This is a genomic window from Sporosarcina sp. SAFN-010 (assembly GCF_059415065.1).
The window spans coordinates 1-57,671 of sequence record NZ_JBPFDS010000003.1; the positions used below are offsets into that span (position 1 = coordinate 1).

Below are 57,671 nucleotides of genomic sequence, written 5' to 3' on the forward strand. Positions count from 1 at the left end.
ACAGATCTATTCGAACAGATCTTTTATCGAGTACTAAAGGAAGTCGCAGATCGTGGGCTACTTAGCTCGGAACACGTTTTTATCGATTCGACACACGTGAAAGAAAGTGCAAACAAACGGAAGTTCCAAAAGAAAGTCGTCCGTAAAGAGAGCAGAGCCTATGAGCAAAAGCTTCAAGAAGAGCTCAACATAGATCGTGAGAAGAACGGGAAGAAACCATTTCCACCAGAGAAGTTTGAAAAGGACGAGCATAAAGAAATCAAGGAGTCTACAACGGATCCGGAAAGTGGCTACTATGTAAAAGATGAGCGAACAAAGCAGTTTGCTTATTCCTTTCACGCAGCCACGGATGAAAGAGGATTTGTGCTCGCAACTATCGTCACTCCAGGTAATGTTCACGATAGCAATATGCTTCAACCGCTGGTCCAGAAAATTATCGATAAGGTAAAACGTCCACTGGCTGTCGCCGCTGACGCTGCCTATAAGACACCAGCTATTGCAAACTTTCTCCTAGAAAATCAGATATTGCCGGTGCTTCCTTATAAACGGCCTATGACAAAGGAAGGCTTCTTCAAGAAAAATGAGTACGTTTATGATGAGCATTTCGATTGTTATCTTTGTCCAGAAGGACAAGTGCTCAATTACCGTACGACAACGAAGGAAGGGTATCGCCAATACGCATCGGCACCTTCCATTTGTGCATCTTGTCCAGTAATCGATCAGTGTACGAAAAGTAAAAATCAACAAAAGCTTATACAGCGTCATATCTGGCAAGACTATCTAGATGTAGCAGAAGACTTGAGACACCATTATGAAATCAAAGAAATATACGGGAAACGCAAAGAGACGGTTGAACGAGTCTTTGCCGATGCCAAAGAGAAGCATGGTATGCGATGGACAACCCTGAGGGGACTTAAAAAAATGTCTATGCAGGCGATGCTTACTTTCGCTGCCCAAAATCTGAAGAAACTTGCCAACTGGACATGGATCCCACCTGTAAGGGGAAATGCACATACATATGGAATGTCCTGTGGGACATCGAGTTGATTGGAGAGCAGGGCGGCGACTCCTGGGGGATCAGCGCAGCGCGAAGACCCCGCAGGAGCAAAGCGACGAGGAGGCTGAGGGCAAGCCCCCTGGAAAGCGTCCGACCGGAACGGAGATCAACGGCTCTTGACCAGTTGCAGATTTATACGAACAAAAATCAAAAGGGTTGGAAATCATTTCGATTTCCAACCCTTTTGTCTACAGTCTGAAACCTTCTAACCCCTTAGTTAGAAGGTTTTTTTATGTTTATTAATTTAAAATGAATTTAGAGACTGTCTCAAATTACTATGTGATACGATTTAGTTATATGCTGGGAAAATTAGTTGAATAGTTTTTCATTGAAATAACACATTGCAACCTAACATGGCAATACTTGAGTATGGTATCTTCTCTGAGTACAGATAGCTTTTATTGTGGCTGACTTCTAGGTGTGGGTATCATACGCTAGGGGGCTCCCTGTCAATGTGCAACATTATTTACTTTACAGTAAAGAACTCTGCTTTATCATTTTTCAAAATACCACTCAAGCATTCTTAAGAATTCTTAAGGATTTTGACCATTCCCTCTTAAGGTTTGAATTTTAGAATATAATTATCGATTCAACCTAAGAGGAGGATAAATGTGAAAAAAGTATCTTTTTTAATTCAGTTTTTAGTCAATCCAAAAACAGTGGGAGCTCTTCTTCCTAGTTCGAGTTTTCTTGGTGAGAAAATTATTGAGAATATTGATTTTAAGGAGGCGGAATATATAGTTGAGTATGGTCCGGGTACAGGTGTATTCACGGAGAAATTGATTGAAAAAAGAGATCCAATGACGAAGATTTTATTGGTGGAAAACAATGAGAAATTTTATACCTTGCTCAAAGAAAAATATAGAGAGACAAATAATTTATTCATTGTATATGGTTCTGCAGAAAATATTGAACGATACATGAGAGAATATGGTATTCCTTATGTGGATTACGTCATTTCTGGACTTCCTTTTTCGAGTCTACCGACAAGTGTTTCATCTGAAATTTTATCAAACACGGCAAAAATTTTAAAAGAGGATGGGCAATTCATTACTTTTCAATACACGAAAATAAAAAAGGTATTCATTGAACAATTTTTCACCAAACTAGAAATGAAAAGAGAGTATAGAAATTTTCCACCTGCGTACATATTTAGCTGTACTACTTCAAAAAAATAGACGGAGGGATTTCTTAATGACAAGTATCTTAATTGTAGACGACGATATCGCAATCAGAAATCTTATCTCGGTATATTTGGAAAATGAAGGAATTCAAACTCAAAAGGCAGAAGATGCTATTGAAGCTATAAAAATGCTCGATAAAAATGAGTTTGATCTAATTATTCTAGACATCATGATGCCGAAGATGGATGGCATTCAAGCCTGCTTGAAGATCAGAGAAGAGCGTAACATGCCTATCATTATGCTTTCGGCAAAAACTGAGGATATGGACAAAATCCAAGGTCTTGCTTCTGGTGCCGATGATTACTTATCTAAACCATTCAACCCATTGGAGTTAATTGCTAGAGTGAAATCCCAATTAAGAAGATATAAAAAATGCAATACTGATTCATCTATCAATAAGACAGTTATTGAAATAGGTGATTTAGCGATAAATACAGATACACATCAGGTTTCTGTACAAAGAAAAGAAGTTCGGTTGACTCCAAAAGAATTTGATATATTAGAACTTCTTGCTCGGAACAAAGGAATTGTCTTAAGTATTGAAAAAATATACGAAGCAGTTTGGAAAGAGGACTTTTTTAAATCTGATAGTACAGTAATGGTACACATTACAAATATTAGAGACAAAATAGAGGTGAATCCAAAACATCCAATATACATTAAAACGATTTGGGGAGTAGGATATAAAATATGAAGAATATGGAGTTTAGGCATAAACTAACCGTAAAGCTTCTATTTACAATTGTAATTAGTTTATTTGTTACTATTGCTGTAATGATCGTATTTTCTCGACTATTATTTTACTTGTATAGTAGTATGTACTCACCTACTGAATTCAGTGCATTTCAAGGCGGTTTAATGTTTGTAGTATGGATTTTTATAGCAATCTTAACTTTCATATTAATTTTTATATTGCTGGTTAGTAGAAAAGTGAAATATTTGAAATCTATCTCTGAAACTGTTCAACACATTGCCGACGGAAAGCTGGGACTAACAATCGAGAGTAAAGGCAAGGACGAGCTAACACAATTAGTTCAGAACATAAACTATATGTCAGAGGAGTTAGAAAATAAATTTATACACGAGAGACAATTAGAACAGACTAAAAATGAGTTGATTACTAATGTTTCCCATGACTTGCGGACACCATTGACTTCAATTATTGGTTATTTGGATTTAATAAAAAATGGGCATTATAATAATGAATGTCAATATCAGGAATACTTTGAAACCATTTATTCAAAATCGGAAAGACTAAAAAATCTAATTGATGAACTGTTTGAGTTTACACGTTTATCAAGTCCTGATGTTAGCTTAAATCTCAGTAAAGTTGACTTGGCGGGTTTGTTGCAACAAATAGTAGGAGAATATATTCCGATATTTGAGAAAGACCAATTATATATTCGATCGTCGATTACAGATGAAGACATCCCTGTTTTAATAGATATAGAAAAAATGGTTCGTGTTTATGAAAACTTGTTTATGAATGCGATAAAATACAGCGTTAAACCTTCTGATATACAAATAACCTTTGTCTCTAAAGGGAATACCGCAGTTTTACAAGTATCAAACAGAGTGGACTTTCCACCAGGAGAAGATGTAAATAAATTGTTTGAACGGTTTTTTAGGGGAGATAAGGCGAGAATAGATGCACAAGGGGCTGGCCTTGGGCTTTCGATTTCCAAAAGAATCGTAGAACTTCATAATGGCAAAATTCGTGCGGAATACAAGGATGGTTGGATGAATTTTACTGTTGAACAACCTCTACAGAGTAAAGATGTATAAGACGCTCTACAAGTGAAAGACTATGTGTGTTAGGGTGATGAGCCACATCTTTCTGGATTAGGGAACAAGGTTTTTGGCGCGTATCAGTTAAAACGGTAGAACATGTGATGTATAGGTAATATCTATACATCCCTTTTTATTTCGGAAACGATTCTTTTACTCAAGATTCCGTGTCATTTGCCAATCAGAATTGTAGGTAAGCACTGTGGTTCATTCCTTAGATTACTTAAGTAAATTCAATAAGCCCTATATATTGAAAAACTTAAGAATCCTTAATGATTTCAAGGTGTATTTCTTAATCTTCCTTTCTTACTATGTATATATGGAAAGACTTAAGGAGAAGAGAAAATTTGAAAAAGAATTTAATTATAGTTGCCATTTGGATTTTATTTGTCTGTATATTAAATTACTTAGATTTAGTGACACTTGATGTGAATACGGTGAAAGAGTTCGTTTCCAAAAACAAGAATTATGCACTCTTACTATTTATAGCTCTATGGATTATTAGGCTTTTATTTCTTATCCCAGGTACAACTCTTATGATTTTAGCTGGAGTATGCTTCAGTCCAATTGACGCTTTTCTATTATCAACAGTAGGAATCGTAGTGAGTGAAAGCTTGGTTTATGTAATTGCTAAGAGTTTTGCTGGTAATAGGTTGAAAAAGTATTTAATGAATCGACATTCGGAGTTGAACGGTTTGTTGGAAACTCACAATTACAAATTTCTAGCACTAGGAATTATTTGTCCGATAGCACCAGCCGATGTAATCTGTTTTTTATCAGCTTCCGTAGGTATAAAATATTTCACCTACATGATAACCATAATTATTGCGAGTACTCCTCTTAGGATATTATATAGTTATATTGGCAGTAGCCTTACTGAATCTACAGGTGGTCTAGTCTTTGTTATAGGATCATTAGTATTTGTATTTGCGGTGTCAATTAAAATTTGGAACTCTCTTAAGAAAAAGCAGAAAAATGAGATGCCACAATCTTAAAAGAGAAGTACACGAAACAATAATGAATGTTTGAGCAATCACGAAGGTTATAGGCGCAGGTACGCTATTGTTTTGTATAATGTACAACAGAGGTGATGACATGTTTAACAGTAAAAAAGAAACGGAAATCAGTGGGGGACAGACTGATGGCGTTCGGAACTAATCGTACAGAATTGAGTGCTTGGAAAGAGGCGGTCCGTGCTGGAGAGATTGCGTTTCTTACCCATTACTGGCTAGATGACCGTTTTCCGGGTTGCAAGACTGTGACAAAGGTAGGCTGTGCGAATCTCGATCGCCTGATGGAGTGGGGACAAACATATGGGTTAAAGCCTGAATGGATTGACTACAAAAAAGATTACCCCCATTTTGATCTGTTCGGGAAAATCGAAGTGGAGGCATTGCTGGATGCTGGGTTTGAAGAACGTGTGGAACGGTTTAACTTGATGAAAAAGCCTGAGTGATATGGTTGGCGAACACATAAGTTTCATATGCAAATAGCTAAAGTTGACTCAGCCTAGCAGATCCATTCTGCTAGGCTGTTTTGTTCGCGTTAATTTTATAAAATTACAGGGAAATTCATGAATGTTTGAACGAAAAGTAAGACCTGGTGTAAAGGCATTCAGATTCTAAATTGGCATTTAAATCAGTGGATGAATAATATCAGACGCTACTCAGAATTGTCTCCTAGTTATACAACGGAAGGTCTTTCAAATATTGCGTGGACAGGTTGCATATAGTAAGTGTGAATACTACAGGGGATGTGGTCACAGTTATTGAAAGGGCGTTACTTTTTATCATTTTGTTAAGGGTGATTTCAGGGAGTATAGAAATATCAGCTGCTGCATTAATGTACAAGTACAATGATTTGGAGAAGGCTTTCTACATTAATAGCATGCTCGCTTTAGTGGGCCCAGTTATATTGGTTGTCACAACAGGGGTTGCACTGAGTGGGCTCACTGAAAAGATCTCTTTGACGAGGATTGTCTGTCTGTTTGCTGGAGTTTTACTAATCATATTTAGTTTGAAGTCCAAGTGAGAGCTTTTACGGGAAGTAAATTAAAAGGTTGCTGAGTCCGAAACAGACATGAATGATTTAACAAACATGAAAGTTTGGTACGCAGCATACCTTACTAACTATTTTTGACTGTATGTACAAATCACTTTTTCAAACGCTGAATTTCATCGGCTACTACAAATGCCAGGTCGTCATTTCCGAACATTTGGAGAACATCCAGCATCGTTTCGTTGTCGATGTGAAGTTCGTCAAATCCATCATCATTTTCCAACACTTCTTTTAAGAGTACATTTAACGGTTGTGCTGGGTATGCTTTTTGATAGAGAGTTTGTGAGTCAAGGTCATGATTGGCACACCATTGGACAAATAGTCTCACCATAAGAGTTTCATCTTCTTTATACTTCTGAATGATTTGTTGATCGATATTTTTAAATTCCATTGTCTAATCCTCCATAGTGAAGTTATGAGTCTAAGTATAAACGATAAGTTGAATATCTAAAACGAATGTCATTTCTCGTCTGAATATTATTAGATTGACTGCTTATGTAATAGTTCATGAAAATTGAGATATTCCTGAGAATACAATGGAAGGCTGCCTAAATAGAAGGTGGCCATTTTCACGTGGAGCATAGGACGTGTGTGTGCTTTGCCGGTTTTGACGGTGGCTAATTCAGCTCTGTACTAGTAGTGGGGGATTATAAAACTGAATAGTAACCTAAATCAATGTATTCTAACAAAATGTAGGTTATAATCCAAATGGAGGGGGAATGAGGAATGATTAAACAATCCGTTATAGAAAATGTGTTAGAAGCCGCGTTATCGACTGGCGGTGATTTCTCTGAGGTTTTCATAGAAGACAAGTTTGTGAATTCGATTGAGTTACAAAGTAACAAGATTGAAAGAAGTATATCGGGGCGTGACTTCGGAATTGGTATCCGGATTTTCTCAGGACTTCAAAATGTGTATACGTACACCTCTGACTTTACTGAAGAGGGGTTGATAGAAGCGGCGAAGCGAGCTGCTCTAGCAATTAGTGGAGGCGGAAATGGGATTATCCATCCCTTACAAAAGGAAGTTATAAAACCGATTCATACCATTGCTCAACTGCCACAAACCGTTGAGAATGCGCGCAAAGTAGCAGTGATGAGAAAGGCGAACGAAATTGCAAGAAATTATGACGAGCGCATCCGCCAAGTGGGACTTCGTTATTATGATGAGGAACAGAATGTCTTAATTGCCAATTCAGAAGGCAAGTTCGTAGAGGATAAACGTGTCCATTCACGACTTGCGATTCAATCGACAGCTTCAGAAGGTGCGGAAATGCAGAGTGGATTCTACGGTCCAGGAGCACATGCTGGTTTTGAATTCATCGAAAATCTGGATCTTCAACATTACGCAGGAGAGGCGTCACGTATTGCAGTGACTATGCTTGGTGCGGATGAGTGTCCAAGCGGAAAGTTCCCGGTGATCATTGATAATGAATTTGGTGGTGTGATTTTCCATGAAGCGTGCGGCCATGGACTTGAGGCGACATCGGTTGCGAAGAACACCTCTGTATTCGCGAATCGCATCGGTGAAAAGGTTGCTCCTGATATTGTGACGTATATTGATGATGGGACGCTCCCAAATGAGTGGGGCTCTCTGACAATTGACGATGAAGGTGAAAGAACACGTAAAAATGTGTTGATCGAAAATGGGATTTTAAAAGGGTATATGATCGATAAATTCAACGCGCGTCGTATGAATGCGGAAGCGACTGGCTCTTCTCGTCGTCAATCGTATCGATTTAATCCAACTTCACGGATGACGAACACGTATATTGCACCAGGGAAATCGACACCAGAAGAAATCATTGCATCTACAGAAAATGGGATTTACGCGAAATATATGGGTGGCGGTCAAGTGAATCCAGCAACTGGAGATTACAACTTTGCCGTTGCTGAAGCGTATTTGGTGAAAGATGGTAAGATCGGTCGTCCTATTCGTGGTGCAACGCTTATTGGGAATGGTGCGAAAACTTTGCAGCTAGTCGATAAAGTCGGCAACAATTTGGCGCATGGTGCAGGGATGTGTGGGTCTGTCAGTGGTAGTCTCCCCGTAAATGTCGGCCAACCCATGTTGCGTGTCAGTGAGATTACCGTTGGTGGGACAAAGGGGGAATAACAATGGACATTCAACTATTTCAGGAAGAACTTTTGAAAAAAGCACAGGATGTTGGTTTTCATGAGGCAGAGGTTTACTATGAAAAATCTAACTCGTTTCAAGTGAAGATATTTGAAGGGGAAATTGATAGCTATGAAACTTCTGAAGAAGGCGGTGTTGGATTCAGAGGCTTGTACAATGGGAAAATGGGCTATGCGTACACAGAAAAAATTGATGATGATTCCATTTCTTTCTTAATCGAGGGTGCAAAAGCGAATGCAGACGCGCTTGATGAAGATGACGGAACGGATATCTTTGGAGGAAGTGAACACTACTCAGAGCACTCCCGTTATAGTGATGAGCTTGCGAATGTCTCAATTCCAGAAAAAATCGCTTTTATAAAAGAAGTAGAAAAGAAAACTCTCGCTTATGATCCACGTATTGTCTCGGTAAATTATTGTGTACTACAAGACTTTTCACAGGATCGAGTTCTTACAAACAACAAAGGACTTTCTTTACAAGACAAAACGAATGGACTTATTGTTTTCATTTACGCCGTTGCTAAAGATGGGGAAGAAATGAAGACAGGTGGCGCGGTGCGATTGACAAGAGATTTCAATTCCTTGGATGCTGATGAGATTGCTAATGAAGCAGGGAAAGAAGCAATTTCAAGTTTAGGAGAGAAATCGATTCCATCACGGAAGTATCCGATTATTATGCGACATGATGCATCGGCTTCTTTATTAGCAGCATTTACACCGATCTTTTCCGCTGAAGAAGCGCAGAAAGGCCAGTCATTGTTGAAAGACAAAATTGGTGAAGAAATTGGAGCGAAAAACTTTAGTCTTGTAGATGATCCTTTCCATCCTGAAGCGTTATTAGGTAGAAATTTCGACGGAGAAGGCGTTGCAACTAAAAAAACGATTATCATCTCGGATGGCACCTTAAAAACACTTCTTCATAATCGGAAAACTGCTAAAAAAGAAGGCGTTGACTCAACAGGTCATGCAAGTAAAGCGTCCTATAAAAGTACCCTATCCGTTGCACCTGATAATCTATACATTGCCCCAGGGGTAGACAGCCAGGAAGAATTGATGTCGACTATAGAAGAAGGTGTGTTGATCACAGATTTGTCGGGTCTTCACTCAGGAACGAGTACCATTTCAGGTGATTTCTCGGTGGCCGCATCAGGCTTCTATATTAAAGATGGAAAAATCGCGTCCCCTGTGAAACAAATGACTATTGCAGGAAACTTCTATGACTATATGAATGGAATCGTATCGGTTGGATCTGATTTGAAATTCGTTCCGGGCGGGTACGGTTCGCCTTCGGTAAAAGTGAAAGAACTGTCAGTAACAGTGGATTAAAAGGAATGTTGTTTTAAAGCACAGGTGGAGAAAGTAATCCTGAATGTGAAAAAGGTTCCTTTAAGGGGATTACGAGATCAGAAATTAAGAGTTAACAGGCATTGCTGGACATCCCTCACAGGATGTCTTTTTTTCTATGCATAAAATAGATAGTAGCCAATGGAAGATGTATAAAAAGATGGTATACACACGCTCACATTTCTTCTGAAAGAGTAGCTAAGAAAGGAGGGATTCAAGTGAATGCAGATAAATTAAAACAGTATATCGGATTGTTTGGTGGTTTGGCTTCAGCTGTCTTTTTGTTTTTACACACGATTGGTATTCAGTTCACCTGGTTCAATCCAGCAAGCATTGGAGCCTTCTCTGGTGTACTAGTGGCGGCAATTCCATTTGTTCTAATTGTTTATGGTGTATATAAAAACTCGTACATCCTAACGGAAAAGGCTAAAAAACAAGAAAAGGAATTGAAAAGGAGAGGACTAAAATAAATTTGAAATAAAGCCAGCATCTCCATTGGTTTTAGCCTCTGTTTTTTGACACCAAGAACTTTGCATACTCCTACTTAGAAAGCCACAAAAATTATCGCCTCGCAAGGAATTTTAAAAAACCAGCGATCCGGAAAAAGGTCGCTGGTTTTACACTGTAGTATTAATATCGCTGCATATCCGATTGCACATAATAATAGAGCAACTGCAGCGTACAATCCAAGGACTCCTCATGAGTACGTTCAAACGCATGGGAAGAATCGATACCTGGACCTATCAGACCATGGATGATGTCATGTCCTGCTTTGATCGCTGCGGACGCATCTGAACCATAGTACGGATAAATATCAAGCTTGTATGCAAGGTCGTTCTTTTAGAATAACTCAAAAAATGCAGTTTGCCAGTCTAAGATGATACGGCCGCTCGCGCACTATCTGCAGATGGAAACTGTGTATTCATCCGAAGATTAGTCTTCTCACATGGTCCCACATTGGTGATAGTTGCCTATGCAAAGTACAACTAGAAGTTAAAATTGTGAGACGGCAGCAATTGAAAGTAGAAACAGAATAGATACGTGGTGCCTTTTAGTTCATAAAATGACATGGTATACAACACGCGAAAATAAGTCTAAGGTCATGAATATAATTAATTACTTTTTGTTGCGGGGGTGGTATGATATACCCTGATCGTAAATTAGGGTAGATTGGCGGGAACTTCTTTGATTTTTAAAAAACAGAAAAAAACAGGTGTTAAGGTGTTAAGTGACAAAGCTAAGTCGGAATTATACATACCTAAGGATACCGATATTGAAAATCAGTTAAACATGATTGACTTAACAAAAGAAGATCTTCGTATTATCAATTGCCTACAACCATTTATTATTGAGCATATTGATCCAATTATGGATAGGTTTTATAAAAACTTAGAAAAGGAGCCTTCATTGGTAAATATCGTCAATAGTAATAGTTCGACCGATCGATTGAAATTAACTCTTAAACAACACATTACTGAAATGTTTGATGGGGTTATTGACCATACGTATTTTGAAAAAAGAATCCGTATTGCCCAAATCCATTATAAAATTGGGTTAAAAACAAAATGGTATATGTGTGCATTTCAGGATCTTCTTCTATCCTTACTGAATATCATTGATGAGAATATAGAGGATAAAGAAGAATGTGTTCTAGCGATAATGGCTGTATCCAAAATATTGAATATTGAACAACAACTAGTTCTTGAAGCGTATGATAATGAGATTGATAAAGTAAGAGATCAAGAAGAAAAAGAACAAAATAGGATAAAAGACAAAGTAACTAGTGCTTCGGAAAACCTTGCGGCTATATCTGAAGAAACCAATGCTTCATTTCAACAACTAAGATTTCAGTCAAATGAAATTGCTAACATGGCTAATGAAGGCTCAAAATTGTCCACTTTGGCAAAGGAACGATCCTTGAGAGGGAAAGAACAATTGAACCATCAAAGTACAAATATGGAGAATATCAATTTCTTTGTCAATGATATATCAGGAGATGTAAAATCATTATTTGATATATCGTCCAGAATGCAAGGGATTATAAAAATCGTAACTGACATTGCAGACCAGACTAATTTGTTAGCACTTAACGCTGCAATAGAAGCAGCGCGTGCAGGGGATGCAGGAAAAGGTTTTGCGGTTGTAGCTGCAGAGGTACGTAAACTTTCCGAGGAAACGAAAAAATCAATTATAAATGTATCTACATTGATTTTAGATACAAATTCTCAAACGGAGAAGTTAACTCAATCAATCGAAAAAATAAGGACTGCGGTAAAAGAGGGAAATAGTAGGATGAACGAAACAGAAGTTCAATTTGAAGAGATATTAAAAACGATGGACGAGACCGAACATCAAAACAACACTATTGAAAATGAGCTCGTTTCATTTGTTAATGTAGTCAATGATTTAGGTAAAGCCTTCGAAGATGTCTCTCTATCTGCAGACAGTCTTATCTTGATTACGCATGAAATGATTTAGATATCTAAACATAAGGAAACCCAATGCCCTGAAAAGTTACAGGTCACTGGGTTTTTCGTTTTGACTATTAATATCGCTGCATATCCGACTGCACATAATGATAGAGCAACTGCAGCGTACAATCCAAGGACTCCTCATGAGTACGTTCAAACGCATGGGAAGAATCGATACCTGGACCTATCAGACCATGGATGATGTCATGTCCTGCTTTGATAGCTGCGGATGCATCTGAACCATAGTACGGATAAATATCAAGCTTGTATGCAATGTTATTATGTTTAGCTAACTCAACAAGGGAGTTACGGAGACCAAGATGATACGGGCCACTCGCGTCTTTTGCGCAGATGGATACTGTATATTCATCCGTAGATTGGCCATCTCCCATAGCACCCATATCGACCGCTAGATACTCAACGGTTTCAGCAGGTATGTTGGAGTTACCACCATAACCGATTTCTTCATTGTTGGAGATTAGGAAATGTGTTGTATAAGGTAGCGTGATTTTTTCTTCGTGAATTTGTTTAATGAGCTGAAGTAGAATTGCGACACTGGCTTTATCATCCAGATGACGTGATTTGATGAACCCATTGCCACAAATCTCAACACGTGGATCGAGTGACACGAAATCACCCACTTCAATACCAAGTGCACGGACTTCTTTCTCATTCTCGACTTTAGCGTCAATACGCACTTCCATATTCACTTTGTTTCGTTCTGCTTTGCCAGCATCTTTATAGACATGTACAGACGTTTGATGCATTAATATCGTACCTGTGATCGTCTTACCTGAAGCCGTGTGGATCTGGCAGTATTCGCCTTCAATCGAATTGTAGTTATAGCCGCCTATTAAATCGAGGCGTAGACGTCCATTGCTCTTGACCTCTTTCACCATAGCACCAAGCGTGTCGACGTGGGCAGTAAGCATTCGGTGCTCCGCGTTGTTTTTACCTGGTAATGTAGCAATGAGGCCGCCTTTCCGGTTGCGCTTTGTTTCCACATTGTATTGCTTCAAGTATTCCTCAACAAAAGCAATTACCTCTTTTGTGTAACCTGAAGGGCTTGGGATTGATACGAGTTGTTGAATCAGTTCTTTTGTTTCAGCTGTGTCAGGTTTATAAGTCATATGTATTCTCCTTTCAAGATGGTTCGTCTCACTAAGTTTATCTTGTTAAAAGAATTTTCACAACCATTCAGGTTGATAGGTGGATGCTGGGAAGGAGGGGGATAGGATGGACAACGGCTATAAAAATAGAAGAGTGCTAGTCAAACGGGGAAGTTCAAAATACCAAGATTAGTCGGTGTGCAGATACCTTTCACAAAATACGTATTCAAGTGTAGGAAAAATAGAAAGGTGGTAGGATAAATAGCAATAAAAAAAGACCGGATGATTTAACATCCAGTCTATGCGGGTGACAATCGCGATCATCCATAAAATAGCAAAGCAATCACTGGCCCCAGTAATGATCCGAAAATAGCGGAAAGGGTCATGGCGACAGAACTCAACGAAGCTTCCTGTTCACCGTATTCAATCGCTTTTGACGTTCCGATTGCGTGGGTTGCAACGCCTAACCCAATTCCACGGCCAAGTGTGCTGTCCAACTTAAAGAACGCGAGAAAATAGTGGCTAAGTAGTACACCGCTGATTCCCGCAATAATGACAAACACAGCTGAAAGTGCCGGAATTCCACCTACTTGCGTCGCAATTTGCATCGCAATTGGAGTCGTAATGGATTTAGGCAAAATGGATAAGACTAGTTCTTTTGAAAACCCTGCACTTTTCGCAAGCCACACACCAGTAACCATGCCCGTTAAACATCCAACCAAAACTCCAGTTGTAATCGGGTAGATTTGACGTTTTAACAATTCTCTTTGTTTATATAAAGGAATCGCCAACGAAACTACGGCAGGGCCGAGTAGCTTATCGATCCACTGGCCGCCAACCATATAAGTTTCATAAGGAATATTAAAAAGAACTAGAATTAGGATAATGACGATTGTAGTTGTGATAATAGGTACTAAAAACGGCAAATGGACCTTCATGTAGAGTACAGTCATTGCAAAATAGACCGCAATCGTCAATAGTATGAATCCCAATGATAGTATGATCAGCTGCATTCAGATCCCGCCTTCCTCTTGTCCATCCACTTCGCGACCGATTGGCTTACAAAACTAGCCACGCCCATCGTCAAAAACGTGCTAACGATTGTAATCGGGATTAACAAGCTGCCTTTGCCTGAAAAGAAGTGACCATAATTCATGACAGCGACAGTTGCAGGGATGAAGAATATCGGTAAAACCGATAACAGGGAATGTGCCCCAGATTCAATCCATTTCAAATTTATCAGCTTTGTGCTCAAAGCTCCCCATACTAACAATAATCCAATGATGCTACCCGGAAGTGGGATGTGCAGAATGTCATGTAGCCAGCTTCCGATTACATAAAACCCATAAAGAAACGCTACTTGAATCAGCTTAATAAGAATATTCATAGACTGCTAATTCCTTCTTTCATCAGTTTCGAATGAGTATGTGTTGAAAGATACTGTTAAGTAGTTAATCTTACAACTGTTTTACTCTGTTCATTTATTATATAAAAGAGCTTCAACCAAACGCAAAAGACATTGTTTTCAGTGTTTACTAAAAACCTTTTGTGATTCGAATTCTTAAAAGAACGTGTCATAACTTAATTAAAACTACACAAGCAAATTTCTTGAATGTCAAATAAGGTCATTGTAAAATAGAGTAAAGGTTAAAGATAGTCAAAGTCAAATCTATATTGAAATATTGAGGAGGAACCTAATATGAAATGCCAACATTGTGAAAAAAACCAAGCAACAATGAGTTTACGGCTACAAGTAAATCAGCAAGCGATGCAGGTAAATCTATGCAGGTCCTGCTTTCACGAATTAAATGGCCAACTTAGTGCGGGCAACGTACCGTCATTCTCAAATGAATCTTATCAGGCAAATGGTGCGAAACAAACATATACGCAAGTGAGAGAACCAGAAAGTCACGAACCAGGGTTATTAGACCAATTGGCTAAGAACTTATCTGATGATGCGCAAGAAGGATTAATAGACCCAGTCATAGGACGTAATCAGGAAATTAAGCGCGTTATCGAAACTTTAAATAGAAGAAATAAAAATAATCCGGTTCTGATTGGGGAACCGGGTGTCGGTAAAACGGCGATTGCTGAAGGGCTTGCAGTGAAAATCCATGAAGGTGATGTACCAGCGAAATTGCTAAACAAAAAGGTATACGTGCTGGATGTTGCATCACTTGTTACCAATACGGGAATCCGAGGACAGTTTGAAGAGCGGATGAAGCAACTGATTGAAGAATTGGAAATGCGTAAAGATGTTTTGTTGTTCGTGGATGAAATTCACTTACTAGTTGGTGCTGGAAAAACCGAAGGATCTCAGATGGATGCAGGAAATATCTTAAAGCCAGCTTTGGCTAGAGGCACGTTACAACTTATCGGGGCAACAACACTTAAAGAATATCGACAAATTGAAAAAGATGCTGCTCTCGAACGTCGATTCCAGCCAATCATCGTTAAAGAACCGTCTGCAGAAGATACGAATAAAATTTTGAACGGTATTAAAGATCGATACGAAAACTTTCATGGCGTAAGCTATTCAGATGAAGCGGTACAAGCATTTGTGACGCTATCACAACGCTATATCCAAGATCGGTTTTTGCCGGATAAAGCAATTGACCTGATGGATGAAGTGGGAGCACGATTAAACCTGGAACAGACATCAGCAGGTGATTCAGACTCACTTGAAATGCGCCTGGAAGAAATTGTTCAACAAAAAGAGCATGCAGCAGATCAGGAGAATTATGAAAAAGCAGCCAACTTGCGTGCAGAAGAAGTGAAATTACGAGAAAAATTAGATGAAGGAAAACAAAATGGAGAAGCAGGGCATTCTGAAGTAGCAGTAGAGGATATTGAATTGATTGTAGAAGAGAAGACTGGTATTCCGGTGACGAAACTTCAAGCTGCAGAGCAAGCGAAAATGAAAGGTCTTGCCGAAAACCTTGGCAAAAAAGTCATTGGTCAATCTGAAGCGGTCGAAAAAATCGCAAAGGCAATTCGTCGAAGTAGGGCTGGATTGAAATCAAAAGATCGCCCAATCGGATCGTTCTTGTTTATCGGACCAACAGGTGTTGGGAAAACAGAACTCACTAAAGTCTTGGCGGAAGAGCTATTCGGTTCTCGTGATTCGTTAATCCGTATGGACATGAGTGAATATATGGAGAAACATGCGATTTCTAAAATCATCGGTTCACCTCCGGGTTACGTTGGTCATGAAGAAGCCGGTCAATTGACGGAACAAATTCGCAGAAATCCCTACTCAATATTGTTACTCGATGAAATTGAAAAAGCACACCCCGATGTGCAAAATATGTTCCTTCAAATTATGGAGGACGGTCGATTAACCGATTCACATGGTCGTACAGTAAGTTTCAAAGACACGGTCATCATTATGACAAGCAATGCAGGAACAGGAGTTGCTAAAAAAGTGAGCGTTGGATTTAATCAGACAGAACATGAGTCAGTGACGATGCTTGAAACACTAGGTGATTATTTTAAGCCAGAGTTTCTAAATCGTTTCGACGCGATTGTTGCATTCAACGAGTTAACAGAAGACGATTTACTAGAAATTGTAGATTTGATGCTTTTAGATCTTCAAGAAAGCATTGAAGAAAATGATATTAACCTCACAATCACACTAGAAGCGAAGCAAACACTCGCGAAGTTAGGTTATGACAAACGCTTCGGAGCTCGTCCACTAAGAAGAGTGATACAAGATAAAATCGAAGATCCTCTGACAGATCTTTTATTGGAAGAAGAGACTGGTGGAAAAGTGAGTTTCGACGTAGTTGAGGATGAAATTGTCTTACAGAAAGTGCAGTAATTAGTCGTATACAAAAAGATAACGATTGATTAGTTGAATATAGTAATTTGGGTAACCACCCTACATGCTTATCAGTGAGCATGCAAGGTGGTTACTTTTTTGTTTGTGTATTCATCAGAGGATATGGTGCATTTTGTCATCTATATAAGCGAGGGGGGTCTCCTATAAAACCTTGCGTACATTTCAAGTTAGTCTATATATCACTGATTGAATATTGTATGATTAAATTTGGAAAATACATAGCTATATGAGTAGGAGGAGAGGGATGGAAACACAACCAGGACTTAGAGTTTATCTGATGACTATAGCGGGGGCAGTTTGCTGGGGGCTGATTGGATTATTCATCGCACCGTTGTATGCAAGAGGTTTCACGGCTTGGGATGTTGTGGCCATCAGGGGGATTTTTAGTTTTATCTTTTTGCTTCTGGTCATGGTTTTATTTTTCAGAGATCAGTTGCGCACTCGCTTAAAAGATCATCTTTTTTTCGCGAGCGCGGGGATTTTCAGTCTTGCGCTGTTTAACTACTTTTATTTCGAAGTCTTTTCTCAATCAAGCTTGTCCCTAGCGGTGACGCTTTTGTACACCGGTCCCTTGTTCGTCACGATTCTGTCTCGAATCTTCTTTAAGGAACCTCTAACGATTCGCAAAGGGTGGGCGCTTGCGTTTGCGATTACCGGTTGTGCTTTTGTGGTAGGACTACTCCCGCTAGGATCGCAAAGTATTCCGGGTAAGACGCTATTCATGGGAATTCTTTCAGGTTTTTGCTATGCACTTTATAGTATTTTTACAAAACCAGTCACAAAACGATACTCTGCGTTGACCATCACTACATATACGTTTTTCTATACAAGTATCTTCATGTTATTGACGAGTGATATTTTTGGTAAGGTGGATAAATTTCAGTATGCCGATGTGTGGATTTCGGCTTTGCTGTTGGCGTTGGTTTCAACAGTTGCCGCATATGTATTGTATACATCTGGACTAAAATATTTGGAAGCAGGGAAGGCATCCATTTTGGCGACGATTGAACCGATAGTGGCTGTACTGATGGGTGTCTTGTTTCTCCATGATCAGCTGCATGGGTGGCAAGTGTTGGGTATTGTGCTGGTTCTGTATTCAGCCATACTTGTGGCTGGAGGACGGTATCGGAAACTGAAAAGAGGTTGATAAAGTTCTAATCAGTTATAGGTAAAAACACCATGTTTTATCAATTTACTATGATGGATGTTCAGAATAAACGTAAAATCACAGTAGCTTGAACGCATGAAGAGCGGTTATACGTAGTTTACAAAAAGCTTTTAAAAGAGTGACCTCCATTTAGTTCCTTTGACAAAGGGAATGGGAGGTCACTTTTTTTGATTGGTCAGGAAGACAGTCATAGCAATTATAGCTGAAGTTAACTATTGCAACTGTTAGGTATGAATTTGTAAAAAGTTTGATTATTTGAAATAAAGTTCGATAATTAATTAGAAAATTTGATACAATAGTGTAAACAAATGGATTGTGTGGCAATATAACAAACGTGCCAGTAAGAAGTATACAAACTGTTGCTTTCCGGTCCAGACTGCACGCTTGGCGTGGCTTGAGTCATCTCGGTCGCGAAAAGCATGCGCCCAGAGGGGTCTCAAGGCGAGTGCAAAGATATGCTCTCAACGCTTCGCTTTTGTTCGCAAAAGCCGTTCTTCGTTACGGCTTTCGCTGATCCCTCCGGAGTCATCCGTCTTCCGCTCCAAGCAACGGGGAGTACTATAAATAAAGCGTCCATTCATCAAACGGGGGATTAGGGGGAAAAAATGAGAAAATTAATAGTTCTTTTTTTTACTTTGTCAATATTGTCTCTATTAGGTTGTAGTAATGACCCTGAAGAGTCTAGTCCATCACGTGAAAATAATGGAAAGGCTTCAGAACAAGCCATACAGAACTCAGTGAAGGAAGAAGTAGCAACTAAAAAAAATGTGCCAAACTTTAATACATTCACATATAATGGTCAAGTATTTGAAATAATATATTTTTATCAAAATTTTATAGACTATGTTGAAAAAGCGAAAGAACAACCAGACAATTTAGATGAATTATATATGGAAACTGTTATAAATCCACTAGGTGGTGGAGATGGCCAATGGATTTTACAACAGTGGGGCTTTGGAACTCCGACGCGTCCGGCTCTTTTAGATAAGTATCTACAATCACTAATTGAAAACCATGATACTATCAAGGATTTGATAATTAATGCTTTAAAAGATTCAGCTGACCAGCTACAGCCCGGAGTTACAAAATACGTCTATGTTCTTCCTGCCAATCCAGATGACGCGTTTACTTTAAGACGAAACGAAGGTGTGGCAGGTGCTGCCTGGGATCAAAGCTTTATGACAATCCAAATTGCTCCTCCTTTCCTTAAAGAGAGCAATTTAAAATTTTCAGTTGCACATGAGTATCATCATACAGTCTTTTTCGAAAATAAAAAATTTGCAATGGATGATTCCTTATTAGATTTCGTCCTGGTGGAAGGAAAAGCAGATACGTTCGCACGAATCATCTACCCAGAAATTCAAACGCCATGGAGCGATTTTTCAACAGGCAAAGATGAAATTCAAACATGGCAAGTACTTCAGAAAAACGTAAGTTCAACTGACTCATTAATTAAAGATCTTTTTTTCCTTGGCGATGGAGTAAAAGGACTTCCCAGATGGGCAAATTATAAAATCGGGAACAAAATAATGGAAAGCTTTATAGACGAAAATACTAATGTTTCAATTACTGATTGGACTAATATGTCTTCCGATGAAGTTCTTGAGAAAAGTAAGTATAGTGAAAAGCATTAAATTATGTAAATTACTGAGAAATAATATCCAATCAGAACCAACTTTCATCAAACGGGGCATTAACGGAATAAAAGTTGTACCAGAATAGGGCAAGATTACGAATTAACGGATAACTGGGGTGATGTTTTGAAACGTCTTCTCATAAGAGTTTTAGTTACAATGGCTATCGAGAGGAAGAAGAATGTATGAACATCTTAAAATCTAAAAAATGCTTAGTGATTATTATTGCCTTGATAGTTTTTTTAGTATTACTAATTCTTCCTCAAGGAATTAATAAGGAACAACTTACAAATGAAATTGAAAGCCGTGGGAATAATATAAACATACAGCATATTGAATTATTGGATGGTAATAAATCTATAGCTTTTATCAAAAATGATGATGGTACAGAAAGCGAAATGTATCTCGAGAAATCTTTATTTTCTTGGAAATTCAAACAGGACTTCACCTTTGAACCGGAGGGAATTAATGAACCTATTCATCTTTCATTTTTCCAGTCTCCATTTAACAAGGAAGAAAAATTAAATACTGTTCTACTTAGAGTATTTGATAATGAAATAAGTAAAGTTAGAATCAAAATAGGCGAGAAAATATTAAATGATTTTGACCTTCTATCCAAAGGTTCTGGTGAAAGGTTTGGACTATTTAAAACTGAAAATAATAATATCTATAAAGCTGAATATATTGCTTACAATAGTAAAGGTGAAGTAGTTTATACACTTAAACCTGAAGAGTATTCCTAATAAGTGGATAAAACCCATCTTCAGCTTAAGGGGGCAATTCTAGAATAAGGATTATGTCGTTGAAGGGCCATTTAGTTGGGGAAGAACTTAGTAATGAACGGTAAAATATTACGGAGTAATAAATTGACTAATGGAGGAATGGGTTGTGAAATCGATCAAGGTATATCATTATGATGCTTTTAGTAAAATACCTAATAAGGGAAATCCTGCCGGAGTGGTTTTAAACGGGGATGAATTGACAGATGCAGAAATGGAAGAGATAGCTTTAAAAGCTGGATTTAACGAGACTTCTTTTCCTGTAAAATCAGAAGTAGCAGACTTGAAAATACGTTTTTTTACGCCAGGTCATGAAATGAATTTATGCGGTCACGCAACCATGGCAACTCTCTTTGCGTTAAAAACGAAAGGATTATTGGGTGACAAAACAGATATTACAATTGAAACAAGGGCGGGAATTTTACCAATAAAAATAAATTTAACTGTTGATAATGAAATTTATATTACAATGAAACAGGCTACACCACAGTTTGAAAAGTTTAAAGGCTCGAAGAAAGACTTAGCCAACTCAATTGGATTAAAACAAGAGGATCTTGATGATGATTTACCAGTCCTGTTCGGTAGCACGGGTGTCTGGACATTATTAATCCCAATTAAAGAACTAGAAACTTTTGAAAAAATGAAACCAGATAATAAAAAGTTCCCTGCTGTATTGAAAGAAATGCCAAAAGCATCTGTTCATCCATTTTGTATGGGAACCTATGATTCTGGCGCTGACATGCACGCAAGACACTTTTCTTCACCATATTCAGGCACGATTGAAGATGCGGTAACTGGGACGGCTTCAGGTGTAATGGGTGCATACTATGCTAAATACATAAATAACAATTCTAAAGAACCGTTAAATCTAATAGTTGAGCAAGGTCATGAAATTGATAAAGATGGGCGAGTCATGGTACAAGTTTCTAAGAATGAAGATAATTACGACATAGAGATTACTGGAAATGCAGTCTATGTTAAAGAATTCGATGTTTTATTAGAAAATTAATAGTTTGTGATGTAGTGATCTTAAATTATCGGTTGCTTTAACGGCAGAAGGTTAGTGTCTCAATCGGGCCAATTAGTTGTATTAGGAAGGACAGTGAATTAATGAAAAGGTGGTTACTAACTGCCCTTTTAGTAGCAGTAATTATAGCTATTGTTTGGGTACTATCTGAAAAAACTAATTCATACTCTGAATCTCAAGAAGCACTATTTGAAATTGATAATGATTTGTCCATAATACCTGGATACAAGTTAAATGACAAAGCACTTTTCTTTTTTATAAAAAACGAGGAAAACTTGGGTGCTGTTTATGTTCAAAAAAGAATGTTTGGATGGAAAGTAGATACGCTGACTTGGAGTCCAATGGCCAGTAAAAGAAATTATGATAGTGATAGTCTAAATGGATTCCAAGGGCATGGTGAGAATTTGATCTATGGTTTAATCAAGCAAGGTGATGACCGAATTGTGCAAGTCAATGAAGAACAAGCCACTATACTCAATTTGGCGATGTTGCCGCAAGATGAGATAGAAAGGTTCCGATTAGAAGGTTTGTATATCTGGTATTTTGAAAGCGAAGAACCATTAACTGGTGGGGTAATTAGATTAATGAATAAGAATACTGACGAAGAATTAGATAACGCTGATTTTTAAAATTAACATGAAGGATTACATAACAATCGGGCCAGATTCAGAAAAAAGTAATGATTAGTGGGAGTTGAGTGAACTGGTTAAAACAGTAACTTTTTCATTTACCAGTAGTACATTCGAAGGTACTGAGGCAAGAGAGACATTTACTTTTGAAGAATTAGAGATTGATGAAAGTCTGGATGAAAAAGAATTAGGAGTTGAACTCGATCGAATTTATCAGGCGTGGATCTGGGACAAGATTAATGTATCGGGAAGTATCGTTATAGACGAACCTGATACATTTCAATAACGCCTGTCTTATAAACTGGGGAAGTTGCGGAAGAAGGACTATTCCCGAATCGGGAGCGATTGCAATGAATTTGATATGGTCTATATTGGAATCCAGCCCTATAATAGAATAATAAAGTAGTATTAACTATGTCTAATGAAGTTATTTCGATATTTGCCATAGTTTCTGCTGTGATATGGATTGCGGTTCCCCCAGAGGCTGTAAAAACTTCAAAAGAGATAAAATGGCGAAAAATGATAACATTACTGTCTGCAGGATCTTTATCGGCATTAGTTCTAACGATTTCGCTTTTTCAAAGCCTGCCGTTTTAGTTCCATTTACAAGGTGCAGTAACGGAAGAAAGTTGTGCTTTAAACGAGCCAATTTGAGGAATTATACTATTGACTTTGCGGGGGTGTGTTACTTTGGAAGAACTGACATCTTATGATTATTGGCAGGATTTAAAGATCGTTGTAATCCAGTTAATTATTCTGTTAGTTGTTGTCACATTAATTGTGCTAGCTATTCGGAATTTATCAAGAAAGTCAAAAGGAATGGATAAATCTACAACAAATATATTAATCGCTGTAGTGATAATGTTAGGGCTTTGGTTTGCTCTAGGAATTCTAGGAATAAATGCAGTCTATTTTGTTCCAAGGTTCATTGAATGGACTACGAAGTTTATACTACCGTGGGTGGTATTATATTGGCTAGTTAAGCTTATTAAAGTTCTGGAAAGAAAATAAATTTAGTTTAGATGCGGCCCGAGTGCTTTATATGCGATTGCATCGATATCCCAATCGGGCTAATTACTTCACAATGCCAGAATAGACTTGTGATGATTTTATAGAAATGTTCCAATTTATTTAATCTGAATATACAGAACTTGTAACGAGTTGTAACGTCCTATTATTAGATTTGAAATGAGGTGAATATTTGGGGTTTTGGTATTTCTTAATATTATTTGTAGGAATATTCTTATTAGTCAAAGGGCTACTTAAAAACAAAAAGTTCGGCTTGGTATTTGTAGGAATATTATGTATTTCATTCTCGATATTTATGTTTTTGCCTGGAAGTGATGAAATAATTTCGGACATTTTCAATTTGAATTAGAGAATGGAATGGGTTTTAAACTTAATACTTTATTATTTTCATTAATGGGTACAATAAAGGAATACAAGGTGCACTTCAATATGGTCAAATTTTTAACGGAATAGCATTTATCAATCAAATTTAAGAATTGATGTTGTCATTGTAAGAATTAAAAATAAATGGAGGATTTCAAAATGGAGATAGCACAAGAATCGACAGGTAGGAGATGTAATTTATCAGTTAGCAATGAATGATTAACTAGATAATTTGCACAATCAGAAAGTTTACTCTTACAGATAGTAAGAAAAGAACTAGCTGACAAACCTCTTTTAGAATTTGGTATCACTATTAAAACTTCAACATCTTAACAGAATTCCGCTCCTTTTATCTAAAAGTTGCATCCTCACATGATTGGAATTTCAGGGATTCGCTTTAGAGAGCCTAACCGCTCTTACCCATAAATAAATAGTATATAGAATTAAAATAGAAACTATAACAACCGTGTAAAGTGAAGATCCCGTATTTTGTGATGATATAATAATAAAGTTATTGAGACCATGAAAGACGATTGCAATAATGATAGATTGGTTATTTACTCGTAATAGTGAAAGGACCATTCCTATAAAGAATGCATAGGCGATTTGCAACAAGGTATCTTCTAATGATTGGCCGCTGAGCAGCTGCAAAGAGTGCGTAATTGCAAAGAGACCACTGGTAACGAATACAGCAACCTTGAAATTTTTCTTACTAAACATATTCATCATGAATCCTCGGAACACCATCTCCTCAACGAACGCAACGACTGCAATTTGAGTTGCAAGCACCACGAACAACATATTAATAGGAGTGCTTTCAATCCCTCCATTACCAATGAATAATAGGATTACTATCAGCACTAACGGTGCGGAAAATAACATGGTTCTTCTGGCGGGCAGCAGCTTGTTCTTGGAAAAGTAAAATTCCCATTTCTTTGTTATAAATAGATAACCCATTATTCCTAATGCTAGCGGGACTATACCTAAATACTTTAAAAATTCGTTGGAAGGCTCACTAATAGTAACAACTATCCCATTCACTGTGAAAAAGAAAATCACTAAAAGTTCCAATCCGATAACCTTCATCAACAGATTGAATTTTCTTTTCAAAACATCTCCCACCTTCTTATTTTATTTATAAAATTATAGTCAAAATAATACGTAAGTTGAAGCAAGCTCTAACTCTTCTGTTTTTTTCAAGTCTTCCTATAGTTTTTTTACACTTTTTATAAAGCTAAGAAATGACGTGCATAATATTCTGTTTGTTATAATTGTATTCATGATACGTTTTACATGGTCATAAGTTCCATTGCGGCATGCACTAATAGTATGCTCTATACCTAGTAATAAGCTCTGTTTTCACTTTTCTTCGACGCACAGTGATCATCCATTTGTTTCACCTCTGAAATCACAAATTAAGAATTCTTCTTGACATCTCAGAAAACTCACTCTATAATCCATAAACAAAGCTTCGTATCCATATATTTGCAATGAGAAGGACATGAATCATTTCATAATTTCGCTACCAGAAAACAAGGTCATTGGCTGGAAACCTTGAGCGAAATCGAGTGATTTACCACCTTTCTGGCTAACATGAGGAACTGCATACGTGCATGAAATCATGTTCGGGAAACCGTTATCGACTTAAGCGCATGCCTGCATTTTTTGGCATGCGGAAACTTGGGTGGCACCACGACCGCATTCGTCCCTTATACAGGGGAGGAATGCGGTTTTTTCAATTGAATATTAAATGCTATGACAAGGACATGAATTATTCTTGAGTTCTTACCAGAGAACAGGACCATCGGCTGAAAGTCCTGAAGAAACGAGAGATGATTTACCGCCTTGAAGCTGACATGGAGAACCATGGAATTTAATGAAACCGTGTCCGGGAAACCGTTATCGCAATGAAGTGCAGAGGCATGCTATTGGCATCTGCAAAAACAGGGTGGTACCACGACCGCATTCGTCCCGTTCCAGGGAGGAGTGCGGTTTTTTATATATAAAAATTTCAGGAGGCGTTTTAACATGTCCATTCAATCAAAGGAAGAGCAAAGAAATCATCGTAAACTCGGTCAAGAACTGGAATTATTCATGGCATCTGAGGAAGCTCCAGGAATGCCATTCTATTTGCCTAACGGGATGATCCTGCGCAATGCGTTGGAAGACTATTGGAGAGATGAACATCGTAAAGCGAATTACAAGGAGATTAAGACACCAATCATGATGAAACAAGAATTATGGGAGACATCCGGTCATTGGGATCATTACCAGGACAATATGTATTTTTCAGAAGTCGATAATCAGAAATATGCACTTAAACCGATGAACTGTCCAGGATCGATGCTGATTTTTAATCATAAGCGGCGCAGTTATCGGGAGCTGCCAATTCGATATGCAGAATTAGGATTGGTTCATCGCCACGAGCTCTCTGGATCGTTGAATGGTCTATTACGAGTCCGGGCATTCACGCAAGACGATGCCCATCTATTTGTCCGGGAAGACCAAATTGAAACAGAAATCGATCGAGTTTTAGATCTCATTCACGAAATGTATTCGAAGTTCGGATTCGACTATGAGGTTGAACTGTCAACAAGACCAGAAAATTTCATGGGTTCGATTGAGTTGTGGGATCAGGCGGAGCGATCACTTGAAAATGTCCTGGAGCAACGGGGGATGCCGTATACATTGAACGAAGGAGATGGTGCGTTTTACGGTCCGAAAATCGATTTTCATATTCTCGACTCTCTCGGCAGAAGTTGGCAGTGTGGTACGGTTCAATTAGATTTTCAAATGCCCGAAAAGTTCAATTGTCAGTATATCGGTGAAGATAATTCGCTGCATCATCCGATCATTATTCATCGTGCGATATTTGGTTCCATAGAACGATTTCTTGCGATTTTAATTGAGCATTACGAAGGTGCATTTCCATTATGGCTGGCACCTGAACAGATTCGTATTTTACCAATTGCAGATGCTCATCTCGATTATGCGTTTGAAGTTAAACGGATACTTACTGAAAAAGGCTATCGTGCAGAAGTGGATGATCGATCTGAAAAATTTGGATATAAAGTGAGGGAAGCGGCGAAAGCCAAAATCCCGTTTGCTTGGGTAATCGGTGATAAGGAAGTGGAGAATCAGGCGGTGTCCGTTCGTAAACGGAAAGAAGGCGACCTTGGGCAACTATCGTTTGAGTCGGCACTTGAATTACTGGAATAAGCATAAAACAGTGCCCATGTAATACTAGTTTTGGAAACGGTTCAGACGTTTAGTTGATGGAATAGGTTTTATATAATCCTTGATTGTTGTTCTTTTTCACTGTCTATATCTTGATAACACCTGGAAATAATCCGGATCAAAAGAAAAGCTGGACGTATTGGATACGTCCAGCTTTTACAGATAGTTTAAGTGGTTGGGATAGAAGCATTTAGTAAAAGAGTCTAAGGAACTTGAGTGCTTAATGGAAAAAATGCTGAATTGCTAGAACCTATCCTTAGTACTCCAAGTGACTTGTTCATTGCCACTCAACGTGATTTTTCAGCATTAAGCTGATACAGCCAAACACCGACGAAGACGACAAATTCTGATGCAGGGATGGACAGCCATATCCCATTCGTACCGAAGAGTGCAGGTAGAATGATGAGAAATGCGAGCATAACCAGGATTTCTCTAGAGGCGGTAATCCAAGTCGCCATCCTGACGTTACCGACTGATTGGTAATAGGTCATCATGACGAAGTTCATGCCCGTGAACAAGTAGGCGATGAAGAACAGATGGATACCAGATTCTGCGAGTGTTGTGACCTCCCCAGGAAAATCTCCGAACATCGAAACAATTGGGCTTGCAGCGAATTGTCCAACGAGTAGGGAGGTGATGCCTGCTCCGAGTGCAGTTGCCATCGCGAGTTTCATGGTGGTTCTTTTTCGTTTCTCATTTTTCGAGCCTTGATAGTAGCTAATAAGGGGTTGGATTGCACTGCCCAGACCGAGGAACAACATGAGCATAACACTGTGCACATAGTTCAAAATCGAAAAGGCGGCAACACCCACAGTACCTGCTGTCCGCTCGAACGCTATATTGTGCGAAATCGTGAATACGGATATTCCTACTTCTGATAGGAAGCTTGGGAAACCGATGACGACAATGGCGACAAATAATGTTTTATCGAACGAAAACCGAACCCATTTTAAGTTATTGGATCGCTTCAGGAAGTGACACGCTAATATCAGCATCCCGAGCGCTGAAGCGAGTATGGTCGCGAATGCGGCTCCTTTGACACCGTAGTCATAGACGAACAGAAATAGATAATTCAAGATGATATTTAAAACGGATGTCGAAATAAGTGCAACCATCGCAAGATTTGGTCCGCCATCGTTCCGAACAAAAATACTGAACATGTTTTCCACAGTCAAAATGACGCCAAAGAGTAATATGACATATAAATAATCGGAAACGTATTGGAATGTGTCCGGGTTCGCTCCAAGAAGGTAAGCGAGCGGTGTGCGGGCGAGAAATGCGAGTAGACCGATAGTGAGCGTAATCAGAACGATTGACACGAGGGCGTGGCTGAATATTCGACGTCCTTCTTCCGGATTGTTCGCGCCCATCGCCATGGAGTATTTTGTTGCCGCCCCAATGCCGATCCAAAGAGAAACGGCAAGAAAAATCGAGTAGACAGGAGCCGCGATTCCTACACCTGCAAGTGCTTCTGCGCCAAGCCGGTTTCCGACCATGATTCCGTCTGCGACAATGTTGACCGCCATCAGCAACATACCGATCATCGATGGGATGAGGTAACGCAAAAAAATGCGTCCAACAGGTTGGCTGTCGATGTCATTTAGTTGTTTAGTCTGTTTACCCATTGCACAAGCCACCTCTCCATTTATATTGGTTATGATCTATTTGTCGTTGTTGATAAATTCCCTCTTTCATATAGAGGTTCATAATTCCATCCTACTTTCAATTCATTCATTGTGAAACACAAAAACTATTATTGTTTTATTAGTTTACAGAGTCAAGGAAAAAAACCGAACAGCGTGTCGGTTTTTTTACATACGATCCACTTTTACCATTCCATACAGTAGGATATCGACAATTTCATCCAAAGCTTCTTCAACAGTAATACGGTTCTCCAAGAAAAATTGACGATCCATAGTCGCATTGGCCGCTTCGATAATCAGTTTCATAAGGAGTGGTACGTTGTGGTCTGCAATGAGTCCCTCCTGTATGCCTTGCTCGATCAGTTCCTGTAGTTCATCCCATTCGTTCAATGCCGTATGGATGCGTGTCCACTGGTCAGGATACGATTTTTTCATCTGTTCAAGTATCTGCCATGTATAGAAGTCGTTGTATTTAGGAATGACAGTCATAGTCTTCTTGATTTTTTCGATTAAGGTCAAGTGAGGGCTTTGCATGATCGCTTCGGTCTTTTCGTCGAATTCCTGAAGTGTTGAGTCGATGATTGCATCCAAGATATCCACTTTTGAGGCGAATTGCTCGTACAGCGTACGTTTACTAATGCCAAGCCTCTTGGCAAGATCCTCCATCGTGAATTTCATACTTTTCTCATGCACTTCTTCTAAAAAAGCTTTCATGATCCGTGCTTTCATACTTCTTCCTCCTGACGGGTGTAAACTGTAAAAACAAAAATAGTTTCAAGCGTTCAAATAGGACTATATATTGTAATGGACAGGAAGTCAAGCTGATCGTTCGGAGAAAAGAAATCGTCGAGTGTGAATGCAGGTATTTGGACAAATGAATTGTATTCCATGAATTTCCTCTTTTATTGGAGTGCAAATAGAAATCTGGTGGAAAAAAGCAGTATGCTTTCTCCAACAGATTAGTTTTAGTAACTTATTTGACAACACCCTGAACATTCAACTCTACACCAGTCCCGATTTTATCCAACACAAACGCATATAACGCCGCGACTTCCTTCAATTGGTTGAAACGTCCTGACTCCCCGAAGTGACCTGCACCCATATTGGTTTTCATCACTATAATATGGTCGTCGGTTTTCATTTCTCTTAAGCGGGCAACCCATTTTGCAGGTTCCCAATAGCCGACACGGGGATCGTTCAAACCAGTTGTGACGTAGAGGTGCGGATACTCTTTCGCTTCCACATTGTCATACGGGCTGTAGGACTTCATGTAAAAGTAATCTTCTGATTCCCTCGGATCTCCCCATTCGTCCCATTCCAGTGTAGTGAGGGGAATGGTAGTGTCGAGCATCGTAGTGACAACATCGACGAACGGCACTTCAGGGACGATGATTTTAAACAAATCACCAGCCATGTTAGCGACAGCTCCTGCCAGCAATCCACCCGCACTACCACCGCGAGCAGCTAGCTGGTCCGAAGTTGTGTAACCGTCCTCAATCAGATATTTTGCAGCCGCGATAAAATCCGTAAATGTGTTGCGCTTGTTTTGCATTTTTCCATCCTCATACCAATGTTTCCCCATTTCCGATCCTCCGCGCACTTGCGCTGTGACTAACACAACTCCTTTTTCTAATACAGGAAGTCGATATGGACTGAAATTTGGGTCACTGTTGGATCCATAAGAACCATACGCAGACAGGATAATGGGAGCGGGTCCATTATCGAATGCTCCTTCTTTATAAACAAGGTTCAATGGAACTTTTACTCCATCTCCAGCTGTAGCCCACAATTGTTTTTGACAGAAGTTTGAAGAATCATATTCACCGCTGACAAGAGCTACTTGTAAACACTGCTTTTCTCTAGTGAGCAGATCGAGTGCATATGTTGTTTCTGGCGTAAGTATCGATTCGAAGACAAGTAACACTTCAGGAGCATAGTAGCTTTGATTTGATTTAACTGAAACGGAATAGAGCGGTTCATCCCATTGAATCTGTTCCAGCTGACCATTATTTAGTTCCCAGATTTGCGTCAGTCCGTTTTCGCGTCCAGCGACAAATAGTTTGTCCTGGAAAGGGTATAGCGCTTGAAGATAGCGATTTTCGTTATAGTCAACGACATTTTCACGAGTGTGCAAATTGTTGAGTGGAGAACGATGCAGTTGGAAGTTTTGGGCTCCTTCGTTCGATAGAATCAGTAAATCCTCACCCCAGTGCTCGACGTCGTATTCGATACCATCACGTCGCGCATCTACTAGTTGCAGAGGGGAGAGTGGAGCATCGGCGTCAATTAGACGGATTTCACTCGTCGTTTTCGAATCCGCATGCACAACAATGTATTTGCCGCTTTGAGATTTGTTCATATAGAGGGTAAACGTCTCATCTTTTTCTTCATAGAGCAGTTCATCCTGATTTGGGTCACTACCTAAACGATGGCGCATGAAGCGGCTAGGACGCTCATTCTCATCGACTGTAATATAGAAAATATACTCACTGCACCTGCTCCATTCCACACTGCCGTAGATAAACACATCCGTAATCCGGTCTGGTACAAGTTCTCCTGTTTCCAGGTCTTTCACAAAGATGGTATAGCGATCTGTGCCATCCCTATTTTCTAAATAAGCAAGAAGGCGATGATCGTTACTCCATTTTAGTGCTGTCACACTTAAATAGTCACTTGCCTTAGCCAATTTATTCAGATCGAGCACTACTTCCTCATGTACTTCAGATAGTAGTTCACGGCTAGATGCCTTTTTACGTGCATAGATCGGGTATTGTTTCGTTTTGTCCAAGCGGGAGTAGTAGAAATATGGCCCATGTTGCACAGGAACGTCAACTTCTGATTCAGGCACGCGGTCCACCATACTCTGAAAAATCTCTTCGGTTTGTTCCCTGAGAGGTTCCATAATTTCGTTGTAATAACGGTTCTCGTCCTCTACGTACTTGATGACCTCAGGATTATTGCGGTCCTTCAGCCAATAATAGTCGTCTTCGCGCACATCGCCATGCAATTCATGAGGATGGGGGATTCGTTTAGCAATAGGTGGTTTCATGTATTAAAATCTCCTTCCATCGATATATGTAATAGTTTCGCTATGCACTAGGGAAATCCTTTTTTTGTAAGAAGGTTCTGACTACATGTGAAAACAGAGTGTGTAGGAACCAAACATGAATATTCGTTGTAAAGTAAGCTCAAGTTGTGAAGAGTTCACGTTGTTAAACTTCTGTCGAAAAGACGAGCTACGTGTTTTCCATAAAATTTTGGATCAATCCAAACTTTTTTCAGAAGCTGCCCGTCAAACAAGTAAGACGTGAGCGCGACATGTTTAAAACTGGAGAAGGTGGATCATTTGTCATGACAAAAAATGAAAAGTTCGGACTGGTAGAGCGTTTTTTAATCGAAAATCAAAATGCTCATTACCGTCTTGCATACAGCTATGTGAAAAATAAAGAAAATGCACTTGATATTGTACAAGACTCGATTTTTAAAGCACTACAATCCATTGATCGTCTGGATGAAGTTAAGTATTTAAAGACTTGGTTTTATCGAATTCTTGTAAACACTTCCATTGATTTCATCCGGAAACATCAGCGTATGACGGTGATGGACGACGAGATTCTCGATGGCTACTTACCGAAAGCAGAAGACGAGCAGACAGATATGGATTTGCTAGATGCGCTTGATGCGCTCACACCTAATGAAAAGTCGTTAATTGTTTTACGTTTTTTTGAAGACCTTAAAATTGAAGAGGTAGCGTCTGTTCTTGGGGAAAATGTAAATACAGCCAAAACAAAGCTTTACCGAACTTTAAAGAAATTACGTTTAGAAATTGGAGAGGGGATTTAGGATGAAACAGATAAACAAACTTAAGAAGGAATATGATGATATTGAAATCCCTTCTGAATTGGACGAAATGGTGAAACAGTCTATAAAACGAGCTAAAGCCACAAAAAAGAAGCATTCTCCTTTGAAGCAGTGGTCGATTGGTGTAGCTGCAGCGTCAGCATTATTCATCGGTAGCGTCAATGTCAGTCCCGCCTTGGCTCAATCGATGGCGAATGTACCTGTCCTTGGTGCCATAGTGGAAGTCTTCACAGTACAGACCTTAACGATGGACAAAGAGACTTATCAAGCGGAACTTAAAACACCTGCTATTACTGGGTTGGAAGACGAAGGATTGCAAGCATCGTTGAATGAAAAGTACACCGAAGAAAACAAAGAGCTCTTTAAGCAATTTAAAGAAGAAGTCGCGGACATGGAGGAGGTCGGTGCTGGCCATTTAGGCATAGATACTGGGTATGAAGTAAAAACGGATACAGAGCAAATGTTATCGATTGCTCGCTACTATGTGAATACAGTTGGATCATCTTCCACTACGATGAAATACGATACGATTGATAAGCATAATAATATTTTAATTAGCCTACCAAGTCTTTTCAAGGATGATTCCTATATAGAAGTAATTAGTTCCTATTTAACAAAAGAAATGAAGCAACAAATGGCGGACGATGAGAACATTTCGTATTTCGCATTCGATGGGTCAAATCTCGAATTCATGACTATCCAAGCTGATCAAGACTTCTATATTACCGCTGATCATAAACTCGTGATTTCTTTTGACAAGTACGAAGTAGCACCTGGTTACATGGGAATTGTCACATTTGAGATTCCTTCAGATATCTTGAGTGATGTCCTTGTAGGTGATACGTATATTCGCTAATTTGCTTTTTAACAGCAGCAGATGACTGATTTCGTCTGCTGTTGTCCCTATTTTTAATAGAAGAAATTCTAATCTTACATAAGCTAAAAGAACGACCCATTCAGCATGAGAATATTCACAATGTGACAGGAGGATTTGTTTGAAATGAGTGCATTAAATCAACAAGAGACTAGGAAAAGGAAGAGGTTGAAAAAACGATATTTCGTAATTCTTCTACTCGTTCTATTTGGCACCGGGTTTTTTGTCGGGAAATCGTATTCTGCACGTGAACTCCCAAGTACGCCAGATGAATCATCAAGTGCACAAGAAACAATCGATCAGTCAGAAGAATCCAGTCCCCAACCTGAAGAGTCAGATAAGGAAGAACCGGTTAAAGAAGAACCTGTTGTTGAAGAAAAAACGCCGGAAAAAGTAGTCTATTTGACGTTCGATGATGGCCCTAGCAAGTTGACTGAGCAGTTTTTAGATATCTTGCAGGAGCATGGAGTGAAAGCAACGTTCTTCATGCAAGGAAGCAATTTAAAGAAAGAACACCTACAGAAAAGTGTGAAACGTGCCGTACAAGAAGGTCACTACATCGGCGCCCATAGCATGACTCACAATTACAAAACGCTTTACACTAACCAGCAATTCGTACCGGAGATGGTTGAAACACTAGACTTAGTCCACGAAATAACAGGAACGAACCCTCATTTAGTCCGTCCCCCTTATGGGTCAGCACCAGGGTTGAAAAACGAACAGATGCGAACACAACTTGCTGATGCACATATTAAAGTTTGGGATTGGACCATCGATTCGAAAGACTGGGAACTGGCGGGTAATCCCTCTCAAATTTTGCGGAATATCAAACAGGGTGCCACCACCGATAGGGAAATTGTCTTGATGCACGAAAAACCACAAACTTTGGAGGCACTCCCTGGGATTCTTAAGTTTTTCAAAGACCAAGGATACGAATTTGCTGTTTATGACGAGGCTCATCACTTTGTACTCAATTTCCAAAATGATTTAGAGCTATAGGAAAGATGACAATTCTATAGGAATGTAAAAGAAACAGTCTTAAATGTTTAATCATATATGTGAATTTGATGTTCAAAATGACACGCGAAAAGAATGCATGAATATAGTGACCCTTTACTAAAAGAGTTTTTAGTGATACTATTCATAAAATCAAATGCGACGAAGAGAAGAGTAAATAATTGTTTTCTTTCTAGAGAGCTCCGGTAGCTGAAAAGGAGTAAGAAATAATTATTGAAGCAAACCTCTGAGCAGCATCTCGGAACCTACAATAGGGGATAAGGTGCCAGGAGCTCCTGTTATAGAGCTAGAGTATACGCATGTTTTTCGTGTTGTACTTGATGAGATTAATATGGTGACATATTAATAAACTGGGGTGGCACCGCGATTATAGAATCTCGCCTCCAAGACACATGTCTTGGAGGTGGGATTTTTTTGTTGGTTAAATTTAATATAAGGGGGAGCTAAATGAGTGTTAAAAGGTTAATTGACGGTTGGCGGTACCCCTCCATTCTGCTATTCAGCATTGGGATTTCAAGTGTTGGAAGTTGGATTTACTTCATCGCTTTAAATTTGATCGTTCTTAACCTAACTGAATCAGCAATGGCAGTCTCAGGATTGTATATCATAAGAGCTTTGTCGACCCTACTTACGAATAGTTGGTCCGGAAGCCTTATTGATCGTCGAAATAAGAAATATCTCATGATTATTCTTAGTTTTTTTCAAGCGTGTCTAATTGCTATATTGCCTTACTTTTCATCTCTTGTTCTTATTTATAGCATGGTATTTTTTATCACAATGGCGAGTTCTATGTATCATCCAACATCAATGACTTATATTACAAAGCTAATTCCTATGGAGCAGAGAAAACGTTTTAACGCGTTACGAAGTTTGCTCGATTCAGGAGCTTTTCTTACCGGTCCAGCGATAGCCGGAATTATGTTTGCAATAGGGACACCCAATATGGCTATATACTTGAATGCCGTTGCTTTACTTGTGTCAACGTTTATTACAATGGCGATGCCTAATGTTGAGGCGGATGAAGAATTTTCAAGAACAGAAGATAGGAAGTTGACTGTTGGTCTACTGAAAGACGACTGGAAACTGGTCATACAGTTTACTCGAAACTATTCATATACCATGCTTATTTATTTTTTGTTTAGTGTCATGATCGTATTGATGACAGCTACAGATTCTTTGGAAGCTGCATTTGCAACCCGAGTGCTCTCCTTATCTGAAAGGGATTACGGACTTCTGGTAAGTAGCGCAGGTGCAGGCTTATTAATGGGTTCGATAACGAATACATTCACTGTCGAAAAGGTACCTACTTCATGGTTAATTGGAGTAGGCTCCCTGTTCACTGCAGTGGGATATATCGTATTCTCATCATCTACTACTTTTTTTATAGCAATTGTTGGTTGTTTTGTTTTATCGTTTGCCTCGGCCTTTGCAAATACTGGTTTTTATACGTTCTATCAAAACAATATACCTGTACATGTGATGGGAAGAATCGGAAGTATTTATGGGGTTATTGAGGCATTCCTAATCATCCTTCTAACTGTCATTTTCGGGTTAGCATCAGAAATGATTTCTATCAGAGTGGTTGTCGTTACCGGTTCTTGGAGTATGGCTGTAGTTGCCAGCATCTTATTTGTTTACAACATAAGACCATCCAAATCTAACTTGTATTCCACTTCATTGAAAAAATTAAAAGCGGAGTGAGGAGTGGGGGAGAAATAAGTTACTATGTACAAATGTAATATTTTGGAGTAATAAAGACTTTTAAATTTTCAGTGTTTGTGCAATAATAAGTGAAATAGTTTTTAAAAGCGATGAGAAGGAAAGTAGGTCAACCTCAATTTTCTAACAGAGAGCTTCGGAATCTGAAAAGAAGCAGAAAATAGTTGATTGAATATGGCCTTTGAGCAGCAAAGTCGACTTTCATTTTAATGAGATAGACTTTGACGAGATGTGACACTCGTTATAAATGTCAAAGTACATGCGTAATACGATGTACTTACTGAGGCTAATGATAAAACTTGTTAGCGAATTAAGGTGGTAACACGAGGAAACCTCGTCCTTAGACATTCTTTATGTCTAGGGGCGAGGTTTTTTATATTGGGGAGGGGAAAGTTATGACAATATTTATTGGAGGAGCTTGGCCATATGCAAATGGTTCGTTGCATTTAGGACATATCGCTGCGTTATTGCCAGGAGACATTTTAGCTAGATATTACAGACAAAAAGGAGAAAAAGTACTCTATGTATCAGGTAGTGATTGTAATGGGACTCCCATTTCCATTCGTGCCAATCAAGAGAATACCTCGACTGAAACAATTGCCAACCGGTATCACGAAGAATTTGTCCAGTGTTTTCAGAAGTTAGGTTTTTCTTATGATTTCTACACACGTACTGATGCCGAACATCATCATGAGTCCGTACAAAACATATTCTTAAAACTATATGAGAACGGACATCTATATAAAAAGACGATAGAACAAGCTTATTGCGAAACAGATCATCGATTCTTGCCAGATCGGTTTGTTGAAGGGATTTGTCCGAATTGTGGCGCTAAAGCAAGGGGGGACCAATGTGATGCGTGTTCATCGATTTTAGATCCACTCGATTTAATCGAAAAACGGTGTAAAATTTGTGGAAATCCACCTGCTTTTAAAGAAACAGAGCACTTTTACTTCTTGTTTAGTGAATTCCAAAAACGACTAGAGACATTTGTAGAGGAAGCAAAGAAGGAAGGGATGTGGCGTGAAAATGCGATTCGTTTGACCACAAGATATTTAAACGAAGGAGTTCCTGATCGAGCTGTAACGCGTGATTTACCCAATGGTGTTGAAGTGCCCATTAAAGGCTTTGAAGGAAAGAAAATTTACGTATGGATTGAAGCCGTCGCAGGATATCTAACGGCAAGTATTGAGTGGGCGAAACAGCATGGGGAATCACTTGAAGACTGGTGGAATGAGGAAACTCTCTCCTATTATGTACATGGGAAAGATAACATCCCTTTTCATTCAATCATCTGGCCATCTATTCTAATGGGCATTAATAATCCAACACTCCCTTCTCACATTGTTTCAAACGAGTATTTAACATTGGAAAAACAAAAACTATCGACAAGTAAGAATTGGGCAGTTTGGGTTCCATATTATTTGGAGAAGTATGATGCAGATTCCCTGAGGTATTTTTTGACAATCAATGCACCAGAAAACAGGGATACTGATTTTTCATGGAGAGAATTTGTGTATAGTCATAACAGTGAATTACTAGGTGCCTATGGCAATTTTATAAATCGTACACTTAAATTTATCGAAAAGTATTATGAGGGAAAAATACTCGTGGAAGAGATAGATACAGAAATTAGAGCGAAAATAAGAAATCTCTATCAAGATGTAGGGTTACTCATCGAGGATGCTCATCTAAAAAATGCATTAGAGCATATTTTTGAGTTTGTACGATATGCAAACAAATATTTTGATGATCAAAAGCCATGGATTCAAGTTAAAGAAGACTTGTCTGCATGTAACCGGACAATGGCGAATTGCATCTACATCATTTCAAATCTTGCGCAGCTCCTAAATCCGTTTCTTCCATTTTCAAGTCAGCGTGTGCAAGAAATGTTAGGACTTAATGAAATGAACTGGGAGGAGATCGAGGTATCTGCACGGACCCTTAAAGAAATTAAACCGCTATACACTAGAATTGAGCTAGAAAGGATTGAAGAGGAAATCGAGAATTTGAAAAAAGGAATCACTAATAGCTAGAAGTACGATGATTTTTGTAATTGATGGACATAAATTAGCAAATATTCTAAATCTAGATAAGAGGATTGTTATATCGGAATGAAGAAAATTAAAAGAGATTAAGTCTGTATTTTAGGAAGTATGGTGTGCAAGTAGAAGTAGAAGTTATTGAAAAGTTGGTTTGACCATAGTCTTTACAGAGGCACGGATTTTTCATAACAACATTGAAACAGGACAAAAAAATATGTAATAACAGGAGACTAAAAATGACGTTAACTAATTTTGAGGAATATGATGATCCAATTTTATATGATAAAGAAAATGAGGCGTATTTATCAGAATTACCATTTTTATTGAATTGGGCATCGAAAACTGAAGGAACTATTATTGATTTAGCTTGTGGTACGGGTAGACTGACCATACCTTTAGCGAAAAGTGGATATAAACTTCTGGGAGTAGATATGCATAAAGGAATGTTAAAAGAGGCAGAAAAGAAATCATCAACCCTTGGTTTGAAAATAGATTGGGTGGAGCAAGACTGCACTAAACTTAATCTGCCGATAACAAGTAGTTTGATCTATTCAGTAGGGAATTCATTTCAACATTTCCTAACGAATGATGCACAAGATGAATTACTATCCTCTGTGTATAAGCATTTAGAAATTGACGGATTTTTCATTTTTGGTACAAGATTTCCGAGTGTTGAAGAATTGTTGCAACCATGTACGGAAGAGTATTGGAAATCCTATACGGATTCTGAAACACTGAATCGAGTGGATGTTTACACGCTAAGTACCTATGATTCTTTAAATCAAGTTCAACACTATACCACTATTAGAAGATACAAAGCCAATGAAGGTGAAGTTGTAGACGAAAAGAGAACAAACATAAGTTTAAGATATGTATTCCCTAGAGAAATGGATAGAATTTTGTTTTTACATGGTTTTGAAATAATTAACGTTTATAAAGATTGGAATGAAAATCCAGTAACAAACGATAGTTATGAGATGATCTACGTTTGTAAAAAAAGATAGCCAATCTAATTATTAATATGTCGGGTTTCATAGATGAGGAAGGAAGAAATATGGAGTTTCCAAAATTAGAAACAGAAAGACTCAAATTAGTACAAGTAACGAAGGACCATATCGAGAGTTTCTATGAAATTATGTCGCGAGATGAAGTTACTAAGTACTATGGTATGGACAGCCTGAAGAGTATAGAAGAAGCCTCCCGGATCATTGAATCTTTTGAGAGGACATTCAATAATAATCGCGGGATAAGATGGGGGATAGTAACCAAAGATAAAGGGGAATTTATTGGAACGCTCGGTCTGAACAATCTTAACAAATGGAGCAAAAGAGCTGAAATTGGTTTCGAGTTGCATCCTTCCTATTGGAAAAAGGGATACACTTCTGAAGCTGTAAAGGAAATTATAAGATATTCATTCGATGAGATAGGGTTGTATAGGATGGGAGCCGTTACTTATCCGCAAAATAGTCCATCCATCTTGTTATTGAAAAAACTTGGTTTTTCAGAGGAAGGGATACTCCGTGGCTACTTATACCAAGGTAATCAATCACACGATGCTCTAATATTTTCGCTACTCCAACCAGAATGGTGAAAAATCGCATCAGAATAAGTGAACTATTTGAAGGGAAATTAGAACTCTACTTGGTGTACCACTTGATAAGTTAAGTTTAGGATATTAAGAAATTCTGCAATAAGAGAAAGAGATTCGTTAAAAAATGGAGAAGAACTCCATATAATTATCAAACAAAATGAAAAGATTATATCCTTATTAGAAGAAAAGTGATGGGTGGATAGGTGAGATGAATCTATTTATTGAGAGGTTAACAGGCCTGGATGCGGAAGATTTGTATAAGTTTGAACTTGAAAACAGAAACTTTTTCGAAGAAACGGTACCTACTCGAGGAGATGACTACTATAAGCCAGAGGTTTTTAAAATTAGGCATGAAACCTTACTCGAAGAACAAGCCGAAGGGATTTCCAGTTTCTACTTAATTAAAGATGTAAATAGTTCTATTCTTGGAAGAATTAACTTAGTAGATATTGATGTGACTCATAAAATCGCTCATTTAGGCTATAGAGTGGGACACCTACATACAGGGAAAGGTGTTGCAAAAAAAGCACTGGAATTATTACTAGAAATAGTAGGACAGCAAGATGTAAAACAAGTGAAGGCTATGACAACAACTAATAACATAGCTTCTCAAAAAGTATTAGAGAAAAACGGATTTAAACAGACGGCGTGCGATGTTGAAGAATTTGATATGAATGGCCAAAAGATAAAATTTATTTATTATAGATGGAGTAGTCAGGTTTCAAATTGTTAAAATAAGGACGCTAATTCGCAATGAGACTTAGCGTCAACTAGATACATAAGCGCCAGTTAGAAGGAGAATATGATAATGAAAAAAATAATACTTTTGTTGTTAATCATTACGATTTTAGCTGGTTGTACCGGAATAGCGTCAAACACTACTTACAAACAAGCACAAGGAACAGTTATCTTGAACGACCAAGAGTATACAATGGCTGTAGGTGAATTCGAATGGCAAGAAGAGGATTTTCAATTCAGAAAAATTAGTAATGCTGAGATTCATGAGCAAACTGAGGAATTCGATACCTTGCAGGGTGAACAAGGTGGGAAATTGAAAATTAAAATCGATCAAAATCCTTCTTCCATCTCAATCCATCAATTGAGTGAAGATCATTCCCGTGCGATTGTTGAACTTAAAGACAATGAAATGACCTTGCCACGGAAAGCGGGGTATTATATTTATGAAGTGAATGTAGTGTGGGACCATGGAAGAGCGACTTATTTGTTTGATGTATCTATAGAATGAAATTCCTCCCATTTGATGGGATACATATGTTTACAGTCGACAATTATATCCGTTCAATCTAATAGAAAAAGCAATTGTCACCATATAAATATGAACATCTTGGGGGATAAAATGAAAATCAAACCAACAAAAAACATCTTACAGACCTGGATCGAAACTTATGTTCCAGAAAAAGATTTGTTTTTTCTAACGAAAGAAGATCTTATTACTAGAATTGATAGTTCAGGTGTGTTGATAGTACCCATTGAAGAGTTTTTTAATAATAGTACATATATGCAAATAAACTATGTAAATAGTTGTGAGTACTGTAACGAATAGTACAGAGGTAACTGCTAGTGAATTATGTGAGACTCTATCGTGGCTGATACAGACATTTGATAACATCAAAGCTCATAATGTTAGCATCTGTTTTCCCTAGAGGATTCCTTTCTAATAGATGGTCACAAACGTTCATAAAAATAAATTAGTTAAGAAAGCGTTTTCCAGTTGGGGTCGTCCAATCGGATAACGCTATTTTTATGAGGTGATTTCAAACCGTTGAAATATCGCAATATAACAACTTTCGTGTTATCCATTGACTAGTTCAATGCTTTCATGCTAAAAATTATACATTGAAATAATTAATATTATATTTATGAATGTATATGCTTAAGAATATGGCTTGAGCGTTTCTACCGGGTAACCGTAAACTACCGGACTACATTAAAGAATGACTAGTTATCGTGTTTATCATTAAATGCATTTCTTTCTTCTTTTTGTAAATCTGTAACCTGGGTATGTATTTACCTGGGTTTTTTTGCAATTATCTCGAATTTAAGTTGACATCTTGAATTTCATAAGTCCACAAGCGCATCTTTAAGTCTTTTATGAGGGAGCTACTCATGCCCTCCATGGAATTGTTAGAGTACAGAAAATTGAATTGGGACCTGTACTTTTTTATGAATGATTGCCTTACAAAGTTTCAAATCAACACAAGGCTTAAATCCAATTATTATGTTATTAACTATTCATACAAACAATAATTAATAAAAAGGTTGGGAATCTAAAATGACGAAAAAACAAATTTACTTTAATCATGATGGCGGAGTCGATGATCTGGTTTCATTATTTTTACTACTTAAGATGGAGAATGTGGAATTGACAGGGGTATCGGTTATTCCAGCGGATTGCTATTTGGAGCCGGCGGTAGTAGCCAGCAGAAAGATCATCGATCGCTTTGGTGAAGGTGGTCTCGAAGTAGCCAAATCTAATTCGCGCGGAAAAAACTCGTTTCCATCAGATTGGCGCATGCATGCATTTTTTGTAGATGCACTACCGATTTTAAATGAATCCGGGGAAGTCAATACACCTGTAGCAGACATGCCTGCGCATCTTCATATGATAGATAAACTTAGCAATACCACTGGAAAAACAACGTTATTATTCACGGGACCTCTTACTGACCTTGCACGAGCATTGGATGAGGCACCAGAGATTGAAGAGAAGATCGAGCGATTGGTTTGGATGGGAGGTACATTTAGAGAAGCTGGGAATGTACATGAACCCGAGCATGACGGAACGGCAGAGTGGAATGTGTTTTGGGATCCGGAAGCTGCTGCACGAGTATGGGAAACTAATATAAAAATCGATCTCGTCGCGCTTGAAAGTACTAATCAAGTACCTTTGACTTTAGATGTGCGAGAACGTTGGGCTAAAGAGCGAAACTATATTGGCGTCGACTTCCTCGGTCAATGTTATGCAATGGTTCCACCTCTAGTTCACTTTTCAACAAATTCGACTTACTATTTATGGGATGTTTTAACGACTGCATTTGTTGGCAACAGTGATCTTGTTAAGGTACAAACAATTAACAGTGTTGTCATCACAGAAGGACCGAGCCAAGGACGTACAGTTGAAACCTCTGAAGGTCGCCCGGTGAATGTAGTGTATGATGTGAATCGCGATGCTTTCTTTGACTACATGACGGACTTAGCGAAGAAAGTAACGGGGGAAAACTCAAAATGATGGAGAAAAAACTCGCTACTATTGATACAGTTACAGCTGGTGTCGACACGATATCGATTTTAACAGCTCTTCACAATTTTTAAGTTGAAGGCATTATGATCACTGGCGGAAATGTTCAATTTGATCGACATATGGAAATTACATTAACTACAGTTCAAGTGGCTGGTACAAGCGGACAAGTACCTGTTTATAAAGGATGCGAGCGTCAGTTACTTGGACAAGGTGAAAAACAAAAGATTGTATAGCGCTTCTATAGATTTTATTTGCAAGACGGGAGAGAGACGATGCAATACATTTGGGGAATTATAGGGATTATCAGCATATTAGCAATTGCACTAGTACTTTCTAAAGACCGAAAATCCATCAATCCAAGAACCGTTATAGGCGCCTTAGCCTTCCAACTGATTTTTGCATTTATCGTGTTGAAATGGGAATTTGGAAGAACGATTTTGCAATTCATTTCAAAACTTGTTCAAACCGTGATTGACTCTTCCAATGAAGGAATCCAATTCGTGTTTGGTGGCGTCCTTAACGCAGATAATGCCGGTTTTACCTTTGCATTTCAAGTGTTGCCGATTATCATTTTCTTCGCTTCATTAATCTCAGTTCTTTATTATCTTGGGATTATGCAGTTTGCAACCAAAGTCATCGGTGGAATTTTGTCGAAAATTTTACAAACTAGTAAGACTGAGTCAATGTCAGCAGCAGCTAATATCTTTCTAGGTCCAACTGAAGCCCCATTGGTAGTCAAACCTTATATTGAGAAAATGACCAAATCCGAATTGTTTGCAGTTATGGTAGGTGGGATGGCTTGTGTGTCAGGAGCTGTTTTAGGCGGATATGCAATTATGGGTGTCCCTCTAGACTATTTATTGGCTGCAGCATTTATGGGCGCACCTGCTGGATTGTTATTCGCGAAAATAATCATTCCTCAAACAGAACCAATAGATTTAAACGAAGATGTTCAAATGGTTAAAGACGATGAATCGGTAAATGTCATCGACGCAGCATCACGAGGAGCCATGGATGGCTTGAAAATAGCAGTAAGTGTGGGTGCCATGCTCATCGCCTTTATCTCTCTTATCTTTTTACTGAATACGATAATTGGAGCTGCTGGTGGTGTATTTGGTTTTGAATCGTTAACACTAGAACAGTTATTAGGTTATCTATTGGCTCCACTTGCTTTTGTCATTGGAATTCCTTGGGATGAAGCCGTACAGGCAGCGTCCTTTATTGGACAGAAGTTCGTACTGAACGAATTTGTTGCCTACTCCTCATTTGCACCTGAAATAGATGATCTGTCACCTAAAAGTGTAGCCATGATTAGTTTTGCACTTTGTGGTTTTGCAAACCTTTCATCTTTTGCTATGTTGGTCGGCGGATTGGGAGGAATGGCACCTTCAAGAAGAAAGGACATTGCAGAGCTGGGAATGAAAGCGATTATTGCTGCAACGTTGGCGAATCTGTTGAGTGCTACAATCGCAGGTATGTTGATTTAAAACAGTGACCAATGCCTGTGTAAGAAACAAACAAGAACGTTTAAATAATCTAGAAACTTGGAAGCACTGAACGACAAAAATCTGGAAACTACAAATTTACAGCACAATAATGGAATTCAAGAGCCGTTAACTGTCTCCGTGGCAGTTGACGGCTTTTAATATATTAGTGAATAACTACCGTACATCAACCTACGCTTCATCCTCAAAGGCTTTTAATCAGCCGTATTCCTCCACTGTCTACTCAAAAGTATCTTTTTTTATCTGAAAATTCTCATATTAAACAATATAGTGAACCTCATCATGTAAAGCAAATAAAAAGAGACTTCTGCGGCATATTTAGAAACAAAACATCATAGAGTTTCTATTGTGGCATATAGTGTTGAGATTAAAGATAAGGTAGGTGGTTTTTTGGACTATCAATCGAATCGTTTGGGACAAATCCCTCCGTATTTGTTTGCAGAGATCAATAAGAAGAAGGCTGCAATGATTGGGGCGGGAGTGGATGTGATCGATTTAGGAATTGGGGATCCTGATTTGCCAACACCGCCGCATATTGTCGAGAAATTAGTAGAAGAGATGCAAGATCCTACGAACTTCAAGTATCCCAGTTTCATAGGATGCCTTGAATATCGTCAGTCCATTGCTGATTTCTATTTACGACAATATGGTGTAGATCTCGATCCAGAAACAGAAGTACTAGCCCTCATCGGCTCGAAAGAAGGGATTGCTCATCTGATTCCAACACTGATAGATCCTGGGGATACAGTATTGATACCAGATCCTAGCTACCCCGTCTACAGAATGGCAACGTTACTAGCGAATGGAAAGTATTACGACATGCCTTTACTGAAAGAGAATAATTTCGAACCAGATTTTAGTTTAATTCCTCAAGAAGTCATAACCCGTTCCAAACTGATGTTTTTAAATTATCCAGGGAATCCGACTTCGGCTACTGTTGATATTGAATTCTTCAAAAAGGCAGTCGCTTTTTCAAAAGAACAGGGCATCCCGATCGCTCATGATTCTGCTTATAACATGGTGACGTATTCGAACTATACCGCGCCAAGTATTCTGCAGGTCGAGGGTGCTAAAAAAGGTTCGGTCGAATTCGGTTCGCTTTCGAAAACCTATAATATGACAGGTTGGAGAATCGGATATGTAGTTGGCAATAAAGAAATCATTAAAGCGCTATCAGTCCTAAAGAGTAATACGGACACTGGACAATTCACGCCGATCCAGAAAGCAGCTGCATTTGCTTTAAATAGCGACCAGAGTTGTGTTACAGCACATAACGGCATTTACGAAGAAAGAATGGCTGTCGTGTTGGATGGTCTCTCCTCTATCGGCATACAGGTAGAGCCTCCAAAAGGAAGTTTATTTGTTTGGGCACCAGTTCCGAAAGGCTTTACTTCAACGGAATTTGTCACAAGTGTTCTAGAGAAAACAGGCGTAATCGTTACACCCGGCAATGCCTTTGGCCCCGGTGGAGAGGGGTATTTCCGCATCTCACTGTCGGTTCCGAATGAACGATTATTCGAAGCAATTCATCGAATCAAAGAAAGCATTTAACAGATACGTAAAATGTAGAAGGAGGCAGTTATATGATAAATCGTAAAGGAATTCAAGTTGTTCATCCATCTAAAAAAGGGACAAAGGATAGCGGAGGCAATGACACGAAAAAACTTCTTAACTACATCGACGGTGAGTGGTGCGAATCCTCTTCCGGTAAATTTGTGGACGTGCTAAATCCAGCTAACGGAAAAGTACTAGGGGAAGTCACACAGTCAACTGATGAAGATGTGGATCGTGCCGTCCAAGCTGCTAAAAAAGCACAAAAAGAATGGCGTCTTGTTCCGGCACCTGAACGTGCGGAATACTTATATACAATTGCAAATCTGTTGAAAGAGCGTAAAGAAGAATTGTCACAAATCTTGACTAGTGAAATGGGCAAAGTGATTGACGAAGCTCGCGGAGAAGTACAAGAAGCGATCGATATGGCTTATTACATGGCAGGAGAAGGCCGGCGCCTATTTGGAGATACAGTTCCATCTGAGCTTCGCAACAAATTCGCGATGAGTGTACGTGTTCCAATCGGCGTTGCGGGATTGATCACACCTTGGAATTTCCCAATTGCGATTGCTTCCTGGAAGTCGTTTCCGGCCCTTGTTTCAGGGAATGCAGTAGTATGGAAACCCGCAACAGAAACACCAATCATCGCATACGAATTCGCGAAAATTTTTGAAGAAGCAGGATTACCGAAAGGTCTTCTGAATTTAGTGAATGGTTCCGGAAGAGAAGTAGGGAATGCAATGGTCGAACACCCGGATATCGATTTGATTTCCTTTACTGGGTCAAATGAGGTTGGTAGTGCTATCAATGCCCGTGCTGGAGAACTATTGAAAAGAACATCTCTAGAAATGGGCGGAAAAAATGCTGTCATTGTATTGGAAGATGCGGATCTCGATCTTGCAGTTGACGGTATTTTGTGGGGGGCATTTGGTACAAGCGGCCAACGGTGCACAGCGACAAGCCGAATTATCGTTCATCAGGATGTAAAAGAGGACCTGGAGAACAAGCTTGTTGACCGAATTGGTGAATTATCGCTTGGTGATGGGGCGGACGAAACAGTAAAAGTAGGTCCGGTGATCAATCGTTCATCTCTAGGGAAAATCCATGAGTACGTGAAAATCGGTCTCGAAGAGGGAGCTACACTTCTTGCTGGGGGAAGTATGATAACAGATAGCGGACTCGTTACTGGGAATTTCTATGCGCCAACGATATTCACCGATGCAACGGTTGATATGAGAATTGCTCAAGAGGAAATCTTTGGTCCAGTAGTCTCAATTATCCCGGTGAAAAGCCTGGAAGAAGCCATCGAAGTGAATAATAGTGTGGAATTTGGATTGTCCAGTTCAATCTTCACCGCTAATGTCAATCTAGCTTTCCAAGCGATGAGGGATCTCGATACAGGGATTGTTTATATCAATGCGGGGACGACGGGAGCAGAAATCCATCTGCCTTTCGGAGGGACAAAAGGAACAGGAAACGGACATAGAGATTCAGGAGTAGCTGCACTTGATGTCTATACAGAATGGAAATCCGTCTACGTGGATTACAGTGGGAAATTGCAACGAGCACAAATCGATAACTATTAAATTTAGAATATAGTAGCTGCCAGCAGTATTGACGTTGAATCCTCGTCAGTAGTGCTGGCGGCTTTTGAATTTTTTGTAGTCTTATTAAGAAAGGTTCACGAATCATTCCTATGGCTTGGACATATAGTTAACTAACTTGTACCTCAATGGCGTGGGACAAACAATCGATACGGACAAGGTGAAAGGTGGAGATGTAAATCTCTAATTGAAAGCGCTCGTAAATATTATATTTGGAGGGGTAAAGATGAAAAAAATGTTGTGGCTATCTATTTTATCACTAGTATTAGCGGCAGTACTTGCAGGGTGTGGAGGGAAAAGTAAGGAAAAGGCTGAAGAAGCAGTCACGACAGATGTGGCAGATCGGATCACAGATTCTAAAGTCATGAAAGTAGCTTTTGAAGGGACATACCCACCGTTTAACTTTCTCAACGACAAGGACGAGTTCCAAGGATTTGATGTAGACATTTCAAATGAAATCGCTAAAAGATTGGGCGTTGAAGCTGAATTTATCGCAACGAAATGGGATGGACTAATCGGAGGACTTAAAGCCGATAAATTCGATATTATTATTGGTCAGATGACGGTCACAGAAGAACGTAAAAAAAGCGTAGACTTCACGGATCCATACGTTGTGACGGGTTCTGTTTTAGTAACGCGCGAAGACACAGATGATATTACCGAACTCGCTGATATTAAAGGGAAGAAAGTAGGCGTGGGTGGGGGAACAACTTTTGAGGAAGTTGCGAACAGTGTTGATGGTGCAGATGTAAAGTTGTATAAAGCTGTAAGCGATTACATTCAAGATTTAACGAATAAACGCCTGGATGTCATCATCAATGACCAGTTGCTAATGAACTATAACATCAAAGAGAACAACTTACCGATTAAAGTCACCAGCGACATCTTAAATAAAGATGAAATTGGAATGGCTGTTAATAAAGGAAATGAAGACTTTGTAGAAAAAGTGAATAACGCACTTAAGGAAATGAAAGAAGATGGAACTTATAAAGAAATTTATAAAAAGTGGTTTGGAACAGATCCTTTAGACAAGTGATAATTCCCTAGAGTAACCAGAAGCAGGATCGTTGTTTACTCTAGGATTTTCTTTCATAAAAAATTGACAGAGGTGAACAAATTATATGAGAGTAGTCGTTTTAGGAACTGGGATGATTGGCACAACAATCGTTAGCGAAATGGCAAAATTCGAAGAAATTGAATCGGTCACGGCAGTCGATGTCAGACAGGAGAGTATCGATAAATGTCTCGAAATTGCGGATAATCCAAAGGTGTTTGGAAAGACGGTAACGTTGTCAACGGAAGATGATTTCATAAAAGTACTCGAGGGAGCGGATGTAGCAGTTGGATGTCTCCCTCATTCGTTAAGCTTAACCGCTGTAAAAGCTGCAATCGCTTCGCAATGTCATTTAGTAGATCTGGTTGGGTCCATGTTTAAAGAAAAACTAGAATTACATACTCAAGCAAAAGAGGCTGGAGTCACGATTATCCCAGGGTGTGGTGTTGCGCCTGGCATCACAAACTTCCTTGCAGCACAAGGAATCGAAATGCTTGATGAAGCCGATGAAGCAGTTCTGATTTGCGGGGGGATTCCTAGATGGCCAGTTCCACCACTTTGGTACCAGGTCGTGTTTCGACTAGAAAGTGTATTAGGGCTCTATACAAAGCCTGCATTCGCAATCAAAAATGGTGAAATTGTAGAATTACCGGCCCTCTCAGAGCTTGAGTCAATGTCGTTCCCTTACCCGGTTGGTGACTGTGAAGCCGTCATAACTGATGCACATAGCACTGCATTCACGTTAAAAGGAAAAGTGGGCAACTTAACTGAAAAAACAGTTCGCTATCCTGGCCATTGGCAGAAGATGAAGGTATTAGGTGAGTTGGGCTTTTTAGATAATAAGCCAATTGAAGTCGAAGGGGTCATCACTACTCCCGTAAAAATATCTGAGAAGATACTTGCGCCAAAAATGGTAGGGGTATCAAATGAAGATGTAACGGTTGTTCGAGTGGAAGTTAAAGGTACTAAAGATGGAAAATCTAAAAACTATACATGGGAAATGGTTGATGTATACGACCATGAACGAAATATATCTTCCATGGCAAAAACAACTGCACTTCCCGCTGCACTAGCGGCAAAGTGGATTGCAGAGAAAAAGATACTAGAAACAGGTGTGGTCCCTATAGAAACAATCATTGTTAACGAGAGGTTTGATCCTTTTATTGAAGAACTAAAAGAGCTGGGAATTCACATTGAATTTAAGGGTTAGCATTTAGAGTGATTTGGCTTGCTTCGATAGAAAGTCTGGAAGGAAGTGAAGTAGTGGATGTCACGATAATAATTGACTCATTGCCCTCCCTATTAAAAGCAACGATCATGACGCTTTTTTTAAGTTGTATATCAGTACTCATAGCACTGGTGATAGGATTTTCCACAGCGATTATCCGAATTCTAAAGATCAAAGTTGTCTATCAAATCGCCAGTATCTATATATCCGTAATTCGTGGAACCCCACTTCTTGTACAAATATTTGTCATTTACTATGGATTGCCTCAAATCGGTATTTCACTAGATCCTATTTCTTCGGGGATTATGGCACTAAGTCTAAATGCGGGTGCCTATCTTTCTGAATCATTCCGTGCATCCATCCTCGCTGTCGACAGGGGCCAGATGGAAGCTGCTATTTCAATGGGGATGACATATGGGCAAGCGATGAGAAGGATCATTATCCCTCAAAGTCTTCGGATTGCAATTCCGACATTATCAAACTCATTTATCGTTCTAGTGAAGGATACATCGCTAGTCTCTGTCATAACCGTTACTGAACTACTGCAAATGTCTAGTTTGATCATTGCAAAAACGTTTGAGCCGCTAACGATTTATTTAACAGCAGCAGCCATTTATTGGATTTTGATAACGTTCTTTACTACATTGCTGGATAAATTCGAAAAGCGCTCATCAAAGCATTTAGTTCGATAACGTAGGTAGGAAATCTAGGTTTAGGGGGAGGGTATAATGCAGGTTATTGAAGTTAAAAATCTTAAAAAAGCATTCGGAGACAATCCGGTTTTAGATGGAGTCGACTTGACTGTAAATAAAAGTGAAGTCGTCGTTATAATGGGGCCAAGCGGTTCAGGAAAATCGACTTTTCTCAGATGTTTAACCTATTTAGAAGAGCCGAACGAAGGCATTATTAGAATCGGTCCACATGAACTACATACAGGTGGAAAAGTGGATCGAAAACGCAAGAAAGAGATTAGGGAGTTACGAAAGAAAACTGGTTTTGTTTTTCAATCATTTAATCTATTTCCGAATAAGACTGCCATTGAAAACGTGATGGAAGGTCCCTTGACTATTTATGGCGTGAAACCGGCCGAAGCAAAGGAATTAGCGGAATCCCTTCTTAGCAAAGTAGGTCTTGGAGATCGTTGTGATCATTATCCTTCCCAGTTGTCAGGGGGTCAACAGCAACGCGTGGCGATTGCTAGGGCGTTATCTCTAAATCCTACCGTCATGCTCTATGATGAACCCACGTCTGCTTTGGACCCTGAACTAGTTAGAGAAGTACTCCAGGTTATTAAAGATTTGGCAGAAGAGGGAATGACCATGGTCATCGTTACACATGAAATGAATTTTGCGAGAGAAGTGGCGGATCGAGTGATTTTCATGGATGGCGGTGTCATTGTCGAACAAGGGGACCCCAAAGAACTATTTGATAATCCCAAGGAAGAACGGACAAAAAGATTTCTTACGATGGCGGAGTGAAATCGATGTTTGCATTCTGGTCATGAGGTACACAAATAAAAGCGGGGGGAGAAAAGAATTTCTTTTCTCCTCTTGCTTTTATTTGGTTAGGTATAACAGGGCATTGTAAACTGATCCTCAATAAGGTTATTTGTTGTCTTAACAACTATATACATATGAAATGATGCAGTACGGATTTCCTATCTATTAACTCTTTGAAAAATATTCAGAATAGTATTGACGGCAGTAGTGTATTAAGCATATAATACGCTTATGGTGTATGAACCACGTGGTACACACACTCGGTTGGATTATTGTTAAAAAAGGTTGTTATAGGAGTTGTTTCGATGAATGTAAATTTTAATAATCGTGATCCGGTCTATTTGCAAATTGTTCGTTATTTCAAGGAGAAAATTGCAGTTGGGGGCTTGAAGCCTGGCGAGGAAATTCCCTCAAGGCGGGAGTTGGCAAATCGGATGAAAGTTAATCCTAATACCGCGCAACGAGCGTATAAGGAAATGGAGGAACAGGGATTGATTTATACGGAGAAGAATCATCCAAGTAAAATCACATCGGATAAAATGATATTAGGTAAGGTAAGAGATGAACTTCTTGCTGAAGCAGTTGATATGTTTGTGACATCTGTCCGTTCCATTAATGTACCAGTAGAGGAATTGCTGGACTTGGTTAAGGTAAAGTACACGGATAACGGTGATAAGGAGGCTTAACCATGATTGAGGTAAAAGCGGTTGAAAAGAAATTCGGACGTAAGAAAATATTAAAAGGCGTATCTTTTACAGCAAACAAAGGTGAAATTACTTGTTTAATTGGAATAAACGGAGTTGGGAAGACAACGATTTTAAATGCAATTATGGCTCTTACCCCAATTACTAAAGGACAGATTTTAATAGATGGAGAACCGATAAATAAAACAACATTCGAAAAAATCACCTTTATCCCTGATACTATTACGATGCTACCCCACATGAAAATAGCAGAAGCGATGGAGTTTATGAATGACTTTTATACTTGTTGGAATCAGGAACGCGCAACTGAATTACTAGGTTTTTTTAGATTAGATCCGAACGATCGAATTGCTTCCTTATCAAAAGGAAATGCAGCAAAGGTTAACCTGTTACTTGGTCTAGCACTTGATGTGGATTATGTATTAATGGATGAGCCGTTTTCGGGAATTGACATGTTTAGTCGAGAAGATATAGCAAATGTATTTACAAGTCATTTGATTGAAAATCGCGGTGTAATTATTACAACTCATGAAGTAGGGGATATCGAACACTTAATTGATAAAGTGGTCCTTCTAGATGATGGTAAGGTTACAAAGGAATTTAGTGCAGAAGAAGAACGTGAAAACGAAGGGAAGTCTGTTATTGATGTAATGAGAGAGGTGTATCAAAGATGAAAAATTACTTGAAGCTCGTTAACTTTGAATTTAATCGCATTGCGAAACTGTTTGCAGTTTTACTTGGTGTAACCTTTGTTATACAGATTGTAGGAGTCATTGTGCAATCAAGATATTATCTTAACATGGCTAATGAATTGATCTATGAAGGAATGTTGTCAAAAGCAAAGTTTCTGGAAAATTACGGGCATTTGAGTTTGTCTCAGATAGTGAATAGCATGTGGTTTCGCGCTCCAATTTTGTTTTGCGTCGCTGCTGTTGGATTCTATATCTTTCTTATTTGGTATCGCGATTGGGTTGGAAAGAATTCATTTATTTACAGATTATTAATGCTCCCAACAGCCAGATTGAATATTTTCTTTGCAAAGATTACCACTATTTTAATCATGACATTAGGACTAGTTGCATTTCAACTCATTATGCTACCGATTGAGACGCTAGTTATGAAAGGTATTGTGCCTAAAGAATTTATTATGGATATTAGCTTGAACCAAATTATGACTAGCCTGCCAGAGTTACGTTTCATCTTTCCAAATAGACCGATAGAACTTATTTTAATGTATGGTGCAGGTGTGTTAGCTGTTAGTATTCTATTTACTGCGATTTTAATGGAAAGAAGCTTCAAATGGAAAGGAATTATTGCTGGACTTATTTATAGTTCTGTTGCGGTAGGTTTAACGATTTTGCCATTACTTTTAAATGTGTTTGTTCTCAATGGCTTTTTCTACTCAATTGAATTGTTTGTACTTGAAATCATAATGGCATCACTAGTTCTCACCGGGTCTATTTGGACTTGTAGATTCCTGTTAATGAAAAAGATCACCGTATAAGGAGTGTTGAAAATGAAAAAATATTGGAAATGCACTGCAATCATCGTTGTTATTTTGCTTAGCATGGGTTCTTTCTACGTAAATTCTTCTACATCAGCGGAACAATTTCCAACGTTTGTTATCCAAACATTAAGCGGGGATTCCCAAGAAATTAAACCGCTGATGTTGAAGGGCCACTACGTAGATACATCTTCCATGATAAGTGTTAATTCGTTTCTAACAATTAGCGCGATAGGAAGTACCTATAGTGGTCATTCCTTTTTTGATCAATTAGTCGGAAACCCACCGGCTGTAATCAAGGGGTTACAAGAAAAACATCGTACTTTCATGAGAGGCAAAAATTTCTCGGAAGAGTTATTTTTCGAGAACAGTCAGTTTCTGGCTTATGCGGATGTAGATTTTAGTTCGGTAAGATCAAGAAACCATAAGTTTGATATATCTGTGTTAACCAAAGAGGATGACACTATAAACTCCTTCAAAATGGATGTTCCAGAGGGCAGAGTAATGGATTATCTTTTAGTCGAGGATGTACAAATAATTGAGGATAAGCTATACCTCATCACCAATAACATGATAAGCAATAATGGGAACCAATATGAAGAAAAACGAATTTATACGATTGATCTAGCTTCCAAAAAAATAATAAACCATGAAGCAATTATTCAGTTTCCGAGAAGTCAAGAGCATACCCGTATTGATGTACAACTAGTTAGAACAAGCCCTACTAAAGCGAATGACCATCTAATACTTCTGAAAACGGAAAATAAAGTAAGTGAAGATATGGAGACTACAAGTGATGAAGTTGTAAGTCAGGAAATCATCTCTTACAATATAGAAACGAAAGAAAAGGAAACGATTAATATACCAGGCTTGCGTTTAGGAGGTAACCAACTCAGCTTCTTCGATGGTTCTACCATTTATTTCATGATGTTAGATGGACAAAAACTCCTAGTAACTCCGTATCGTTTAGCAGATGATACGGTTGGTCAACCATTTAGTATCCAATTATCTGGTGAAAAGGGTAACGTGTCAGAACCAATTACAACCGTAATAGACGATAAACTCTATGTCGCTTCCTCACAAATGAATGCAGACATAAATGCAAATGTAATTGTTGCGGATTCGTATACGGGTAAAATACTTTTTAAAGGTCAAGTAGCTTTAGATGATTCATCGAAAGAAAAAAGTCGTTTCGATTTATCTTTGCATGAACTCTTTGTGAAATAGATCGTAGAAAGAGAGATTTAATAAATTTCTTTTAGAACAGAGGAGGTAAAAGTGAAAACAATATCAAATAAAGCAATTGTTTTAGCTGAACTCAACCTAAGTATGAATGAGCAAAAAAGTAATGAACTCTATATGGAATGTAAGAAGAAAGTGCATCGGGTTGCACTTTCTTATGTGAAGGATAACTGCATAGCAGAAGATTTATCTCATGAAATTCTTGTGAAATGCTATCTTAACTATAAAACATTTAACGGAGAACGTTCCTTCTATTCATGGATTTATCGAATTGCTAATAATCATTGTATTGATTTTTTACGAAAAGGTTACCGTCATCGAGTTGTGCTTCACGAAAATATGGAGCTACTTAACGATGAGGACGCGTGTACGCCTGAATTTGAGGTTTTAAATAGTTTTGATACAGAAGAACTCAGAAACAAGATAAGGCAGTTGCCTTCGAAGTATGAAGAAGTCATAACCCTCTATTACTTTAAAGACCAGTCTTTGAAAGAAATCCAACATCGTTTAAATATAAATCTTTCAACAATAAAAACAAGGTTGTCTCGGGCCAAGAGGATGTTGAGGGACATGTATTAGGATGTAGAATGTCCAGTTTACCTTTTATAGTTAGTGTTCGTCATAAGGAGGGCGCAGCAAAAAGAAGGTTGCCCATTATTTGGTGCCCTTTTTATTCAATTTATAAATCCATAAAAAATAATTAACTTCTTCCTCTCATGGATTGTCAACTCTAGACCGTAAAAGTTTTCTAAGATCCCTAATCGATACTCGTCAGGTGTTTTAATAATCAAGAGTCCAGTGGAATCGAATCCGATTGAATAATTTAAGCTCACGTCATTGCTGACTATGGGACGTGAAGGTCATTACTAAGCACAGAAAAAAGACCCTACATAGAGTAGGGTCTTTTTCTAGCTATAATTAAGCTTTTTGAACGTTAGTAGCTTGTAGGCCACGTTGTCCTTGTTCGATTTCAAAAGTTACACTTTGACCTTCGTCTAAAGATTTGAAACCTTCGCTTTGGATTGCTGAGAAATGTACGAATACGTCCTCTCCAGCTTCACGCTCGATAAATCCAAATCCTTTTTCTGCATTGAACCACTTAACTGTACCTTGTTCCATAATTATTGCCTCCTAGTGCGGATAACCACACATTGTGTTACTACGCTTGCTCAAATACCTTAGACGAAAAACAAAATCAATTCTCAATCTGAAAAAGAACAAGAATAATACTCCCTTAGAATAACAGAGATATGATGAAATAGCAAATAGAACGATTCATATTTATAAAGAAGCCATTGAGATTCAGCTTGTAAAATAAAGGGATTTATTAAGTTGTTGGATACAGCCTATGAGCAGGGGATTGTAACCACAATAAAATCAACATGTTTCCACTGTTTCAATCAACTCTTGAATCCCTTCTTTCTTCAACGTTTGGACCTATTAATGAATAGGCGCAGATCTTATATACAAAATCGCACCCATTCGTTTACATGCACGTCTAAGTTAAACATCATTTTCTAGAGTTGACTCTATAGCTTCATTTTTCACCTGCAAAATGTACTCCTTTAAAACGAGCTCCTTTCCACCGTTCTTTTCATACCAGTTTTTAACACGCTCAACGTGAGCCTTATCATTTCTCAACATGGATTCAATCTTTAAATAATCCTCGTAACTGTCATATTCCCATATAGCGAAAATCTCGACAGTGTCATCCTCGTTATTCTTCATCCAACGACCTACTAAACGTGATCCGTACTTAAGTTGGTTAGGTAAGTTTGTTTTGTTAAAATGGGCATTAAAATTTTCAACGAATTCATTTTTCACAACGTAAAATTTTCTCCTATAAAACATAAACTCTCCCCCAAGATTTAAGAAATATTATAATATTTCCTTACTCAATTCACATTTCAATAACAAAAAGGACTGATTGTTGAGTCTAATTATTCATCATTCCAAATGAATTGTATCAAACAGCAAACTGAATAATCAAACTTCCGAGGTGTTCCATAAAAATCATTACCAATAATTTTTGTGGAGCACTTATTCTACGTAGTCTCTTTGAAATGTTGATGCTGCTTTAAAGCCATATATAAAAGTGTACATTGCTTGAAAGAATTCAAATCGATGCTCACTATTTCTTGAAGTTGCTTCAATCTGTACATCAGCGTATTGCGATGAATATATAGTTTTTTGGCAGCTTGGCTCATGTTCATTTGTTCATCACAATAGACGAGAAAGCTGTCGAGGAGGACAGGGCCATTCACATGATTGAGTAATTTTTTGATGTGATTGTTCAGTGTCCATTGTGAGGGGAGTGTGATCTCTTCTAGACCATGTGATAGTAAGTCCCAATCGTCATTAGAAACGATTGATTGTTGAAAGTGATGGCGATTCGCAATCTCCAAAGCTTTTCTACATTGCTCATAAGAGTTTAAAATTCCTTCAATGGATGGAGAAGGATCACTGTATGAAAACATTAATTTACTATCTATTCCACGGGTCTCTAAAAATTTCCTCAGCTTGTCCGAGGCGAACTCTAATCTCTTTAACAATGTAGTTCTCTCATCGGAATGGTCGGAGAGTAAAATAAGCCATTGACCCGAAGATAAAGGAACAACAATATCCTGTTCTTTTGTATTGAATAAATTTCTCAAGCATAAATATAGCTCTTGTTCTTCTGGGCTGAATGTATGTGTTTGCTGGATAGAGAGAGCTTGATCATTAGTAGGCAGTAGATCCAATAGAATACAGCGCCTTGGTATTCCTAATGTAAATCCGTGAGTGTCACAATGGCTACGAATATTACTAAAATCAGCTTTCTCTTGATAAAAAGAGAGACATTTAAAGAAATCCCGCATCGATTCCATTTGAGAGGCAACTGTCCTTGAACGGAAGTTTTCCATTAAGAGCATTTC

The 57,671-nt window shown here is 38.6% G+C and carries 54 protein-coding genes, 1 pseudogene, 1 riboswitch and 2 other annotated features (1 of these 58 running past the window's edge); of the genes and pseudogenes, 43 read left to right on the top strand and 12 right to left on the bottom strand.

Annotated features, from left to right (window positions below; translation table 11 throughout):
- The 7 genes from ACR65F_RS04600 to ACR65F_RS04630 all read left to right on the top strand — a co-directional run.
- The coding region (locus tag ACR65F_RS04600) for an IS1182 family transposase (protein WP_440503443.1) at positions 1–1,047 on the top strand (1,047 nt) is incomplete at its 5' end.
- A gap of 621 nt (positions 1,048–1,668) precedes the next feature.
- Positions 1,669–2,235: a class I SAM-dependent methyltransferase gene (locus ACR65F_RS04605; protein WP_440503444.1), complete on the top strand. Its 567-nt coding sequence runs from the start codon at positions 1,669–1,671 to the stop codon at positions 2,233–2,235.
- Positions 2,236–2,251: 16 nt separating this feature from the next.
- Positions 2,252–2,935 carry a response regulator transcription factor gene (locus tag ACR65F_RS04610; protein WP_440503445.1) on the top strand — a complete coding sequence of 228 codons (684 nt, stop codon included), beginning with the start codon at positions 2,252–2,254 and terminating at the stop codon, positions 2,933–2,935.
- Positions 2,932–4,026 carry a sensor histidine kinase gene (locus ACR65F_RS04615; protein WP_440503446.1) on the top strand — a complete coding sequence of 365 codons (1,095 nt, stop codon included), beginning with the start codon at positions 2,932–2,934 and terminating at the stop codon, positions 4,024–4,026. Before ACR65F_RS04610 ends, ACR65F_RS04615 begins: the two co-directional genes overlap by 4 nt.
- 350 nt (positions 4,027–4,376) lie before the next feature.
- Positions 4,377–5,024: a TVP38/TMEM64 family protein gene (locus ACR65F_RS04620; protein WP_440503447.1), complete on the top strand. Its 648-nt coding sequence runs from the start codon at positions 4,377–4,379 to the stop codon at positions 5,022–5,024.
- 146 nt (positions 5,025–5,170) lie between these two features.
- Positions 5,171–5,485 carry a hypothetical protein gene (locus ACR65F_RS04625; RefSeq protein ID WP_039044160.1) on the top strand — a complete coding sequence of 105 codons (315 nt, stop codon included), beginning with the start codon at positions 5,171–5,173 and terminating at the stop codon, positions 5,483–5,485.
- A 299-nt stretch (positions 5,486–5,784) separates the two neighbouring features.
- Positions 5,785–6,060 (top strand): YqhV family protein, encoded by a 276-nt coding sequence (locus ACR65F_RS04630; RefSeq protein WP_197054129.1) that lies wholly within the window; start codon positions 5,785–5,787, stop codon positions 6,058–6,060.
- A gap of 121 nt (positions 6,061–6,181) precedes the next feature.
- On the opposite strand, the gene yxiS is transcribed toward ACR65F_RS04630, so the two are convergent.
- Positions 6,182–6,478, bottom strand: a complete 297-nt coding sequence (yxiS, locus tag ACR65F_RS04635) for a protein YxiS (protein ID WP_440503448.1) — start codon at positions 6,476–6,478, stop codon at positions 6,182–6,184.
- A 335-nt stretch (positions 6,479–6,813) separates the two neighbouring features.
- Here yxiS and ACR65F_RS04640 point away from each other — a divergent pair, with 335 nt between their 5' ends.
- The 3 genes from ACR65F_RS04640 (at position 6,814) to ACR65F_RS04650 (ending at position 10,036) form a co-directional block, all read left to right on the top strand.
- Positions 6,814–8,202 (top strand): TldD/PmbA family protein, encoded by a 1,389-nt coding sequence (locus tag ACR65F_RS04640; protein ID WP_440503449.1) that lies wholly within the window; start codon positions 6,814–6,816, stop codon positions 8,200–8,202.
- A gap of 2 nt (positions 8,203–8,204) precedes the next feature.
- Positions 8,205–9,548: a TldD/PmbA family protein gene (locus tag ACR65F_RS04645; protein WP_440503450.1), complete on the top strand. Its 1,344-nt coding sequence runs from the start codon at positions 8,205–8,207 to the stop codon at positions 9,546–9,548.
- Between the two features lie 236 nt (positions 9,549–9,784).
- On the top strand, positions 9,785–10,036 hold the full coding sequence (locus ACR65F_RS04650) for a phage holin (RefSeq protein WP_039044156.1): 252 nt from the start codon (positions 9,785–9,787) through the stop codon (positions 10,034–10,036).
- A gap of 160 nt (positions 10,037–10,196) precedes the next feature.
- On the opposite strand, the pseudogene ACR65F_RS04655 reads toward ACR65F_RS04650, so the two are convergent.
- Positions 10,197–10,394: pseudogene (locus ACR65F_RS04655) on the bottom strand (peptidase M42); the annotation flags it as partial.
- Between the two features lie 357 nt (positions 10,395–10,751).
- Here ACR65F_RS04655 and ACR65F_RS04660 point away from each other — a divergent pair.
- Positions 10,752–12,044: a protoglobin domain-containing protein gene (locus tag ACR65F_RS04660; protein WP_440503451.1), complete on the top strand. Its 1,293-nt coding sequence runs from the start codon at positions 10,752–10,754 to the stop codon at positions 12,042–12,044.
- 67 nt (positions 12,045–12,111) lie between these two features.
- On the opposite strand, the gene ACR65F_RS04665 is transcribed toward ACR65F_RS04660, so the two are convergent.
- The 3 genes from ACR65F_RS04665 to ACR65F_RS04675 all read right to left on the bottom strand — a co-directional run bounded on the left by ACR65F_RS04665 (position 12,112) and on the right by ACR65F_RS04675 (position 14,533).
- Entirely contained in the window at positions 12,112–13,167 is a 1,056-nt protein-coding gene (locus ACR65F_RS04665; RefSeq protein WP_440503452.1) for a M42 family metallopeptidase, read from the bottom strand.
- A 299-nt stretch (positions 13,168–13,466) separates the two neighbouring features.
- Positions 13,467–14,159, bottom strand: coding sequence for an LrgB family protein (locus ACR65F_RS04670; RefSeq protein ID WP_440503453.1), 693 nt, complete (start codon positions 14,157–14,159; stop codon positions 13,467–13,469).
- Positions 14,150–14,533 (bottom strand): CidA/LrgA family protein, encoded by a 384-nt coding sequence (locus ACR65F_RS04675; RefSeq protein WP_440503454.1) that lies wholly within the window; start codon positions 14,531–14,533, stop codon positions 14,150–14,152. Before ACR65F_RS04675 ends, ACR65F_RS04670 begins: the two co-directional genes overlap by 10 nt.
- A 312-nt stretch (positions 14,534–14,845) precedes the next feature.
- On the opposite strand from ACR65F_RS04675, the gene ACR65F_RS04680 reads away from it, so the two are divergent.
- The 8 genes from ACR65F_RS04680 (at position 14,846) to ACR65F_RS04715 (ending at position 23,235) form a co-directional block, all read left to right on the top strand.
- Positions 14,846–16,966 carry an ATP-dependent Clp protease ATP-binding subunit gene (locus ACR65F_RS04680; protein WP_440503455.1) on the top strand — a complete coding sequence of 707 codons (2,121 nt, stop codon included), beginning with the start codon at positions 14,846–14,848 and terminating at the stop codon, positions 16,964–16,966.
- A 265-nt stretch (positions 16,967–17,231) separates the two neighbouring features.
- Entirely contained in the window at positions 17,232–18,134 is a 903-nt protein-coding gene (locus ACR65F_RS04685; protein WP_440503456.1) for a DMT family transporter, read from the top strand.
- A gap of 626 nt (positions 18,135–18,760) precedes the next feature.
- Positions 18,761–19,789: a DUF2268 domain-containing putative Zn-dependent protease gene (locus tag ACR65F_RS04690; protein WP_039044148.1), complete on the top strand. Its 1,029-nt coding sequence runs from the start codon at positions 18,761–18,763 to the stop codon at positions 19,787–19,789.
- Positions 19,790–19,974: 185 nt separating this feature from the next.
- Positions 19,975–20,532 carry a hypothetical protein gene (locus tag ACR65F_RS04695; RefSeq protein ID WP_039044147.1) on the top strand — a complete coding sequence of 186 codons (558 nt, stop codon included), beginning with the start codon at positions 19,975–19,977 and terminating at the stop codon, positions 20,530–20,532.
- Positions 20,533–20,677: 145 nt separating this feature from the next.
- On the top strand, positions 20,678–21,577 hold the full coding sequence (locus ACR65F_RS04700) for a PhzF family phenazine biosynthesis isomerase (protein ID WP_039044146.1): 900 nt from the start codon (positions 20,678–20,680) through the stop codon (positions 21,575–21,577).
- A gap of 101 nt (positions 21,578–21,678) precedes the next feature.
- Entirely contained in the window at positions 21,679–22,224 is a 546-nt protein-coding gene (locus tag ACR65F_RS04705; protein WP_039044145.1) for a hypothetical protein, read from the top strand.
- A 64-nt stretch (positions 22,225–22,288) separates the two neighbouring features.
- Positions 22,289–22,510 carry a hypothetical protein gene (locus ACR65F_RS04710; RefSeq protein WP_231567286.1) on the top strand — a complete coding sequence of 74 codons (222 nt, stop codon included), beginning with the start codon at positions 22,289–22,291 and terminating at the stop codon, positions 22,508–22,510.
- 404 nt (positions 22,511–22,914) lie between these two features.
- Positions 22,915–23,235, top strand: a complete 321-nt coding sequence (locus ACR65F_RS04715) for a hypothetical protein (protein WP_440503457.1) — start codon at positions 22,915–22,917, stop codon at positions 23,233–23,235.
- Between the two features lie 765 nt (positions 23,236–24,000).
- On the opposite strand, the gene ACR65F_RS04720 is transcribed toward ACR65F_RS04715, so the two are convergent.
- The gene (locus tag ACR65F_RS04720) at positions 24,001–24,726 is read right to left on the bottom strand and encodes a CPBP family intramembrane glutamic endopeptidase (RefSeq protein WP_440503458.1); all 726 of its coding nucleotides are present in this window, start codon (positions 24,724–24,726) and stop codon (positions 24,001–24,003) included.
- Positions 24,727–25,614: 888 nt separating this feature from the next.
- On the opposite strand from ACR65F_RS04720, the gene thrS reads away from it, so the two are divergent.
- Entirely contained in the window at positions 25,615–26,835 is a 1,221-nt protein-coding gene (gene thrS, locus ACR65F_RS04725) for a threonine--tRNA ligase (RefSeq protein WP_440503686.1), read from the top strand.
- Between the two features lie 305 nt (positions 26,836–27,140).
- On the opposite strand, the gene ACR65F_RS04730 is transcribed toward thrS, so the two are convergent.
- From ACR65F_RS04730 to ACR65F_RS04740, 3 genes are all read right to left on the bottom strand, one after another.
- Positions 27,141–28,478 carry an MATE family efflux transporter gene (locus ACR65F_RS04730; protein ID WP_440503459.1) on the bottom strand — a complete coding sequence of 446 codons (1,338 nt, stop codon included), beginning with the start codon at positions 28,476–28,478 and terminating at the stop codon, positions 27,141–27,143.
- Positions 28,479–28,664: 186 nt separating this feature from the next.
- Positions 28,665–29,225 (bottom strand): TetR/AcrR family transcriptional regulator, encoded by a 561-nt coding sequence (locus ACR65F_RS04735; protein WP_440503460.1) that lies wholly within the window; start codon positions 29,223–29,225, stop codon positions 28,665–28,667.
- A gap of 244 nt (positions 29,226–29,469) precedes the next feature.
- Positions 29,470–31,545: a S9 family peptidase gene (locus ACR65F_RS04740; protein WP_440503461.1), complete on the bottom strand. Its 2,076-nt coding sequence runs from the start codon at positions 31,543–31,545 to the stop codon at positions 29,470–29,472.
- A gap of 302 nt (positions 31,546–31,847) precedes the next feature.
- On the opposite strand from ACR65F_RS04740, the gene sigV reads away from it, so the two are divergent.
- The 23 genes from sigV (at position 31,848) to ACR65F_RS04855 (ending at position 55,335) form a co-directional block, all read left to right on the top strand.
- On the top strand, positions 31,848–32,339 hold the full coding sequence (gene sigV, locus ACR65F_RS04745; RefSeq protein ID WP_039044165.1) for an RNA polymerase sigma factor SigV: 492 nt from the start codon (positions 31,848–31,850) through the stop codon (positions 32,337–32,339).
- A gap of 1 nt (position 32,340) precedes the next feature.
- Entirely contained in the window at positions 32,341–33,213 is an 873-nt protein-coding gene (rsiV, locus tag ACR65F_RS04750) for an anti-sigma-V factor RsiV (protein ID WP_440503462.1), read from the top strand.
- Positions 33,214–33,357: 144 nt separating this feature from the next.
- A complete protein-coding gene (locus tag ACR65F_RS04755) occupies positions 33,358–34,230 on the top strand; it encodes a polysaccharide deacetylase family protein (protein WP_440503463.1) in 873 nt (290 codons plus the stop codon).
- Between the two features lie 150 nt (positions 34,231–34,380).
- Positions 34,381–34,636, top strand: a binding site (T-box leader).
- 59 nt (positions 34,637–34,695) lie between these two features.
- Complete coding sequence (locus ACR65F_RS04760; RefSeq protein WP_440503464.1) at positions 34,696–35,949, top strand: MFS transporter; 1,254 nt, start codon at positions 34,696–34,698, stop codon at positions 35,947–35,949.
- A 101-nt stretch (positions 35,950–36,050) separates the two neighbouring features.
- Positions 36,051–36,312, top strand: a binding site (T-box leader).
- A gap of 50 nt (positions 36,313–36,362) precedes the next feature.
- Positions 36,363–38,003: a methionine--tRNA ligase gene (gene metG, locus ACR65F_RS04765; RefSeq protein ID WP_440503465.1), complete on the top strand. Its 1,641-nt coding sequence runs from the start codon at positions 36,363–36,365 to the stop codon at positions 38,001–38,003.
- Positions 38,004–38,248: 245 nt separating this feature from the next.
- On the top strand, positions 38,249–39,016 hold the full coding sequence (locus ACR65F_RS04770; RefSeq protein WP_440503466.1) for a class I SAM-dependent methyltransferase: 768 nt from the start codon (positions 38,249–38,251) through the stop codon (positions 39,014–39,016).
- A 50-nt stretch (positions 39,017–39,066) separates the two neighbouring features.
- The gene (locus ACR65F_RS04775; RefSeq protein ID WP_440503467.1) at positions 39,067–39,603 is read left to right on the top strand and encodes a GNAT family N-acetyltransferase; all 537 of its coding nucleotides are present in this window, start codon (positions 39,067–39,069) and stop codon (positions 39,601–39,603) included.
- Between the two features lie 208 nt (positions 39,604–39,811).
- A complete protein-coding gene (locus tag ACR65F_RS04780) occupies positions 39,812–40,336 on the top strand; it encodes a GNAT family N-acetyltransferase (RefSeq protein WP_440503468.1) in 525 nt (174 codons plus the stop codon).
- A gap of 75 nt (positions 40,337–40,411) precedes the next feature.
- Positions 40,412–40,849, top strand: a complete 438-nt coding sequence (locus tag ACR65F_RS04785; protein WP_440503469.1) for a lipoprotein — start codon at positions 40,412–40,414, stop codon at positions 40,847–40,849.
- Between the two features lie 618 nt (positions 40,850–41,467).
- Positions 41,468–41,569: riboswitch (purine riboswitch) on the top strand.
- A gap of 327 nt (positions 41,570–41,896) precedes the next feature.
- Positions 41,897–42,853, top strand: coding sequence for a nucleoside hydrolase (locus ACR65F_RS04790; RefSeq protein WP_039044131.1), 957 nt, complete (start codon positions 41,897–41,899; stop codon positions 42,851–42,853).
- Positions 42,854–42,948: 95 nt separating this feature from the next.
- Positions 42,949–43,098 carry a hypothetical protein gene (locus ACR65F_RS04795; RefSeq protein WP_369795244.1) on the top strand — a complete coding sequence of 50 codons (150 nt, stop codon included), beginning with the start codon at positions 42,949–42,951 and terminating at the stop codon, positions 43,096–43,098.
- 39 nt (positions 43,099–43,137) lie between these two features.
- On the top strand, positions 43,138–44,352 hold the full coding sequence (locus ACR65F_RS04800; RefSeq protein ID WP_440503470.1) for a NupC/NupG family nucleoside CNT transporter: 1,215 nt from the start codon (positions 43,138–43,140) through the stop codon (positions 44,350–44,352).
- Between the two features lie 408 nt (positions 44,353–44,760).
- A complete protein-coding gene (locus tag ACR65F_RS04805) occupies positions 44,761–45,921 on the top strand; it encodes an LL-diaminopimelate aminotransferase (protein ID WP_440503687.1) in 1,161 nt (386 codons plus the stop codon).
- 32 nt (positions 45,922–45,953) lie between these two features.
- Complete coding sequence (locus tag ACR65F_RS04810; RefSeq protein ID WP_440503471.1) at positions 45,954–47,507, top strand: aldehyde dehydrogenase family protein; 1,554 nt, start codon at positions 45,954–45,956, stop codon at positions 47,505–47,507.
- A gap of 244 nt (positions 47,508–47,751) precedes the next feature.
- Positions 47,752–48,561 carry a transporter substrate-binding domain-containing protein gene (locus ACR65F_RS04815; protein WP_125102217.1) on the top strand — a complete coding sequence of 270 codons (810 nt, stop codon included), beginning with the start codon at positions 47,752–47,754 and terminating at the stop codon, positions 48,559–48,561.
- Between the two features lie 85 nt (positions 48,562–48,646).
- Positions 48,647–49,789 carry a saccharopine dehydrogenase family protein gene (locus ACR65F_RS04820; RefSeq protein WP_440503472.1) on the top strand — a complete coding sequence of 381 codons (1,143 nt, stop codon included), beginning with the start codon at positions 48,647–48,649 and terminating at the stop codon, positions 49,787–49,789.
- Between the two features lie 53 nt (positions 49,790–49,842).
- Positions 49,843–50,499, top strand: a complete 657-nt coding sequence (locus tag ACR65F_RS04825; RefSeq protein WP_039044127.1) for an amino acid ABC transporter permease — start codon at positions 49,843–49,845, stop codon at positions 50,497–50,499.
- Between the two features lie 36 nt (positions 50,500–50,535).
- Entirely contained in the window at positions 50,536–51,285 is a 750-nt protein-coding gene (locus tag ACR65F_RS04830) for an amino acid ABC transporter ATP-binding protein (protein WP_125102219.1), read from the top strand.
- 326 nt (positions 51,286–51,611) lie between these two features.
- On the top strand, positions 51,612–51,992 hold the full coding sequence (locus ACR65F_RS04835) for a GntR family transcriptional regulator (protein ID WP_440503473.1): 381 nt from the start codon (positions 51,612–51,614) through the stop codon (positions 51,990–51,992).
- A 2-nt stretch (positions 51,993–51,994) separates the two neighbouring features.
- A complete protein-coding gene (locus ACR65F_RS04840) occupies positions 51,995–52,684 on the top strand; it encodes an ATP-binding cassette domain-containing protein (protein WP_440503474.1) in 690 nt (229 codons plus the stop codon).
- Positions 52,681–53,514 (top strand): hypothetical protein, encoded by an 834-nt coding sequence (locus ACR65F_RS04845; RefSeq protein WP_440503475.1) that lies wholly within the window; start codon positions 52,681–52,683, stop codon positions 53,512–53,514. The genes ACR65F_RS04840 and ACR65F_RS04845 overlap by 4 nt, the downstream gene beginning before the upstream one ends.
- 12 nt (positions 53,515–53,526) lie before the next feature.
- Positions 53,527–54,741 carry a hypothetical protein gene (locus tag ACR65F_RS04850; RefSeq protein ID WP_440503476.1) on the top strand — a complete coding sequence of 405 codons (1,215 nt, stop codon included), beginning with the start codon at positions 53,527–53,529 and terminating at the stop codon, positions 54,739–54,741.
- A 51-nt stretch (positions 54,742–54,792) separates the two neighbouring features.
- Positions 54,793–55,335, top strand: a complete 543-nt coding sequence (locus tag ACR65F_RS04855) for an RNA polymerase sigma factor (RefSeq protein WP_440503477.1) — start codon at positions 54,793–54,795, stop codon at positions 55,333–55,335.
- A 339-nt stretch (positions 55,336–55,674) separates the two neighbouring features.
- Here the strand turns inward: ACR65F_RS04855 and ACR65F_RS04860 are convergent, their stop codons facing one another.
- The 3 genes from ACR65F_RS04860 to ACR65F_RS04870 all read right to left on the bottom strand — a co-directional run.
- Positions 55,675–55,875, bottom strand: a complete 201-nt coding sequence (locus tag ACR65F_RS04860; RefSeq protein WP_025783429.1) for a cold-shock protein — start codon at positions 55,873–55,875, stop codon at positions 55,675–55,677.
- Between the two features lie 384 nt (positions 55,876–56,259).
- Positions 56,260–56,607, bottom strand: coding sequence for an NIPSNAP family protein (locus tag ACR65F_RS04865; protein ID WP_039043179.1), 348 nt, complete (start codon positions 56,605–56,607; stop codon positions 56,260–56,262).
- Positions 56,608–56,801: 194 nt separating this feature from the next.
- Positions 56,802–57,671 carry the 3' portion of a sugar diacid recognition domain-containing protein gene (locus tag ACR65F_RS04870; RefSeq protein ID WP_440503478.1) on the bottom strand. It continues 336 nt past the right edge of the window, so 870 of the gene's 1,206 nt are visible here — the last part of the coding sequence; the start codon falls outside the window, past its right edge; it ends in the stop codon at positions 56,802–56,804.

Bases quoted from the DNA above. Each gene is read 5' to 3' on its own strand.
- ACR65F_RS04610 (WP_440503445.1), top strand. From the start codon at position 2,252: ATGACAAGTATCTTAATTGTAGACGACGATATCGCAATCAGAAATCTT.
- ACR65F_RS04615 (WP_440503446.1), top strand. From the start codon at position 2,932: ATGAAGAATATGGAGTTTAGGCATAAACTAACCGTAAAGCTTCTATTT.
- ACR65F_RS04625 (WP_039044160.1), top strand. From the start codon at position 5,171: ATGGCGTTCGGAACTAATCGTACAGAATTGAGTGCTTGGAAAGAGGCG.
- yxiS (WP_440503448.1), bottom strand. From the start codon at position 6,478: ATGGAATTTAAAAATATCGATCAACAAATCATTCAGAAGTATAAAGAA.
- ACR65F_RS04640 (WP_440503449.1), top strand. From the start codon at position 6,814: ATGATTAAACAATCCGTTATAGAAAATGTGTTAGAAGCCGCGTTATCG.
- ACR65F_RS04645 (WP_440503450.1), top strand. From the start codon at position 8,205: ATGGACATTCAACTATTTCAGGAAGAACTTTTGAAAAAAGCACAGGAT.
- ACR65F_RS04665 (WP_440503452.1), bottom strand. From the start codon at position 13,167: ATGACTTATAAACCTGACACAGCTGAAACAAAAGAACTGATTCAACAA.
- ACR65F_RS04670 (WP_440503453.1), bottom strand. From the start codon at position 14,159: ATGCAGCTGATCATACTATCATTGGGATTCATACTATTGACGATTGCG.
- ACR65F_RS04675 (WP_440503454.1), bottom strand. From the start codon at position 14,533: ATGAATATTCTTATTAAGCTGATTCAAGTAGCGTTTCTTTATGGGTTT.
- ACR65F_RS04680 (WP_440503455.1), top strand. From the start codon at position 14,846: ATGAAATGCCAACATTGTGAAAAAAACCAAGCAACAATGAGTTTACGG.
- ACR65F_RS04685 (WP_440503456.1), top strand. From the start codon at position 17,232: ATGGAAACACAACCAGGACTTAGAGTTTATCTGATGACTATAGCGGGG.
- ACR65F_RS04690 (WP_039044148.1), top strand. From the start codon at position 18,761: ATGAGAAAATTAATAGTTCTTTTTTTTACTTTGTCAATATTGTCTCTA.
- ACR65F_RS04695 (WP_039044147.1), top strand. From the start codon at position 19,975: ATGAACATCTTAAAATCTAAAAAATGCTTAGTGATTATTATTGCCTTG.
- ACR65F_RS04705 (WP_039044145.1), top strand. From the start codon at position 21,679: ATGAAAAGGTGGTTACTAACTGCCCTTTTAGTAGCAGTAATTATAGCT.
- ACR65F_RS04730 (WP_440503459.1), bottom strand. From the start codon at position 28,478: ATGGGTAAACAGACTAAACAACTAAATGACATCGACAGCCAACCTGTT.
- ACR65F_RS04735 (WP_440503460.1), bottom strand. From the start codon at position 29,225: ATGAAAGCACGGATCATGAAAGCTTTTTTAGAAGAAGTGCATGAGAAA.
- ACR65F_RS04740 (WP_440503461.1), bottom strand. From the start codon at position 31,545: ATGAAACCACCTATTGCTAAACGAATCCCCCATCCTCATGAATTGCAT.
- sigV (WP_039044165.1), top strand. From the start codon at position 31,848: ATGACAAAAAATGAAAAGTTCGGACTGGTAGAGCGTTTTTTAATCGAA.
- rsiV (WP_440503462.1), top strand. From the start codon at position 32,341: ATGAAACAGATAAACAAACTTAAGAAGGAATATGATGATATTGAAATC.
- ACR65F_RS04755 (WP_440503463.1), top strand. From the start codon at position 33,358: ATGAGTGCATTAAATCAACAAGAGACTAGGAAAAGGAAGAGGTTGAAA.
- ACR65F_RS04760 (WP_440503464.1), top strand. From the start codon at position 34,696: ATGAGTGTTAAAAGGTTAATTGACGGTTGGCGGTACCCCTCCATTCTG.
- metG (WP_440503465.1), top strand. From the start codon at position 36,363: ATGACAATATTTATTGGAGGAGCTTGGCCATATGCAAATGGTTCGTTG.
- ACR65F_RS04770 (WP_440503466.1), top strand. From the start codon at position 38,249: ATGACGTTAACTAATTTTGAGGAATATGATGATCCAATTTTATATGAT.
- ACR65F_RS04775 (WP_440503467.1), top strand. From the start codon at position 39,067: ATGGAGTTTCCAAAATTAGAAACAGAAAGACTCAAATTAGTACAAGTA.
- ACR65F_RS04780 (WP_440503468.1), top strand. From the start codon at position 39,812: ATGAATCTATTTATTGAGAGGTTAACAGGCCTGGATGCGGAAGATTTG.
- ACR65F_RS04785 (WP_440503469.1), top strand. From the start codon at position 40,412: ATGAAAAAAATAATACTTTTGTTGTTAATCATTACGATTTTAGCTGGT.
- ACR65F_RS04790 (WP_039044131.1), top strand. From the start codon at position 41,897: ATGACGAAAAAACAAATTTACTTTAATCATGATGGCGGAGTCGATGAT.
- ACR65F_RS04795 (WP_369795244.1), top strand. From the start codon at position 42,949: ATGATCACTGGCGGAAATGTTCAATTTGATCGACATATGGAAATTACA.
- ACR65F_RS04800 (WP_440503470.1), top strand. From the start codon at position 43,138: ATGCAATACATTTGGGGAATTATAGGGATTATCAGCATATTAGCAATT.
- ACR65F_RS04810 (WP_440503471.1), top strand. From the start codon at position 45,954: ATGATAAATCGTAAAGGAATTCAAGTTGTTCATCCATCTAAAAAAGGG.
- ACR65F_RS04815 (WP_125102217.1), top strand. From the start codon at position 47,752: ATGAAAAAAATGTTGTGGCTATCTATTTTATCACTAGTATTAGCGGCA.
- ACR65F_RS04820 (WP_440503472.1), top strand. From the start codon at position 48,647: ATGAGAGTAGTCGTTTTAGGAACTGGGATGATTGGCACAACAATCGTT.
- ACR65F_RS04830 (WP_125102219.1), top strand. From the start codon at position 50,536: ATGCAGGTTATTGAAGTTAAAAATCTTAAAAAAGCATTCGGAGACAAT.
- ACR65F_RS04835 (WP_440503473.1), top strand. From the start codon at position 51,612: ATGAATGTAAATTTTAATAATCGTGATCCGGTCTATTTGCAAATTGTT.
- ACR65F_RS04840 (WP_440503474.1), top strand. From the start codon at position 51,995: ATGATTGAGGTAAAAGCGGTTGAAAAGAAATTCGGACGTAAGAAAATA.
- ACR65F_RS04845 (WP_440503475.1), top strand. From the start codon at position 52,681: ATGAAAAATTACTTGAAGCTCGTTAACTTTGAATTTAATCGCATTGCG.
- ACR65F_RS04850 (WP_440503476.1), top strand. From the start codon at position 53,527: ATGAAAAAATATTGGAAATGCACTGCAATCATCGTTGTTATTTTGCTT.
- ACR65F_RS04860 (WP_025783429.1), bottom strand. From the start codon at position 55,875: ATGGAACAAGGTACAGTTAAGTGGTTCAATGCAGAAAAAGGATTTGGA.
- ACR65F_RS04865 (WP_039043179.1), bottom strand. From the start codon at position 56,607: ATGTTTTATAGGAGAAAATTTTACGTTGTGAAAAATGAATTCGTTGAA.